This window comes from Paenibacillus polygoni, from assembly GCF_030263935.1.
Classification (GTDB): Bacteria; Bacillota; Bacilli; order Paenibacillales; family Paenibacillaceae; genus Paenibacillus; species Paenibacillus polygoni.
On record NZ_CP127162.1, the window covers coordinates 315,343 to 372,712 of the forward strand.

Annotated in this window: 58 protein-coding genes and 2 pseudogenes (2 of these 60 running past the window's edge); 26 read left to right on the forward strand and 34 right to left on the reverse strand. The window is 41.7% G+C overall.

Annotated elements, in window-relative coordinates; genetic code table 11:
• Positions 1-2,492 carry the 3' portion of a beta-galactosidase, LacZ type gene (locus tag QPK24_RS01605; protein WP_285749009.1) on the forward strand. The gene continues 574 nt to the left of window position 1, outside the view, so only the last 2,492 of its 3,066 coding nucleotides appear in the window; its start codon lies off the left edge, out of view; its stop codon occupies positions 2,490-2,492.
• A gap of 175 nt (positions 2,493-2,667) precedes the next feature.
• Here QPK24_RS01605 and QPK24_RS01610 read toward each other — a convergent pair whose 3' ends face one another.
• Positions 2,668-3,708 carry an immunoglobulin-like domain-containing protein gene (locus QPK24_RS01610; protein ID WP_285745618.1) on the reverse strand — a complete coding sequence of 347 codons (1,041 nt, stop codon included), beginning with the start codon at positions 3,706-3,708 and terminating at the stop codon, positions 2,668-2,670.
• Entirely contained in the window at positions 3,698-4,117 is a 420-nt protein-coding gene (locus QPK24_RS01615) for a hypothetical protein (RefSeq protein ID WP_285745619.1), read from the reverse strand. Before QPK24_RS01615 ends, QPK24_RS01610 begins: the two co-directional genes overlap by 11 nt.
• A 141-nt stretch (positions 4,118-4,258) precedes the next feature.
• On the opposite strand from QPK24_RS01615, the gene QPK24_RS01620 reads away from it, so the two are divergent.
• On the forward strand, positions 4,259-6,256 hold the full coding sequence (locus tag QPK24_RS01620; RefSeq protein WP_285745620.1) for a heparinase II/III family protein: 1,998 nt from the start codon (positions 4,259-4,261) through the stop codon (positions 6,254-6,256).
• 71 nt (positions 6,257-6,327) lie between these two features.
• Here QPK24_RS01620 and QPK24_RS01625 read toward each other — a convergent pair whose 3' ends face one another.
• From QPK24_RS01625 to QPK24_RS01645, 5 genes are all read right to left on the reverse strand, one after another.
• A complete protein-coding gene (locus QPK24_RS01625; RefSeq protein ID WP_285745621.1) occupies positions 6,328-6,870 on the reverse strand; it encodes a cysteine hydrolase family protein in 543 nt (180 codons plus the stop codon).
• A 74-nt stretch (positions 6,871-6,944) separates the two neighbouring features.
• A complete protein-coding gene (locus QPK24_RS01630; RefSeq protein ID WP_285745622.1) occupies positions 6,945-8,411 on the reverse strand; it encodes a nicotinate phosphoribosyltransferase in 1,467 nt (488 codons plus the stop codon).
• A 63-nt stretch (positions 8,412-8,474) separates the two neighbouring features.
• Positions 8,475-9,053, reverse strand: a complete 579-nt coding sequence (locus tag QPK24_RS01635) for an HD domain-containing protein (protein WP_285745623.1) — start codon at positions 9,051-9,053, stop codon at positions 8,475-8,477.
• A gap of 22 nt (positions 9,054-9,075) precedes the next feature.
• Complete coding sequence (locus QPK24_RS01640; RefSeq protein WP_285745624.1) at positions 9,076-9,918, reverse strand: Sir2 family NAD-dependent protein deacetylase; 843 nt, start codon at positions 9,916-9,918, stop codon at positions 9,076-9,078.
• A 48-nt stretch (positions 9,919-9,966) separates the two neighbouring features.
• Entirely contained in the window at positions 9,967-10,839 is an 873-nt protein-coding gene (locus QPK24_RS01645; protein WP_285745625.1) for an SIR2 family NAD-dependent protein deacylase, read from the reverse strand.
• 354 nt (positions 10,840-11,193) lie between these two features.
• On the opposite strand from QPK24_RS01645, the gene QPK24_RS01650 reads away from it, so the two are divergent.
• Complete coding sequence (locus QPK24_RS01650) at positions 11,194-11,535, forward strand: winged helix-turn-helix transcriptional regulator (RefSeq protein WP_285745626.1); 342 nt, start codon at positions 11,194-11,196, stop codon at positions 11,533-11,535.
• Positions 11,536-11,762: 227 nt separating this feature from the next.
• On the opposite strand, the gene QPK24_RS01655 is transcribed toward QPK24_RS01650, so the two are convergent.
• Positions 11,763-12,317 carry a cysteine hydrolase family protein gene (locus QPK24_RS01655; RefSeq protein WP_285745628.1) on the reverse strand — a complete coding sequence of 185 codons (555 nt, stop codon included), beginning with the start codon at positions 12,315-12,317 and terminating at the stop codon, positions 11,763-11,765.
• Positions 12,318-12,434: 117 nt separating this feature from the next.
• Between QPK24_RS01655 and QPK24_RS01660 the strand changes: the two genes are divergently transcribed.
• Positions 12,435-12,884: an Lrp/AsnC family transcriptional regulator gene (locus QPK24_RS01660; RefSeq protein WP_285745630.1), complete on the forward strand. Its 450-nt coding sequence runs from the start codon at positions 12,435-12,437 to the stop codon at positions 12,882-12,884.
• 72 nt (positions 12,885-12,956) lie between these two features.
• Here QPK24_RS01660 and QPK24_RS01665 read toward each other — a convergent pair whose 3' ends face one another.
• The gene (locus QPK24_RS01665; protein ID WP_213533235.1) at positions 12,957-13,751 is read right to left on the reverse strand and encodes an MBL fold metallo-hydrolase; all 795 of its coding nucleotides are present in this window, start codon (positions 13,749-13,751) and stop codon (positions 12,957-12,959) included.
• Between the two features lie 1,022 nt (positions 13,752-14,773).
• Here QPK24_RS01665 and QPK24_RS01670 point away from each other — a divergent pair.
• The gene (locus QPK24_RS01670) at positions 14,774-17,149 is read left to right on the forward strand and encodes an Ig-like domain-containing protein (protein ID WP_285745632.1); all 2,376 of its coding nucleotides are present in this window, start codon (positions 14,774-14,776) and stop codon (positions 17,147-17,149) included.
• Between the two features lie 113 nt (positions 17,150-17,262).
• Here QPK24_RS01670 and QPK24_RS01675 read toward each other — a convergent pair.
• The 9 genes and pseudogenes from QPK24_RS01675 to QPK24_RS01715 all read right to left on the reverse strand — a co-directional run.
• Positions 17,263-17,871, reverse strand: a pseudogene (locus QPK24_RS01675) (IS3 family transposase); the annotation flags it as partial.
• Between the two features lie 265 nt (positions 17,872-18,136).
• Positions 18,137-18,826, reverse strand: a complete 690-nt coding sequence (locus tag QPK24_RS01680) for a helix-turn-helix domain-containing protein (protein WP_285745634.1) — start codon at positions 18,824-18,826, stop codon at positions 18,137-18,139.
• A 111-nt stretch (positions 18,827-18,937) separates the two neighbouring features.
• Positions 18,938-19,492 carry a chromate efflux transporter ChrA gene (locus QPK24_RS01685; protein ID WP_285745636.1) on the reverse strand — a complete coding sequence of 185 codons (555 nt, stop codon included), beginning with the start codon at positions 19,490-19,492 and terminating at the stop codon, positions 18,938-18,940.
• Between the two features lie 3 nt (positions 19,493-19,495).
• Entirely contained in the window at positions 19,496-20,083 is a 588-nt protein-coding gene (locus QPK24_RS01690; protein ID WP_213533128.1) for a chromate efflux transporter ChrB, read from the reverse strand.
• 15 nt (positions 20,084-20,098) lie between these two features.
• Positions 20,099-20,602: a chromate efflux transcriptional regulator ChrS gene (locus tag QPK24_RS01695; RefSeq protein WP_285745639.1), complete on the reverse strand. Its 504-nt coding sequence runs from the start codon at positions 20,600-20,602 to the stop codon at positions 20,099-20,101.
• 240 nt (positions 20,603-20,842) lie between these two features.
• On the reverse strand, positions 20,843-21,271 hold the full coding sequence (locus tag QPK24_RS01700) for a DUF4358 domain-containing protein (protein ID WP_285745641.1): 429 nt from the start codon (positions 21,269-21,271) through the stop codon (positions 20,843-20,845).
• Between the two features lie 191 nt (positions 21,272-21,462).
• Complete coding sequence (locus QPK24_RS01705) at positions 21,463-22,578, reverse strand: PAS domain-containing sensor histidine kinase (protein ID WP_285745643.1); 1,116 nt, start codon at positions 22,576-22,578, stop codon at positions 21,463-21,465.
• Positions 22,571-23,224: a response regulator transcription factor gene (locus tag QPK24_RS01710; RefSeq protein WP_283771281.1), complete on the reverse strand. Its 654-nt coding sequence runs from the start codon at positions 23,222-23,224 to the stop codon at positions 22,571-22,573. The genes QPK24_RS01705 and QPK24_RS01710 overlap by 8 nt, the downstream gene beginning before the upstream one ends.
• Positions 23,225-23,359: 135 nt before the next feature.
• Positions 23,360-23,818: a GAF domain-containing protein gene (locus QPK24_RS01715; RefSeq protein WP_285745646.1), complete on the reverse strand. Its 459-nt coding sequence runs from the start codon at positions 23,816-23,818 to the stop codon at positions 23,360-23,362.
• 192 nt (positions 23,819-24,010) lie between these two features.
• Here QPK24_RS01715 and QPK24_RS01720 point away from each other — a divergent pair, with 192 nt between their 5' ends.
• Positions 24,011-24,760, forward strand: coding sequence for a Crp/Fnr family transcriptional regulator (locus QPK24_RS01720; RefSeq protein WP_213533119.1), 750 nt, complete (start codon positions 24,011-24,013; stop codon positions 24,758-24,760).
• Between the two features lie 99 nt (positions 24,761-24,859).
• Here the strand turns inward: QPK24_RS01720 and QPK24_RS01725 are convergent, their stop codons facing one another.
• The 3 genes from QPK24_RS01725 to QPK24_RS01735 all read right to left on the reverse strand — a co-directional run bounded on the left by QPK24_RS01725 (position 24,860) and on the right by QPK24_RS01735 (position 26,303).
• A complete protein-coding gene (locus QPK24_RS01725; protein ID WP_201450736.1) occupies positions 24,860-25,015 on the reverse strand; it encodes a hypothetical protein in 156 nt (51 codons plus the stop codon).
• A 119-nt stretch (positions 25,016-25,134) separates the two neighbouring features.
• Entirely contained in the window at positions 25,135-25,443 is a 309-nt protein-coding gene (locus tag QPK24_RS01730; protein WP_213533117.1) for a hypothetical protein, read from the reverse strand.
• A gap of 74 nt (positions 25,444-25,517) precedes the next feature.
• The gene (locus QPK24_RS01735) at positions 25,518-26,303 is read right to left on the reverse strand and encodes a transporter substrate-binding domain-containing protein (RefSeq protein WP_285749014.1); all 786 of its coding nucleotides are present in this window, start codon (positions 26,301-26,303) and stop codon (positions 25,518-25,520) included.
• 335 nt (positions 26,304-26,638) lie between these two features.
• Here QPK24_RS01735 and gpmA point away from each other — a divergent pair, with 335 nt between their 5' ends.
• Both gpmA and QPK24_RS01745 read left to right on the forward strand, forming a co-directional pair.
• The gene (gene gpmA, locus QPK24_RS01740; protein ID WP_213533115.1) at positions 26,639-27,403 is read left to right on the forward strand and encodes a 2,3-diphosphoglycerate-dependent phosphoglycerate mutase; all 765 of its coding nucleotides are present in this window, start codon (positions 26,639-26,641) and stop codon (positions 27,401-27,403) included.
• A gap of 116 nt (positions 27,404-27,519) precedes the next feature.
• Positions 27,520-27,735 carry a hypothetical protein gene (locus QPK24_RS01745; RefSeq protein ID WP_160035944.1) on the forward strand — a complete coding sequence of 72 codons (216 nt, stop codon included), beginning with the start codon at positions 27,520-27,522 and terminating at the stop codon, positions 27,733-27,735.
• Positions 27,736-27,810: 75 nt separating this feature from the next.
• Here the strand turns inward: QPK24_RS01745 and QPK24_RS01750 are convergent, their stop codons facing one another.
• Positions 27,811-28,272, reverse strand: coding sequence for a hypothetical protein (locus QPK24_RS01750; RefSeq protein ID WP_213533113.1), 462 nt, complete (start codon positions 28,270-28,272; stop codon positions 27,811-27,813).
• A 537-nt stretch (positions 28,273-28,809) separates the two neighbouring features.
• Between QPK24_RS01750 and QPK24_RS01755 the strand changes: the two genes are divergently transcribed.
• Positions 28,810-30,060: a DUF445 domain-containing protein gene (locus QPK24_RS01755; protein ID WP_285745654.1), complete on the forward strand. Its 1,251-nt coding sequence runs from the start codon at positions 28,810-28,812 to the stop codon at positions 30,058-30,060.
• A gap of 17 nt (positions 30,061-30,077) precedes the next feature.
• A complete protein-coding gene (locus QPK24_RS01760; protein ID WP_285745656.1) occupies positions 30,078-30,476 on the forward strand; it encodes a TIGR02328 family protein in 399 nt (132 codons plus the stop codon).
• A 67-nt stretch (positions 30,477-30,543) separates the two neighbouring features.
• Here the strand turns inward: QPK24_RS01760 and QPK24_RS01765 are convergent, their stop codons facing one another.
• On the reverse strand, positions 30,544-31,200 hold the full coding sequence (locus QPK24_RS01765; protein WP_285745658.1) for a response regulator: 657 nt from the start codon (positions 31,198-31,200) through the stop codon (positions 30,544-30,546).
• On the reverse strand, positions 31,197-32,039 hold the full coding sequence (locus tag QPK24_RS01770; protein WP_285745660.1) for a sensor histidine kinase: 843 nt from the start codon (positions 32,037-32,039) through the stop codon (positions 31,197-31,199). The genes QPK24_RS01765 and QPK24_RS01770 overlap by 4 nt, the downstream gene beginning before the upstream one ends.
• A gap of 372 nt (positions 32,040-32,411) precedes the next feature.
• Between QPK24_RS01770 and QPK24_RS01775 the strand changes: the two genes are divergently transcribed.
• Positions 32,412-32,582, forward strand: coding sequence for a hypothetical protein (locus QPK24_RS01775; RefSeq protein WP_191799918.1), 171 nt, complete (start codon positions 32,412-32,414; stop codon positions 32,580-32,582).
• Between the two features lie 80 nt (positions 32,583-32,662).
• Here the strand turns inward: QPK24_RS01775 and QPK24_RS01780 are convergent, their stop codons facing one another.
• The 3 genes from QPK24_RS01780 to QPK24_RS01790 all read right to left on the reverse strand — a co-directional run bounded on the left by QPK24_RS01780 (position 32,663) and on the right by QPK24_RS01790 (position 36,887).
• On the reverse strand, positions 32,663-34,525 hold the full coding sequence (locus QPK24_RS01780; protein ID WP_285745663.1) for a bifunctional diguanylate cyclase/phosphohydrolase: 1,863 nt from the start codon (positions 34,523-34,525) through the stop codon (positions 32,663-32,665).
• A 238-nt stretch (positions 34,526-34,763) separates the two neighbouring features.
• A complete protein-coding gene (locus QPK24_RS01785; RefSeq protein ID WP_285745665.1) occupies positions 34,764-35,363 on the reverse strand; it encodes a DUF5317 domain-containing protein in 600 nt (199 codons plus the stop codon).
• A gap of 147 nt (positions 35,364-35,510) precedes the next feature.
• Entirely contained in the window at positions 35,511-36,887 is a 1,377-nt protein-coding gene (locus QPK24_RS01790; protein WP_285745667.1) for a hypothetical protein, read from the reverse strand.
• Positions 36,888-37,151: 264 nt separating this feature from the next.
• Between QPK24_RS01790 and QPK24_RS01795 the strand changes: the two genes are divergently transcribed.
• The 6 genes from QPK24_RS01795 to QPK24_RS01820 all read left to right on the forward strand — a co-directional run bounded on the left by QPK24_RS01795 (position 37,152) and on the right by QPK24_RS01820 (position 43,281).
• A complete protein-coding gene (locus QPK24_RS01795; RefSeq protein WP_285745669.1) occupies positions 37,152-38,189 on the forward strand; it encodes a BMP family lipoprotein in 1,038 nt (345 codons plus the stop codon).
• A gap of 153 nt (positions 38,190-38,342) precedes the next feature.
• Positions 38,343-39,845, forward strand: a complete 1,503-nt coding sequence (locus tag QPK24_RS01800; protein ID WP_285745671.1) for an ABC transporter ATP-binding protein — start codon at positions 38,343-38,345, stop codon at positions 39,843-39,845.
• Positions 39,842-40,909: an ABC transporter permease gene (locus tag QPK24_RS01805; RefSeq protein ID WP_213533093.1), complete on the forward strand. Its 1,068-nt coding sequence runs from the start codon at positions 39,842-39,844 to the stop codon at positions 40,907-40,909. The genes QPK24_RS01800 and QPK24_RS01805 overlap by 4 nt, the downstream gene beginning before the upstream one ends.
• Positions 40,893-41,816, forward strand: coding sequence for an ABC transporter permease (locus tag QPK24_RS01810; protein WP_213533091.1), 924 nt, complete (start codon positions 40,893-40,895; stop codon positions 41,814-41,816). Before QPK24_RS01805 ends, QPK24_RS01810 begins: the two co-directional genes overlap by 17 nt.
• Positions 41,817-41,849: 33 nt before the next feature.
• Complete coding sequence (locus QPK24_RS01815) at positions 41,850-42,521, forward strand: sulfite oxidase-like oxidoreductase (RefSeq protein ID WP_213533089.1); 672 nt, start codon at positions 41,850-41,852, stop codon at positions 42,519-42,521.
• Position 42,522: 1 nt separating this feature from the next.
• On the forward strand, positions 42,523-43,281 hold the full coding sequence (locus tag QPK24_RS01820) for a nucleoside phosphorylase (protein WP_285745676.1): 759 nt from the start codon (positions 42,523-42,525) through the stop codon (positions 43,279-43,281).
• Between the two features lie 206 nt (positions 43,282-43,487).
• Here QPK24_RS01820 and QPK24_RS01825 read toward each other — a convergent pair whose 3' ends face one another.
• Positions 43,488-43,817 (reverse strand): MerR family transcriptional regulator, encoded by a 330-nt coding sequence (locus tag QPK24_RS01825; protein WP_285745678.1) that lies wholly within the window; start codon positions 43,815-43,817, stop codon positions 43,488-43,490.
• Between the two features lie 73 nt (positions 43,818-43,890).
• Between QPK24_RS01825 and QPK24_RS01830 the strand changes: the two genes are divergently transcribed.
• A complete protein-coding gene (locus tag QPK24_RS01830; protein ID WP_213533084.1) occupies positions 43,891-44,580 on the forward strand; it encodes a type 1 glutamine amidotransferase domain-containing protein in 690 nt (229 codons plus the stop codon).
• Positions 44,581-44,764: 184 nt separating this feature from the next.
• On the opposite strand, the gene QPK24_RS01835 is transcribed toward QPK24_RS01830, so the two are convergent.
• Positions 44,765-45,439 (reverse strand): metal-dependent hydrolase, encoded by a 675-nt coding sequence (locus QPK24_RS01835; RefSeq protein ID WP_285745681.1) that lies wholly within the window; start codon positions 45,437-45,439, stop codon positions 44,765-44,767.
• 186 nt (positions 45,440-45,625) lie between these two features.
• Here QPK24_RS01835 and QPK24_RS01840 point away from each other — a divergent pair, with 186 nt between their 5' ends.
• The 4 genes from QPK24_RS01840 (at position 45,626) to QPK24_RS01855 (ending at position 49,883) form a co-directional block, all read left to right on the forward strand.
• Positions 45,626-46,036 carry a metal-sensitive transcriptional regulator gene (locus QPK24_RS01840; protein WP_213533080.1) on the forward strand — a complete coding sequence of 137 codons (411 nt, stop codon included), beginning with the start codon at positions 45,626-45,628 and terminating at the stop codon, positions 46,034-46,036.
• A gap of 73 nt (positions 46,037-46,109) precedes the next feature.
• On the forward strand, positions 46,110-46,310 hold the full coding sequence (gene copZ, locus QPK24_RS01845; protein WP_191799946.1) for a copper chaperone CopZ: 201 nt from the start codon (positions 46,110-46,112) through the stop codon (positions 46,308-46,310).
• Between the two features lie 156 nt (positions 46,311-46,466).
• A complete protein-coding gene (locus QPK24_RS01850; RefSeq protein ID WP_285745686.1) occupies positions 46,467-48,902 on the forward strand; it encodes a heavy metal translocating P-type ATPase in 2,436 nt (811 codons plus the stop codon).
• A gap of 231 nt (positions 48,903-49,133) precedes the next feature.
• Positions 49,134-49,883, forward strand: a complete 750-nt coding sequence (locus tag QPK24_RS01855; RefSeq protein ID WP_285745688.1) for a uracil-DNA glycosylase family protein — start codon at positions 49,134-49,136, stop codon at positions 49,881-49,883.
• Positions 49,884-49,900: 17 nt separating this feature from the next.
• Here QPK24_RS01855 and QPK24_RS01860 read toward each other — a convergent pair whose 3' ends face one another.
• Positions 49,901-50,788: a LysR family transcriptional regulator gene (locus QPK24_RS01860; protein WP_285745690.1), complete on the reverse strand. Its 888-nt coding sequence runs from the start codon at positions 50,786-50,788 to the stop codon at positions 49,901-49,903.
• Positions 50,789-50,981: 193 nt separating this feature from the next.
• Here QPK24_RS01860 and QPK24_RS01865 point away from each other — a divergent pair, with 193 nt between their 5' ends.
• Positions 50,982-52,010, forward strand: coding sequence for a YeiH family protein (locus QPK24_RS01865; protein ID WP_285749015.1), 1,029 nt, complete (start codon positions 50,982-50,984; stop codon positions 52,008-52,010).
• 25 nt (positions 52,011-52,035) lie between these two features.
• On the opposite strand, the gene QPK24_RS01870 is transcribed toward QPK24_RS01865, so the two are convergent.
• The gene (locus QPK24_RS01870) at positions 52,036-52,845 is read right to left on the reverse strand and encodes a hypothetical protein (RefSeq protein ID WP_285745692.1); all 810 of its coding nucleotides are present in this window, start codon (positions 52,843-52,845) and stop codon (positions 52,036-52,038) included.
• On the reverse strand, positions 52,842-53,417 hold the full coding sequence (locus QPK24_RS01875) for an RNA polymerase sigma factor (RefSeq protein ID WP_249717291.1): 576 nt from the start codon (positions 53,415-53,417) through the stop codon (positions 52,842-52,844). The genes QPK24_RS01870 and QPK24_RS01875 overlap by 4 nt, the downstream gene beginning before the upstream one ends.
• 253 nt (positions 53,418-53,670) lie before the next feature.
• Here QPK24_RS01875 and QPK24_RS01880 point away from each other — a divergent pair, with 253 nt between their 5' ends.
• The 3 genes from QPK24_RS01880 (at position 53,671) to QPK24_RS01890 (ending at position 56,267) form a co-directional block, all read left to right on the forward strand.
• Complete coding sequence (locus tag QPK24_RS01880; protein WP_285745696.1) at positions 53,671-54,048, forward strand: hypothetical protein; 378 nt, start codon at positions 53,671-53,673, stop codon at positions 54,046-54,048.
• A 16-nt stretch (positions 54,049-54,064) separates the two neighbouring features.
• Positions 54,065-54,808, forward strand: a complete 744-nt coding sequence (nfsA, locus tag QPK24_RS01885; RefSeq protein WP_285745697.1) for an oxygen-insensitive NADPH nitroreductase — start codon at positions 54,065-54,067, stop codon at positions 54,806-54,808.
• A 128-nt stretch (positions 54,809-54,936) separates the two neighbouring features.
• Positions 54,937-56,267, forward strand: a protein-coding gene (locus QPK24_RS01890) for an IS3 family transposase (protein WP_407082980.1) whose coding sequence is annotated in 2 segments (ribosomal slippage) — positions 54,937-55,306 and positions 55,306-56,267 — 1,332 coding nt in all. Because the reading frame shifts where the segments join, the coding sequence is not laid out codon by codon here.
• A gap of 57 nt (positions 56,268-56,324) precedes the next feature.
• Here QPK24_RS01890 and QPK24_RS01895 read toward each other — a convergent pair.
• A pseudogene (locus tag QPK24_RS01895) lies at positions 56,325-56,432 on the reverse strand (helix-turn-helix domain-containing protein); the annotation flags it as partial.
• Between the two features lie 228 nt (positions 56,433-56,660).
• Positions 56,661-57,370, reverse strand: partial view of a carbohydrate ABC transporter permease gene (locus QPK24_RS01900; RefSeq protein ID WP_285745701.1) — the 3' portion only. 175 nt of this gene lie beyond the right edge of the window; 710 of the gene's 885 nt are visible here — the last part of the coding sequence; its start codon lies off the right edge, out of view; the stop codon is at positions 56,661-56,663.

The window sequence follows — 57,370 nt, forward strand, 5'->3', positions numbered from 1 at the left end:
TTGAGGTATATCAACGCAGCACAGGCAGCTGGCTGGAGGACCAAGATTTCTGGCGCTTCTCAGGGATCTTCCGGGAAGTATATCTGTACACTACACCAGAAGTGCATGTTCAAGATTTATTTGTAAAGACAGATCTGGATGAGAAGTATGAAGCAGGTACACTTCTTACGGATCTGCAGCTGACAGGCAAGTCCGCTTCAAAAGTAGAGCTTGTACTGAAAGATGCAGAAAATAAAGTAATTGCAGAGCAGACGGTAGTATCTCCCGAAGACAAACTATCAGTTCGCCTGGCAGCTGGAAATGTAAATCTATGGAGCGCAGAAGCACCGTACTTATATACTCTTTATATCTCTTTATACAATGAGGCAGGAGAACTTGTCGAAGTGGTACCTCAAAAAGTAGGCTTCCGTAAATTTGAGATGATAGACAAAGTAATGCATCTAAATGGAAAGCGTATTATTTTTAAAGGGGTAAATAGACATGAATTCAATGTCCGTCAAGGACGGAATATTACGAAAGAAGATATGTTATGGGATATCAAAGCAATTAAGCAAGGGAATATGAACGCGGTTCGTACCTCCCACTATCCGAACCAGACGCTATGGTATGAACTATGTGATGAGTATGGGGTATACGTCATTGATGAAATGAACTTAGAAACCCATGGATCATGGCAGAAGATGGGGGCAGTTGAGCCATCTTGGAACATACCAGGAAACAATATGGAATGGCAAGATATCGTCATGGATCGTGCGATTTCCATGGTAGAACGGGATAAAAACCATCCTTCCATCCTCATATGGTCATGTGGTAACGAATCCTATGCTGGGGACGTCATTCTGAATGTATCCGATTACTTCCGGGAGAAAGACAGCACTCGTCTCGTACATTATGAAGGAGTATTCTACGACCGGAATTATGACAGAACGAGTGACATGGAGAGCCGGATGTATGCGAAGGTAGCAGACATTGAAGAGTATCTAAATGACAATCCAGGTAAACCGTATATCAGCTGTGAATATATGCACGCAATGGGGAACTCCTTAGGCGGTATCCATAAATACACGGAACTTGAACAGAAGTATCCAATGTATCAAGGTGGTTTTATCTGGGATTACATGGATCAGGTTCTGATTAAAAAAGATCGTTATGGCAAGGAATTTATGGCCTACGGCGGTGACTTTGACGATCGTTCTACGGATTACAACTTCTCCGGTAACGGGATTGTGTATGCAGACCGCCGCTGGTCTCCAAAGATGCAGGAAGTGAAATTCGTGTATCAGAATGTGAAGCTTACTCCAAGCCTTACAGGAGTTACGATTCGAAATGAGAATCTTTTTGTCAGCACAGATGCTTATGAACTTGTATACACGCTGAACAAAGAAGGAAAGCAGCTGTTTACAGGAAGAATGGATGTTCATGTGGCTGCGGGAGAAGAGAAAGAGATTGCGTATACTTTGCCGGAAGTGAGTGGTCAGCCTGGCGAGTATAGCGTAGATTGCTCCCTTGTGCTCAAGGAAGAAACACTATGGGCTGAAGCAGGGTATGAAGTGTGCTTTGGACAGCATGTGTTCCTTGTGGAAGAAGCTAAAGGAAATTCTTCTGCCAAAGGCTCCGCGCTATCCAATGATTTCCGCGTGGTTGAAGGAGATGTGAATATCGGTGTACACGGCCGTGACTTCTCGATCATGTTCTCTAAACAGGCCGGAACGCTCATCTCGGTGAACTACGGAGGTCGTGAGATGATCTCGGCACCGCCAGCTCCGCTCTTCTGGAGAGCGATGACGGATAATGATAAAGGAGCAGGGTTCCACTTTGATTCTTCTGCTTGGTATGCAGCAAGTCTTACGCGCCGTACACTAAGCTGGGAATTAGCAGAATCTGAAGGACAAGCAACGATCACGTATACCTATAAGCTGAGTGTTCATGAAGATGTAAGGGTGAAGGTAGCCTATACCGTATTTACAGACGGAAGTATTCAGGTGGATTCCTCGTATAAAGGGGTATCTGGATTACCGAAATTCCCAATCTTTGCACTGTCCTTTAAAGTACCAGCAGATTATGCGAACCTGGATTGGTATGCAAAAGGACCGGAAGAGAACTATGCAGACCGTGCGGAGGGAGCAAGACTTACTCGTTTCAAAAATCGTGCCGAAGATAATGTCTCTGCTTATCTCGTTCCGCAAGAATCAGGTAATCGTATGGGAGTGCGTCAAGTTGCGATTACGAATGATACTGGAAAAGGAATTCTGATTACGGCTCCGGCAACGCAGCCAGTCGAAGCAGTAATATCGCCGTACACGGCGTTCGAACTGGAACAAGCAACTCACCATTATGAACTGCCGAATGTGCATCATACCGTAGTCACGATTGCTGGCTGCCAAATGGGTGTTGGCGGAGATGACAGCTGGGGAGCGCCTGTGCTAGACGAATTTACTATTGATCCATCAGGCGAATTGTCCTTCCAATTTACCATTCGAAATCAAGTTTAATCCAATAAATGACGGTGTTTTCGTATAAGCATAAAGAGCCTTTCTCGGAATAAGAGAAAGGCTCTTTTTTTGATTGCTGTACTCATTGGAGATGAGTTAAGCTAACATCTTCTAACCGCTAGGAACCGTTTACGTCTAATGAAAAGGGAGCGGGTTATCTTCTATAAAGGTTGTTTTACCTGATGATAAATGGATCGCTGATCAGTACGACTTCCTCCTGAGCATGGATGTCTGATGTGTTAACAAGGGATATTTCCTTCGTCAAACGATATCTTCCGACCGGCAGCATTTCCGTCATATGAGCATCAAGCTCCACTTTTTTATTCGGTTCCAGTCTATATAAAATGTCAGTGTAGTTAAGATCAGCATACACTTTCGTCCATACCCCATTAATGTCGGCCTCGACTCCTGTAGGCGCACCATAATTGAGTTCCATGTCTGTATTATTTTTTAGTTGGTATGAAGCCGCATTGCCCTCGAGATATTCTTTTTCCGACATTCCGCACATCACGATTTCTGAGTTTATGAGCTTGAGTTTAAGGTCCTCTCGTTCTGAACGTGTAAGTGTAGATGGCTCGCCAAGACTGACTCCTTCTGCTTCTTCGATTCGATCTTTGAGGGATAAGGTAGAATTACTGGACATAGCTGATGTATTCATACCCTCTTGAATAGAGGCAGCTTTTTTCTTAATGGTAAATGGATCGCTAATGAGGGTAATAGACTCTTTTTGCGTGCTGTCTGATGGATCCTGGATTGACACTTCTTTCGTTAGTCGATATTCTCCTGGAGGAAGGTCCTCTGTTCCTGCATAAGAATACTGCTCAGAAGAATTTCCTGAATCGAGTCCATACCCAATACTGATAACACCTTCATTTTCAAAATAAATCTCGAACCAGCGTTTTCCCACTTTTCGTTCCACCTGATGATTTGCACCATAAAATATAGGATGCCCAGAATGATTCAACAGCTCATAAGAGACAGCTCCTCCTTCTTGAAATTGTTGTTCCACGAGTAGAAGATCTAGTTTCCCATCTTTTTGTATCTGTGCTCTTATATGTGTAGACTCTTTTCCTTGCTGGAATCCACTAGAGTTAATATCGGAACCCGTTGTAGATATGTCCTTTTGACAGGAGATGATCAGGAGCATGATCCCGGTGACAAGCAGCCAATAAAGCAGCTGTTTTCTATGTTTTAAGAGTCTATTATTATTCGGCATAGGGCATATCCTCCTTAAGCTGTGCGTAAGTCTCATTTTTCTGCAAAACATTCATGATTACGTCCTTCAAGATCATCAGGCTCTGCTTATCTTTATCGCATTCATTCCATTCATAATGATATGTACTGCTCTCATGATATAGGGTTAGTTTATAATTCTCATGCGGTTTTTTATTACATGTTACGGATTCCTCGACCTTGTCTTGCTCTCGCAGCAAGCCTTGACTGACAGCTTTTTCACAGATGAGAGACATGTCTTTTTCACTTAGCTGAAAATCACTGACTTGCGAAGCAATATCGCTGCTCTCCTTTGCGCGAAGTATTTGTTCTTTTGTATCGATTAGGATCAAAGTACCAGGAAGACAAGTATAATAACCTTTGATTTCGTCATGACAATGGCTCCTTCTCATCTATTTCTATAATCTTTGACGCAGCTAAGATGGATACTGTTCCCTATTATTGAAAATAGATAAGAAACACCTCAACAGCTTCCACACTTAAGGTACAATGAAAGCGCACACAAAAATTTCTTGAAGGTGGTTTGAATCCCCATGGAAATAAGTAGAACGGACAAGGATAAAGGAAGTAGCCCGTGTCTGGATCGGCAATATGTAAAATGGGCTTTGTCAGCAAAGATTGAAGAATCTGAAGCAGATTCAGCTGCTTTTGCTTTTGGGATCACAAACTGGAGACAAAGATTACGCAGCACCCAAGAAGATTCTCATTTCACTAAGAGCTGGGAACAGATTAGATGGAAAGCTGCTCAGGCTGTGAGCGAACCACTTCCGGAACTTTCTTTTGCAATCTTCAGGCAATTTGCTGAGACAGGAGAGCGTAAAGCGTATGAGGATGTTTATTTTGAACGGAGAGCGAGGTTGAATGCACTCGCAGTGGTTACTGCCGTTATTACAGATAAGCAAGAGCACCAACGGTATCTAGCTTCCTTAGAAAATGTGATATGGAACATATGCGGGGAGTATACGTGGTGCTTAAATGCGCATCTGCCAAAGGGAGGAGACCCTTCTCAAGAGGTAGATTTGTTTGCGGCCGAGACAGCACAGGCGCTTTCCGAAATCTATGCGATGCACCAAGACGTACTAGATATAAGAGTTTCTGAACGCATACGAACTGAGGTGAGAAGACGAGTACTTACCCCGGTTTTTACTGAGAAAAGACCCTTCTCCTGGCGATATGCAGATCATAACTGGTCGGCAGTATGTGCTGGCGGGAGCGGGATGGCTGCGCTTATTCTGATGAATGATTCGGAAGAGAAGACAGATGCGATGATGCAGACGCTGGAATCTATGAACTCTTTTCTGAGCGGCTATGGAGCGGATGGAGGGTGTGCAGAAGGGCTGGGTTACTGGGTCTACGGATTTGGTTACTATACCTATTTTGCTGAGATGCTAAGGGAATATTCGCATGAAAAAATAGATCTGCTTGCATCCGAGCATGTGCGGACAATCGCTCGCTTTCCCTCATCGATCCATCTTTCGGATGGAGTGTATGTTAACTTTTCGGATAGCAGGGAGCGGGAGGTGCTTCCGTCTGGACTTCTGAACCGAATCGCAGAGCGGACGGGATGCACCCATGATATTCCTTTTATTATTCCTGGTATGCTGGATGACCCTGTAAGAAGATGGGCGCACCTGATTCGTAATTTCCTATGGAGTGATGCAGCTCAATGTTTGAATGAGAAGAAGAGCGAGAGGGAGAACCGGAAGCAGAACGAGAACGAGAACGAGAACGAGAATCGGAACCGGAACCATATGGAGGACTCATCCAGCATCTCTGAGGGTACAGGTCTTAAAACAGCAATCTTCCCAAATCTCGGTTGGTGGGTGAGCAGAGGAAATTTCAGTGGTTTCGCACTAAAAGGCGGACATAACGGAGAGCCTCATAACCACAATGATCTAGGGCAGTTTATCCTCCATGGCGCGGGGGAAAATCTTCTCTGCGATTTGGGCGCAGGGATGTATTCCAAAGCTTATTTTCAAGAAGGCAGAGAGTCGATTATTAATATCTCTTCGGGCGGTCATAGTGTACCAGTGATCGGCGGGCATACGCAGAAGTCAGGTCCTTCCTATTCTGCAAAGGTTCTTAAGACAAAGAGCAGCGAGAAGGAGATTCAGGTAGTGCTTGATCTAACGAAAGCTTATGGTGAAGCGCCGATTCACTGCTTTACCCGCTCTGTTCGCTTCCAATGCCGCTCAGATGATAAGAGGTCCATACTGGAACTGGAAGATGTGTTCGAGTGGAAGGGGATAGCAGAGTCGATAGAAGAGAGGCTGATTAGCCGAATCGAACCTATTTTTGAGCATGGTACAGTGATCTGGAACGGTAGCAGAGCAAGGCTGATCCTTCGCTATGATTCAGCTCTGTGGGCAGCATCATGTACAGCAACAGCACACTTCACCCATGAAGGAGAATCATACACTTTTTATACGACTTCAGTTATAAGTAAAGAGAAAGAGGGCAAACAAACCAAGTGCCAGCTCCAGTTTGAGATTGATGATACTATATCGGAGGGATTAAATGCGGAAAGTTGACCTGTTGATCTTGCTGCTTATCGTAGTTAACTCCCTCTTAATAGAAGAGGCTTTAGCGGTGTGAGTCGCGTTTATTCAAAAATTTCAGTGTAGAAGCAAAGTTTCAAGTGATTTATCATTGTTTCTCCAAGGTCAGTAAATGTTGTTACACCTCGTTTATGAGTTGCTGTTTTGAACCCTTCTGCGTCTGCTCCTGCAACTGTTAAATAGACACAAATATCTGTACACACCCCAACAGTATGAACTTTATCTACACCTGAATTTCGTAAAGTTTGGGCCAAATCTGTATTAAAAAATGAATTATAGTCCGTTTTTGGCGAATAAATTACATTATCATGATCCTTATTATCTTGAAACCAATCATATAATTCTCCGAACAATTGTTGTCCTTCTGTACCTACAATATTATGTGGCGGCCATAATTCAAAGTGTGGATCATTGGGTTGGTGTTCATCCATTGTTACTACAACTACATTTCCCTCAGCTAAAAATCTGGTTGCCAGATCTTTAATAAAAGGAACTATTTCTTGGGCTGGTTTACCAACCGTTAATGTTCCGTTATCAGCTACAAAATCATTACTCATATCCACAATTAATAAAGCTTCTTTTGTCATTTTAATTCGACTCCTCTAAATAAAAAATGAAGACCTTATCTCAATCGATAAGGTCCGTTTAAATCGGGTTACCCTTATATAATTACAGATTCCCTGTTAATTTTTTTGGCTTCTTCTATGTTTTTCATTTTGTTGTCCCAGCAAGCCTGACTCAAATTCACAGGATATTCGGCTGGATATAAGGAACGTTTGTATTCTTCCCAAAGAAGATCAAGCTGTAGTTTTGCGAAAAGTTGGATTTCTTGAACCTTTGGACATTCATACACAAGTTTCCCATTCTCAAAAATCACTTCGTGCAAATCGATCGCCGTAAAATTTTTGACTGCTTTCCTAATATACGTATGCACGGGATGGAACATATGAAGTTCGGATTCTTTTTCCGGTTGTTCATAGGCAAGGGCAATATAATCGCCTTCCGATTTTTTCGTATAGTTGTTAATAATGCGGTACACCTTTTTTATTCCTGGTGTAGTGACTTTTTCATGACTTGCAGAAATTTTGATGGTATCTCTCATCTGTCCATGTTCATCTTCAATGGAGACTAGTTTATACACAGCTCCTAAGGCAGGTTGGTCAAAGGCAGTTATACCTTTCGTTCCAACTCCCCATACATCAATTTTTGCTCCTTGAGCTTTTAAATTCATGATTGTGTATTCATCGAGATCATTTGATGCATAGATTTTCGTATCAATAAATCCTGCTTGGTCTAACAATTTCCTTGCCTCTTTGGAGAGATAACCGAGGTCCCCGCTATCTATACGAATACCGGCAAAATTGATCTTGTTACCTAATTCTTTTGCCACTTTTATTGCCGTCGGAACACCTGAGTTTAGCGTGTCGTACGTATCCACTAGAAATACGCAATCCTTGTGACGTTTAGCGTATTTATGGAAAGCGATATATTCATCTCCATATGCTTGGATAAAGGAATGGGCATGGGTTCCTGAGACAGGCAGACCAAATAACTTACCTGCTCGAACATTGCTTGTACTAGAGAACCCGCCAATATAGGCAGCTCTCGTACCCCATAGGGCAGCATCAAATTCATGGGCACGTCTAGTACCTAATTCGGAGATGGGCTGGTCACCCGCAACTTGTTTGATTCGGGATGCTTTGGTTGCAATGAGTGTTTGATAGTTCACAATATTTAATAAGGCCGACTCCATAAGTTGTGCTTCTATTAAAGGTGCTTCGATACGGAGGATCGGAGAATTTCCAAAGACAACCTCACCTTCTCTCATAGCACGAATGGTTCCTGTAAAACGTATTGTTCTCAAAAATTCAATAAAGTCTTCTTGATAACCAAGTTCTTTTAGATAATCCAAGTCAATTTCAGTAAAATAAAATGCTTGTATATATTCTATAATTCTTTCTAATCCAGCAAAAATCGCATATCCGTTTCCAAAAGGCAATTTCCGAAAATATAAATCAAACACCGCTTTTTTGGTATGAATATTATCTGCCCAATAGGATTCAGCCATATTGATTTGGTACAGGTCCGTGTGTAGGGCGAAGCTATCGTCCACATCATTCTTCATCATTATTACCTCCTAACCTAACAAAATACGGTCAGGTTTGTTCATTATACAGCGTTTTTTAAGACATTAAATTTTAGTTTCTTTACTTTGACGTAAGAGATATTTAGCAAACTCAACGAGTCGGCGTGCTTCTTCCGTCCGAAGAAAATTCACATCTAAACCGTTTGGACCTAAACGAAAACGATCCAGTGCATCGGCATCCTTGAAAATTTGATAGAGCAGTTTAGCCTTTTCATGATCATTAGAGGAAATCTCAATCTCTGACAAACCAAGTGAATCGTGTTGGTCATGGTAATAGATCATAAAATATGTTTTTTCATCATAGGGTAATTCGCTTGCCTCACAATAGTCTTTGTAATACGCTGCTCCCCGGCTACCATGCCCTTGATCAATACCATCATCCAAGCGACGAGTGTCATGGAATACAGCCGCCATACCAAGGGCATCTAGTCCTTCATCTCGAATTCCATTTTGGTGCCCGATGATAAGAGCAAGTAACAGCACACGTGCACTGTGCGTTTTTGTATGCCATTCACTATCTGGCAGCCAAAACTCGACTTTTTCCTCCATGAATGTATACCATCGTTCGTAATATTCTTTAATTGGATGGAAAATTGGCTCGTGTACTACGTTTGCTAACAGCATAATTACTCTCCCATCTATAGGTTTATTTCAGCTGAACTAATTGCGCTAATACGGCAGAAATATCACCATCAATTCCAATTGATCTGGAGGCAATTTCTTGCGGAATATAAATTTCTCCTTTATTCAGCGTAATATATGTCGCGTTTTCCTCGTTGTTTGTAATATTCATAAATGGTGCTTTAATTAACTGGTTTCTAAAACCTACGCCTAGTTCCAGCAATACTAATTTTTTACCATGAGCGGTCTTAATAAAATTCTGATACGCATCATAGCTCGCTTGCCAAGATGGATCTCTTAAGAAATTACGGTCAACTTCTACATGCATTTGCATCGGACCGCCACATTTTGGACACTGTGGAATCAGGTCGGAAGGTACTTTTCCATTTTGCTGTTTTTGTGCCATTTCACGTAATACGTGATCACCTGAATAAATATCATCATGACAGCTGTTAGAACACTGTAACTTACGACAATTCCCTTCAAATTCGAAAAGACGTTCTTTTGAAAAACCTGCCAATTCAAAGTGGGCATCCGTATTCGATGTAATAACAAAATAGTTTTTATCTTTTACTAATTCATATAGGTTTTTCATTGCAGGACTAACTTCCTCGTTCTCTAAGAAGTACATGTACATCCGGCTAAAAAATGCCCACTTTTCTTCTTGAGAAGGGAAAGAATAAAAGGCGCCTTGCAGGATACTGCGAATGCCGTACTTCTCACAAAAATCACCAAAATTCTCTATAAATGCCGCATTCTCTGCGAAAATATTATAGCCACCTGAAATAGCAAGGCCGTTACTGGCACCAATGACAATGCTGTCAGCTTCTTCAATCTTTCTTAAAACTGCTGCATATGTTTCTTTCATACGTTCCTCCAATTTAAATACTTGATTCTAGTAGGTGCGAAACTGTACTTATTCGATATTTCCTGCTCGTTTTTCTTGTTCTTTCACAGCGGTTTTCAATACTTGAGCAATGTCCTCATGAATCGCAAGTCCTTTATCCATCAGCTCTACGGGCAATATTGCATCGTTTGGATTAATCGTAATATAATAGGCATCCGGCCAGTGATATGTCATATTCCAGAATGGCTCTTTAATGAACATCGGAGTCATCTTTCCAACACCTAATTCTAGAAACAGTACCTTTTTATCTTTGTTTTTGATGAGAAATTCATTATATTTTTTTAGTTCGGTTCGATAAGCAGTACCTTCTAAAAATACATAGGAGCGAACCCATGGCTCCATATCGCCACCGCATTTTGGACAAGTTGGAATCAACTCGGTAGGTATTCTTGTTCCTTCCATGTTTTCATACATTTTTTCAACCATATCTTTATTAAAATAAACTTGGTCATGACAACGATCGTTACATTGAAAATAACGGGAATCCCCTTGAATCGGTGCAACTTTATCTTGAGGGAAAACCTTAGAAAACTGTGCATCTTGATTCGTTGTCACAATGAAATAATTTTTGCCTTTAAGCAATTTTTCTAAATCAAGGTAGGGCTGACCAGCTTCAAGCTCATGTACACCCTTCTGATATAATGTAGCCAGGTAAGCCCAGCGTTCCTCTTTTGTTGGAAAAGGATGATAAAATCCATAGAATAAATTTTCAATTCCATATTTTTCGGCAAATTTTCTAAAATGCTTATTGAATAACTCCCCAGTCTGATAGTAGCTGTATCCAGCAGCTTCCGACATACCAGCAGCTCCGCCAACCACGATCGCATCCGCTTCTTCCATTTTCTGAAGTAATATATCTATATTGTTCTGTTGTAATAACATAATTTAATTTGTCCTCCTAATAGGGTTCGTCAATTTCTTATCCTGATGTTCTAGGATTTATGTGTATTATATAAGTCGTATATTCTTTTAAACAAGTATGCACTTTTAAGACATATACTATCTAAATAGATAGTGTTTGTCTCACAAATAAGAATTATAAAATGAGACTTAGTATGACTGGCGCATTCATGTATTGATAAGCTATCTATGTACATACTAAAATTTGGGGTATAAGATGTATCTTCATTTAAGAGACCCGCTTTACTAGACTATAGACTTATAATATAGTTAATACATAATAAAGAATGCGTATATAACTTATTAACTTATACTATCTGGGAGGATAGCGTGGATATGAATAGTAATGACTCAGATACGAATAAAGAGGAGTCCAAGGAACCGTTTTTTGGATACACTTTATCGATTATTAGCGGTAAGTGGAAACTGCTTATTATTTATCATTTATCACAAAACGGTGCTGTTCGGTATAACGAACTTCAACGTATGTTAGGGAAAATTACTTATAAAACCCTTAGTACCACCCTAAAAGAAATGCAAAATGATGGTTTAATTCATCGGGAGGAATATCCACAGATCCCTCCAAAAGTGGAATATAGTCTAACTGAAAAGGGACAAACGCTTTGGCCGCTCATTCAGGAGATGTGTCAATGGGGAGAACAATATAAAGAAGATTAATGAACATAGAAGCTCTAGCTAGATAATTGCAGTATACCTAACCTTTAGAGTAGACACTGGAACCCCTTTGGTTAACCCTATATTCTAGTGGGTGATTAGGGAGCATTTTTTATGGCAAATGAAGGACAAAAAAAAGCCCTAACTGGTCCGGCTGTTCACAGCAATCGTCCAGTTGGGGCTTAAGTTTATCTAATAGAGAGGGTTCATTCTTTAACCACTCTTTTTAATTAGTTATTCAGTTGCAGGAAGTCTGCAGTCGAAACTATATTGCAGTACATACCGTTAAGAGCGCCGACAAATGCATAATGAACCTCTTCAGCAGGTACGATTTTATCTTGATATGCTAATTCTTTTGTTGCACAAGCATCTTCAATAAGTGTAGTTTCATAACCTAGATCTACGGCAGCTCTAACTGTTGCATCAATACACATATGTGTCATCATACCTACAACGACTAACTTGGTAATTCCTTTTTCTTTTAATTGTTGCTCTAATTCTGTATTTAAGAAGCTGTTAGGGAAATGTTTGATGACGATACTTTCGTGTTCCGATGGTTGAACTGATTCATGAATCTTAACTCCCTCTGTATCCGGTAGAAAGAAGCCTAACCCTGGGTCACTTGCGACATGTTGTACATGGAAAATATGATCTTTGTTATTTTGTCTAAACCACTCCAGGATTTTAGCTGCATTCGCTGCTGCTTTTTCAGGGTTACTTAATTCCATGTTTCCATTTGGAAAATAATCATTTTGGATATCTACAATAATTAAAGCTGTGCTCATTTTTTCCACCTCGTTAATAGTTTAAGTATAATCAATGATAAATAAGTTCATGATTTTTATCGATACTTTGATGAAAAACTTTGATATCTAATAATTTCATGATGAAAGGAAGTTACTATGGAACTTGATAACATCGATGTTCAGATCCTCCGGTTACTATCCGAAAACTCACGTATTCAATGGAAGGACCTAGGAGCGCAAATCCATATGACGGGACAAGCAGTAGGGAATCGCATAAAAAAAATGGAGCAAAGTGGTGTAATTGAAGCCTACTCTCTAATCGTAAATGAAATGAAATTAGGGTTCTCTTATACCGCATTTATCATTATTTATATGAAAACAGCGAATCACGAATCATTTATATCTTTTATTAATGAACAAAAAGAGATAGTAGAAGCTCACCGAGTATCGGGTGAAGGCTGTTACCATTTAAAAATAAAGGTGAATTCTCAAGAACATTTAAATGTTCTTCTTAATAAAATTCTTGATTATGGGAATTACAAAATGTATCTATCTATACAAAACATTAAGAAACACAATCCACTGTCTAGTATGTTACACGTATAAAAAAGATAGGTATAATAACTCGAAGTTACTATACCTATCTTGCTTTGGAACACTAGAATGTACTAGCAGTGCCTAGTTATTAACTGCATCTTCTCCAAATGAGTAGGATTCTCCATCATCGGGTACCAACACATTAGACTGGATTCCTTTTTCGTTAATAAAGTTCTTTAATTCTTCTCTGGACAGTCCCCAATGGTTAACTGCTTCTAGATGGCTAACAACGATGGTTGCTTCAGGGGCAGCCTTGTATACTTCATAAATGTCTTCTTTACCCATAATAAGATTGCCAACAGGACCATCACCAGTAAAATGGTTTTCACCGCCATTTAGCAAAATAATTTCTGGTGTATAGGTATCAATGATCTCTTCTACTTTTTCATACCAAACAGTGTCACCAGCTAAATACACAGTTTCTTCTTCTGGATGTTGGAATACAACACCCATCACATTTCCCATGAGTTCTGCTGTTTCTCCATATCCGTGACGACCATCTACTTCCGTAATTTCAACTCCATTAAAGTCGATCGCTACTTCTTCTTCCATAACTTCAATATTCGTAAATCCTAATTCTTTGGCTAATTTAGCATCCTCTTCATCTTGCATAAACATCTTAATGTCTTTAGGGAGTTGATCTTTTGCTGCTTGGTCAAAGTGATCCTCATGTGTATGAGTGATAATGACAGCATCTACCCCTTCAAGAAGTTCATCAACGGACATTGGTAATTCAACGAGTGGATTGCGATCATCTCTTTCGGCAGGAAGGAAAGGATCAAATTCCCCTTTTTTAGACAGCATCGGATCAACTAAGAACTTTTGACCACCATATTCTAAGGTGATTGTCGCATTTCGAATTTGCTGAAAATTCAGCTCATACTCTTGTTGTTGTTGTTGAGAAGTGTTTTGCTCCTCTACAGGCTTTGTTTCCTGCGCGGTTCCGCAAGCAGCTAATAATGCACTCATCAATACCGCTGTCATTGTAAGCATAGCTGGCTTTTTAAACTTTTTCATCTTCATAAAACCTCATTTCAGATTGTAAGTAAACTTTACTTTAATAATCATTTTTTGATCTAAACTCAGAAACAGGACACAGTGGGGGGGATTGTTCTGAATGTAGTAGATAAGAGGAGAAACTCTCGCTCACTCACCTTATAGCCCGCTTATGCTAGTTCTTCTTATATATTTCTCCTTTCTATATGTCTTTTTCACAGGGGACTGAATGTATTATATGGTTGGTATAGTTATACAGACAAGTATGCACTTTCGAGACATATACTATCTATTATGACAGTGTAAGTTACCTTCATACGCTGAGATATATTAGAAGTTGAATAAAAAATTGAGTTTTGGCTCATCTATTTAGCAAAAATCCACATACGTAAACGTATGTGGATTTTTGTGGAATGTTATGTTGGTTTTTTATGAATTAACATCTATACATCTCTGGTGATTATATCGTGCTAAAAATAAGCATTAAAAAAGAGCAGTTCATCGCTGCTCTTTACTCTTATCTAGTTATGAATTGTCTTTAACGTAAAGGTGGCAGAACACCGCTTGAGAAAATAATAGACAAAACAACGATACTGACAAGGACAGCAGCCCCAACAGTCCAGAATACCAGTTTTTGAATCATGTTTTTGAAAACTCCCTTTTTTTACGATATTAATAAATGGCACCATTAGCTATTATACACATCAAATGTTAGATATAAGAAACAAATTTATAATTTTTATTAGATTTTTTTTAAATAGTAGACTTTTTAATGAAAAAAATGAGGAGATGGTTGAATATTTTCACCAAATTAATAAATAAAAAGTGCTTAAAATCTAAACATCAATAGTTCCCTAACCGACAAAAGAAGAAGACTACTCAGGCAGATATGGGGGGAAATCATGATAAAACAAAGATTGGCAAAAGTAATGGCAGCATTTATGGCACTCATTCTCATCATGACGACAACAGGGCTTGTATCCGTAAACGTGGCGTCCGCAGCAGACGCGGAGATCAGCAAACTGGTTTTGTCCACGGATTCACTAAGTTTGGAGATCGGGGACAGCAGTACACTAACAGCAACAGCGGTCAATAGTGATGGTAAATCTAATAATGTAACCATTAGCACAAACTGGACTAGTAATGATAGTTCGGTAGCTTCCGTATATAACGGGACAATTACAGCGAAAGGCGAAGGTACGGCGACCATTGTTGCTGTATACGACGGTAAGTCACAGGCTGTGAATGTAAAAGTAACAAAGAAAGTAAAGGCACTAACGAAGAATAAACAAGCACTTGATCTGCGTATAGGACAGGAAGCAAGTGTTACTCTTAAAGCAATTTATACAGATAACACAGAACAGGATGCATCGAGCATCGCCGAGTGGACTTCTTCGGACAACAAAGTAGCCACTGTAGTTAACGGATCCGTACGTGCTTTATCTGCAGGTACAGCAACCGTTACAGCAAAACTTGGCAAACAAACTGTGACGATTGAGGTTGGAGTCGAAGTTGTCAGACGAATTGAGATGGACCATACGCAGTTATCCCTGCTCTTAAAAGATGGAAAGCAAAAGGACCAACAGAAAGTAGTCCTGACAGCTACGTATCCAGATGGCGAGACAAAGGATGTTACAGCGGACGCCGTATGGTCTTCGAGTAATGAGAAAGTCGCTGATGCGTTTAAAGGAAATATTGTAGCCTACAAGGCAGGTACAGCAACCATTACAGCGGAATACGGTACGAAGACGACCACACTTGAAGTGGATGTAGATAAGACGCGTAAGCTGGTTGCGAGCGAACAAAGCTTTTTCATGAATATAAACGAAACCAAACAAATTGATTTAACGGCTGTTTATCCTGATGATACTGAGGTCAATGTAACTGAAAAAGCGGTATGGACTTCAAGTAATGTAAAGATTGCAGATGTCATTGATGGTAAGGTGTATGCGAATGCTTCTGGATCGGCAACGATTACCGCAAAATACAGCAATCAGACAGTAGAAATTCCAGTGGATGTAGAAGTTGCTCGCCATTTGGATATCGATAAGGAAGAACTTGGACTCAAAGTAGGCGGGACCCATACGTTTAAAGTAGTGGCAGCCTTCGCAAACGGTGTAACCGAAGAGGTAACGACCAAGGCAACCTGGACATCAAGTGAGGAAAGTGTTGCTTATGTAGAGAATGGAAATCTTACGGCATATAAGTCAGGGAAGACGACGGTAAAAGCAACCTATGGCGGTAAAACGGTTGAGGCAGCAGTTAGCGTAGACATTCCGACCAAGGTAGCACTGGCAAGCAAAAAAGGGGTAGTTCCTGTAGACGGAACCCTCCAAGCGAATGTAATCGCTACTTACACAGAAGATCGTGAGGAAATCGTAACCGATAAAGCGGAATGGAGCTCAAGCAATGAGAAGATTGCTGAGGTTACATCCGGTGGTTTAATTACAGGAATAAAGACAGGTAAAGCGACCATTACGGCAAAATATCAAGGTAAAACCCTTACCATGACGGTAGAAGTAGGACTAGCAAGCGGCTTACAGGCTGACGTGCCGATCGTAGCGCTGCTCTCCAAAGAAACGTATCAACTGAAGCTGACCGCATCTGATGAATATGGGAATGAGCAGGATGTAAGCAATGATGCAACCTGGAAATCAAGCAGTGCCCGTATAGCAGATGTGAAGAAAGGCTTAATTACTGCTTACGGCAAGGGCAAGACCAATATTACCGCTGAATATGGTGATCAGAAGGTAACCATTGCAGTAGAAGTGGACGTCATTGAACGCATGGAAATTTCGGAGTCTTCTCTTTCTCTGAAATCAGGCGATACGATAGATCTGACGCTGAATGTAATGCTGAGCGATGGTTCTACACGTGATGTGACAGACGCTGCAGAATGGAAAACGAACAGCTATAAAGTCGCTACCGTGAGCAAGGGGAAAGTGAAAGCAGTAGACTACGGAAAAGCGAAGATTACAGTTAAATATGGCAGCAAGTCAGAAAGTGTACCCGTCGATGTAGATACACTCAAATACTTGCAGACCGATGAAGTGAGCTTGACACTGAAAAAAGGACAAACAGTAAAAATTACAGCTGAAGCAACCTATGCAGATGGTTCTGAGGCAGACGTATCGAAGCCAGCGATGTGGACTTCTTCGAGGATCACGGTCGCTAGCGTAAAAGACGGTACCATACGGGCAACTGGAAAAGGAAAAGCAACGATTACGGTCAGCTTTGCCGGCAAGAAATCAAAAGTGAGCCTTGTCGTTACGGAGTAAACATCTAACAATATAAAGTGAAGTGCACCCTGTCAAGTAGACAGATAAAAAAACAAAATTATAAATGTTCAATCCCCTCGGTTATCAAAGCTGAGGGGATTATTTTTTCTTAGTTATGCTGCTTGCCGATATTCGTTAGGGGATAAGCCGTTAAGTCGTTCGGTGTATCGAAAATTATTGTAATAATGGATATAAGTTCTTACACTACGAAGGAGATTGTCGTATGTATCGTATTTCTCCAGATAAAAGCTTTCTGTTTTAAAGGTACCCCAGAATCGCTCAATAGGTTGGTTGTCCAAACACCGACTTACACGAGACATACTTGTTCTAAACTTGTATTTCTTTTGAAGTCGTTGGTATTCATGTGAGGTGTATTGAAAACCTCTATCACTGTGCAAGAGTGGCTTAGCACCTGGGTTCCTTTTGTAAGCTTTCTTTACTGTATTCATAACGAGTTCATTGTTATTGGAATGGCTGAGTACCCATGACACCACGGAGTTGTCATATCCGTCAATAATGGCACTCAAATAGGCCTTACGGCCATTTCCGTACTTTAATTCTGTTACATCGGTGCACCACTTTTGGTTAGGGGCATCCGCTTGGAATTTTCGGTTCATGACATTCTCTGCAATATGAAGGGCTGGAGCTTTCACGTAATTTGGCCGCTTTTTGCGAATCACTGCCCTTAGTTCAAGGGCGCGCATGATACGGTAATAGCGTTTACGGTTGTAGCCTTTTTTAGTTTGCGATTTAACTGAATACGCATTTGGCGATAACCGAGTATCCCTTTTCGTTTGTCATAGCGACACTTGACTTCCTTGGCGAGTTTAAGATTTTCGAGTTCCCTGGTGGATGGCGTCCATTTCAGCCACTTATAATAGGCAGATCGGGCGATTCCTGCGAGCTCACAGAGCTTGGTGAGTGCATATCCCTTTTCGCCATGCAGTTCCTTAATCGCTTGATAGATGTCTGCATGCCGAACGTAGGTTAGTGTGTATTTCTTCGCCGGATCTCTGCCAACTTTTTTGCGAGTGCATTCTCCATTTCAAGGTACTCATTACGCGCTTCGAGTTCCTTAATCCGAAGCTTTAATCTTTCCTGTTCATCTAGCTCCTCTAGCGGTTTTTTACGACCTCGGAGGTCTTTTAACCCTTCGTGACCATTCGTTTGATATTTACGAACCCAGGCGTAGACTTGCTGATAAGAGACATCGTACTTGTCGATGGCTTTCTGGTAATCTAAATCATGGGCGATGGTGAATTGTGCAATTTCAATACGTTCTTCGTAAGTCGTTTTCCGTCCTTTATTCATATGAGGGGATCCCATCCTTTTCGGAGTTGGTTTCATTTTCGCCCCTTCAGTATACTTGGAAATCCAGCTCTCTAACACAGATTTACTCGAAATATGGTACTTTTTCACCACTGATCGTACAGAGTGTTCACCAGAAAGTGCATCTTGTATCGCCGCCAGTCGTAACTCTTTGGAGTAAGCTTTCCAACCTTTCGATTTTTTTAAACCTTCCACTTCACCTGCTTGATATTTTCTTATCCATTCGGTAACCGTGCTTTTATGGATCCCCAGTTGTTTTGCCTCGTAGTTGGGATTGGATTCATGCTGCAGGCAACGTCTTACAACCTGAATCTTAATTTCATATGGAATTGGGCTTCTTTTAGACATTACAAAAACTCCCATCATGATAGAGGTAGAAGTTTTGTTTTTTCTACTGTCTACTATGATGGGAGCGTATCAATTAAAGGGGTAGCGGCCTTTTTCTATCTTAGATATCATTTAGACAATTGTATGAGATAAGACGATTGCTCCATAGGCAAATGCGATGAGAATAACAAATGCGGGATGAATCTTTGTTTTTGTAAGCATAAAGAGTGCAATCGCTGAAATAAGTAAAGTCTGCCACATATTAATCGTCTCGATCGAGACAATCCCCATCTCCCATGTCAGTAAGAGCATGAGGACAGCAATGATAGGCTGAACAAGCAGTGTCATTCCTTTTACTACGTTGGATGTACGGTATTTATTAAGTAAGCTAAGCAGTAGAATAAGTGCAGTTGCAGAAGGAACGACAGTAGCAATGGTAGCGATGATGAATCCAGGCCAGCTGGCTACTTGGTACCCGACAAACGCAGCAATTTTGGTCGCAATTGGACCAGGAAGAGCATTTGCTACCGCGAGCACATCACCAAATTGTTCATTTGTCATCCAAGCGTAATGATTGACGACTTCTTCCTGCATAAGTGGAATGGATGCAGGACCGCCTCCATAACCAAGCACATTGGCTACGAAAAATCCCCAAAACAGTTCCCACCATGTTTGTAGTTGCTCCACGGTTTATGACACCCCTTTATCGCTTTGTTTGTCCCGTTTGTAGCGCTGCACGAGGTTTAGATGGAACATGCCATAAACCAGGAAGAGCATTACCACAATCCCTGGGTGGATTTGCAGCAACTGAAGCAGGACAAAGGCAAGAACTCCGAACAAGACAGCAAACCCTTTTCCAAGACCTTTCCATGCCTTCAGGGCAAATTCATAAGCCATAATACCAAGCATGACAACGATAACAGGTCTTACCGCTGCGATCATTCCTGCAATATATTTGGAGTCTTTTAAGGTGTACATCACCCCGAGCAGAGCAACTATGGCAATACTCGATGGCAAGATATGAGCAAGCACCGAGACAATAGCACCGGAGATTCCTTTTCGCTTATAGCCAAGATACGCTGCCATTTTCGTTGCAATCGGACCAGGCAGGGCGTTGGCAAGTGCGAGGGTTTCTCCAAATTCTTCATCTTCCATCCACTTATAGCGGGTGACTGCTTCATAGCGGATGAGGGGAATAACAGAGGGTCCGCCTCCGTATCCCAAAATACCAGTTCTAATCATTCCGATGGCTAGTTCTTTGTAAGGCTGTAAGTTCATTACTGAGGTCTCCTCCTATAAGCGCATGCCCATGCGGCTCTTGTAGCGTTTGAGCAGCAGCTGGGATTCTACTTTTACAATCCCGGGCATTTTGTATACTTTCTCTAGTAGAAAATGTTCCATCTCTTCCATATCTGCAAAAATACCGTGCATATGTAACGTGCTCGGACCTGTCATGTGATAGAGGCTAGTAACCGCCGGCTCTTGATCAAGCTTCTCTGCCACTTCATCCAAATACTGCGGCTCAATATCTACATTAAAAAAGGCTGATACAGATAAACCCACTTTCACTGGATTAATCACAACCGTAAAGCGTTCGATGACTTCCTTCTCGGACAAAGCATTAATTCGGGCCTGAACGGCAACGCGGGATAAGCCGATTTGCTGACCAAGCTCAGTATAGGATATACGGCTGTTCTGATGCAGGGCTGCTAGTATTTTGCGATCAATCTCATCGAGGTTATGCATGCGGGGGATCTCAGGTGAGAAAACCTGATCTATCCGATCTTTACTCATCATTAGACCACCTTTCATTATTTCGAAACAAACTTTGCGTAATTTATATATCTATATTTATAACTTTTCGTAAGATGAGTCAATCATTTCTGCTCGATTTGTCCATTTATATAATATAATCCTTTCTATTTGTATATCTGAACATCTGTGAAGCAAATCAGCCCCCCGATCCAATGGACCGAAGAGCTGATGTTTTGGAGTACAAAGATTTGGGAGAATGATTGCTTTAGATCATTTGAGTGATCATTCTTTTTTGTCATAATGAATTTTATCAAAATATGAATCAACAAGTTTATTTCCGCTGCCATAGCTGTCACTAATTATTAAAATTACATAATTTCTTGTTCTACGAATGGAATAACCCTGCAGGCGATCATATTCCTCCGAATCTTGTGTTTCATATTTGCTTACAAGCTCATTGCAATAGGAGCTTAGCGCACTTTGAATCATATCGGCGTTATGTGTGCTAGTTGCTTCGAGTATTGCAAATTCTCTGGTAGTGTCATCTGTGCTAACGAAAACTTTTGCGCTGGAAACATCAGAGAGGGTCACTCCACTGTAATGTTCCTCAATTCTTTCAATACTGAGTTCCTTCATGTCCTTGTAGTAAACCGATGAAGATAGCAAAAACTCAGAAAACTTATTTATATCCATTTTTGTTTTGGGTTGCATTAGGACATAAATACTTGTTAGGACAATTATGGCAGCCACTAAGATAAAAACATTTTTTTTAGATACCGTTTTAATGGAGATCTCCTCCTCTATATAAGCAGTATGTAAAGTAAATAAAAAGAACCAACAAGCCTCCAGTTAAATCTGACACGGGACTGACTTTGTTGGTTCTTATGTTTATCGCATGGATATTACTCTTTAGTAAAAATGATGGTAATGCTTGTTCCTTCTCCAGGAGTAGATGTGATGGTCAGCGTGCCGCCAACACTTCTTGCTCTTTCTTCCATACTAAAAAGGCCGACACCAGCTTCACTGCCGGCTGCTCCAACGGTAAAGCCTTCTCCATTATCACTGATCGTGACGAGCAGTTTCGCTTCACGATCATCAATCGTGACTTTCGCTTCCTCTGCATCGGCATGTTTGGCAATGTTAGTCAGCGCTTCTTGAATGATCCGATAGATTGCCAGCTCCAGGTTATGAGGTAATCTGCGACGTAAGTGACACTCAAAGCAGACATCAATACCATAATAACCTATGAACTTCTCAATATAGGTACGGATCGCAGGAACGATACCAAGATCGTCTAATACCGAAGGACGAAGCTGCCAAGCTAGACCTCTTACTTCCTCGATAATCGCAGTCACCTGTTCGCGCAGAGGTTGTAAGTCAGACTTATCAACCGACTCATTAGAAGTAAGCTGATCCAGTTGAATTACAAGAGAGTAGAGGCTTTGCCCAATTCCATCATGAAGCTCTCTAGAGAAACGTTTCCGCTCCTCTTCTTGAATCCGAATGACCTTGGTCATCATCGATTGCAGCTCAGCTTCTGTCTGCTTCAGCCTCGTTACTTCGTTACGAATCGCCAAATACTTTTTAGGTTTCCCATGTTCATCCATCAGCGGCACAATCGTGGTATTAACCCAGTAGAATTCCCCGTCCTTGGTTGTATTACGGATTTCCCCTTGCCATACCCTTCCTTCACGGATCGTCGTCCAGAGCTCCTTCATAAAGGCAGTATCGTGGTATCCTGAATTGATAATACGATGATCCTGTCCGAGTAGTTCCTCTCTTGAGTACTTGGATATTTCGCAAAATTTATCATTTACGTACTGAATTTTCCCCTTTGTATCTGTCATAGCGACAATCGAGGATTCATCTAGAGCAATCTTAAGATCGGTCAGTTCCTGGAGTGCACTTTTCACTTCATCCTTCACTGTATCATTCTCGATATGGTGCTCTACTTCATTTATTAGTTTATCAATAGAATAGTTCTGAAAAGGAGATGTAAAGCTCTGTGTATCAGTCATAAGTCATGAGCCCCTTTTTCATTGCAAGTTTGACGAGCTCAGGCCTGCTCTTTAGACCGAGTTTATCCATAAGATTACTCTTATGGGATTCAACCGTCTTGACGCTGATTATAAGTTGCTCTGCAATTTCCTTATTAGAATACCCTTTGGCAATCCAAGCCATAATTTCTTTTTCGCGATCAGATAGTGTTTCATAAGGACCATCCGATTCTCCCCGGCGGATCATATCAGAGTATTCCTTCATTAATTTCTTTGTTGCACTTGGATATAAATAGGCAGTCCCATCTGCCACAGAGCGAATGGCTGCAATGAGCTCCTCATGAGGAGCACTTTTGAGTATGTAACCGGAAGCACCTGCGTGAATGGCTCGGAATAAATACTCTTCATCATCATGCATGGTTAGAATCAATACGCCGACATGAGGCATCTTTTGTTTAAGTTCAGCGGTTGCAGTAAGTCCATCCTTGCCAGGAGGCATACTGAAATCCATGAGTACAACATCCGGGTTTAACTCTTCTGCTTTGGCTATCGCTTCGTCTCCGTCTGCCGCATCTCCAATGACTTCAATATCATTCTTTCCTTGCAGCAAAGCAGATAGTCCTGATCGTACGACGATATGGTCGTCAGCAATTACGATACGAATCAAAATGGTTTCCTCCCTTTCCTTCAAGGTCCGGTGTGATGTAGTTAACATTTTACTACAGTTAGAATAGGGCTGCACCCGATCTTTATGAAAAAAGAGAACTAAGCAATGTTTTTTTTACATAAATAGTTCACCATGTCAGATTACATTCAGTATGTTTGTCATAGAAGTGGAGAGTTGATCGGCTTCTCGCTCTACCATCTGGATCTCACTTGGATGAAAGGGGCGAGAGTGGTTTCTTAGACCGGTAATCAGAATCCCAACAGGGGTTTGATCCTGCAAGAGTGGAACAGAAATAATGCTGGTAAGCCGCTCTGCAAGTAAGAGGGGACAGGTATGAAACAGCAGAGATGCAGGTTCTGAATTCATACTTGAGATAAAACTGCGGCCTGACTTAAAGACAGGGGCTGCAATACCTTCATTTGTTTTAAAAGCGATTTTTGATGTGCGCTTACTGCGGCTTCCCATCTGAAAGATGACATGCAGCTTTCCGTCTGTTTTCGAGAGGAGCAAGATGGCGGTGAAGTCAGCATGTAGACTATGTTGCAGCTGCTCTACAATATACTCTTCTGCAGGGGATAAGCATTGCATCATCATCACATCCTTTGGTTAGATTTATGAACCTAAGATTACTCGTTTCCGAGAAAGAGGCTGTGAAATATGTCACTAGAACCTAGCCAAATTAGAAAGTTAGGGGAATTTTAGCACTTTTATCAGGTGTTTCCCTGATCCGTAATATGGGGGGATTAAGTACAATAGAGATATTAGAAGAGCGAGGGGCGATTTAAGATGACATTAGTATTAGCCAGAAGAGGACGTGAGGTAGAGGTGACCATGTGCGGAGGGAATGAGACTAGCCAAGGGGAAGCTGAACTGAAAAAAGGTCTCCAAGGTTTGATGCAGCTTAAATCGATCAATGTCGGAGATCGACTGTTTTACGAAGGTGATGAGGTAGAGGCGCTGTACTACATGAAGTCGGGCCGGGTGAAGCTGACAAAGACGAATGAGGACGGAAAAGAAATTATTCTTTCGTTCATGCAGGCAGATGATCTGGTAGGTGAATTCGGAGGAATCGAAGGCGAATTCCACGGATTTGAAGCAGAGGTAGTAGAAGCAGGTATAGTGGGTGTCATCATGGTTCGGAATCTGGAGGTCTACCTCAGCCAAAACGGAGAGATGGCCCTCGAATTTATCCGCTTGATGGGAACTGCACAGCGTATACTCCAGTATAAACTGCGCGATCTTTTGATGAATGGTAAAGCGGGCGCGCTCGCTTCGGTACTCGTAAGAGCATGTAATAGCTACGGAAAAATGACACCCGAAGGAATTCTGATTACGAAAAAATTAAATCATGCAGATATAGCCGAGCTTATCGGAGCAACGAGAGAGAACGTAACGAAGACGCTTAGCGGCTGGAAAGAGCAAGGGATCGTAGAAGTATCGCAGGGACGGATTCTTGTTCGTGAAATAAGCGAGCTGCATCAGATATGCGGCTGCCAGGCAGGGAATCTTTGCTCGCCAAAAATTTGCCGCATGTAACTTAGCGAATCATAACGCAACTAAAAAAGACACCAGCTGGTGTCTTTTTCTATGTTTTTATTCTAGAACGAGGATTAGCTCCTCTACAATAGAAGGGAATTATTTATTTGAGACCAGCTTACTGGAAGGATAAGTATAGGACAACTTACGTACAATTTCTTTTTGCCATTTTTCATCGCCAATGGACACTGCCAGATTGAGAAGGTCCAAGTAATCGTCAAGTTTCAAATCCGTTTTGGTTGCCGATATGTTCATTCTATCCTTAAGTCCCCTTTATAATAAAATGTGCAGGTTATCTACGGTAGATAACTCACAATAATGATAATCATTATCAATAATTTCATTATGCATGGTTTCCCTTGGAAATGCAAACATTAATCAGTATTTTTCTTTACTTTTTTAGGAAGAAGTAAATAAGTAATGATGAGAAAGGGAATGTAGATCCCTAAAAAGGCAGCAGGAATAAGCAGCATCGGGTCTAGCAGGATATGATGGACCTGAGTAGTAAATGTAGTTCCGCTCGCATTGGTATGATAAACAGCAAGCAGAAGTGAAATACCTGCAAGATAAATGCAGAATAACGCGATAAAGTGCAGCAGGCGCTGCAACGGTTTATATAGTAACGAAAGTCCGCTCAGTACAAAGGGAAATAGAATAAAGCCAGCAATCATAAATGTGTTCACGTGACTAAGTCCTCCTTTTTGTTAGAAGTATGGACAGATTCATGGAGACGCATACTAATTGGCTTCCCTAGGGGCTATTCAATCCATTTCTCATAGAGTTTCGTATACTCTCCACTTTCTTTTAATTCTTTTAACATTTCATTCACGGTATCCACCATCTTTTGGTCGCCTTTATGAATGGCTATGCTGTAAGACTCGTTTGTAAAAAGCCCGCCAACCATTTCATAATTAGCATCCTCGCGCATCATTCCAAGCAGAATAGAATTATCTGCGGTGAGTACATCTCCTTCTTCAGACTGAAGAGCAGTAAATGCTTTTTGATAATCATCATATTCGGCAACTTTTGCTTCAGGAGCCTTATCCTTTATGCTCTTCACGGAAGTAGAGCCTTTGACAGCGATCACCCTAGTATTGGAGGACAAAGAGTCTAACCCCGTAATCGGACTGCCCTTTGGTACAAGGAGTGATTGACCCGCATAGAAGTAGACATCGCTAAAATCGACTTCCTTTTTACGATCTTCTGTAACCGACATTGCCGCAATGATGACATCAATTTGTTCATCCTTTAACAGGGGGATCTGAGTGCTGGAAGTAACCTCTTTTAATTCTACTTTTGTTTCATCCCCTAGAATCTTTTTAGCGAGTTTTCTTGCGATGTCGATATCGAGACCTTCTACCTTGCCTGATTTAGAATCTTTTAGTCCGAACAGGCGTGTATCGAATCGAACCCCGGCAATTACTTTTCCGCGTTCTTTAATGACGGCAACCGTGTCATATACTTCTGCTGGATCAATGGTCTCATCAGATAAATCCGAGTTATTGCATCCTGAGAGAAGTATGGTAAAAGAAAGCAGGAACATGAACAGCAATGGTGCTGTTATTTTGTTCTTTACTATGATATTCAACTCCTTATGATTATGCTGGACACTTCGAAAATAAGCTGGCTCAGGAACCAGCGAAATCATTCTTTTTGTTTGAAAAAGCACAGAATCCAAATAGGAATTATATAGTAAATACAACTAAGATCATACAATACCTCTTGGGATCAGAGCAATGTTTATGTCAAGTATAATCAAACCTAGTTGGAGGCTCCCTTTCATTTATAAGAGAGAATTATCCGGGGTAAGTTATGAAAGAATCTGAATAGGGTAATTTGTAAAGAGTATACATGTATAGCCAGAAAGAAGGGGAATGAATGATTAAGATTGTACTGGTCCGCCATGGTCAAAGTGTATGGAATTTGGAGAATCGCTTTACAGGATGGACTGATGTCGATTTATCGGAGGCTGGGCTTGAAGAGGCAAGGCAGGCAGGACTCATTCTGAAGCAAAATGGGTATGTATTTGATGAAGCATATACATCTTATCTCAAGCGCGCCATTCGCACATTAGGAATCATTCTTCACGAAATGGATATGATGTGGATTCCTGTCTATAAGACATGGAAACTGAATGAACGGCATTATGGAGCTTTACAAGGACTTAATAAAGCAGAAACAGCCGCAAAGTATGGAGAGAAGCAGGTCTTATCTTGGCGTCGATCTATTGATGTGCGTCCTCCTGAGCTTTCCCTTGATGATCCTAGATACGAAGCTGCTCTTCCGCAGTATCAGGCGATGAAAGAAGGAGAATATCCGCGCACCGAAAATTTACTTGATACCGAGAAGCGGGTGCTGGATTACTGGCAGGAACGGATTGCGCCTAGTCTAAGCTCGGGCAAGCATATTATTATTGCAGCTCATGGAAATACACTGCGTTCTTTAATTCAGCATTTGGATAACCTAGAAGGCGATGGCCTAATCAATTTAAATATTCCAACGGGAATACCGCTGGTTTATGAACTGGATGAAGAGCTAAAGCCCATTCGTCACTACTATCTGGGTATGGAAGGGCCGCTCCCAGCAGGTACCATTCCAAAACATATAAGTAAAGAAAGTACTACAAAAGGACCTCCTGCATAATTTAGGGGGTCTTTTTAAAAGTGGACAAGGTAGAGTGAACCATATAAAATGGAGCTTATCTTATTTTTATTCATGATGTGAATCAGGGTAGGATCATATAGAATGGAGGGACTTACATGAACCGTTATTTGTTCGAATATGAACTAATATCCACTGGATTTATAAGTGAATTCAGCTGGGTTGCCGAATCAGAAGAGAAGGCAAGAGATGCGATTCGTGATCGGATTGCTGACCTCGAATTTACGGAAATAGAAGATGTAATTGTAGGGAATCTCCTGAAAATAATGGATGCATCAGGCCATATTGAAGAGTGCGAAAGTTGTGCTTCTTAAGTCTTTATAGCATGATTAAAGAGGAGGCTCTCTAGAGAGGTCTCCTCTTTTGATATTTATCTTATTGAATCTGATTTATTTTACGTTCTTTTCCTGTTCATGTTGTTCTACTATTTCATGAATTTCTGACTCTAAAGCCTCAACGGTGTCTTTTGCGAGGTTCTGCAATGGTTGTGGGTGGAACCACTGAATCTCTCCATTATGTACCAAACCTTTGTAATCCTCACCTTGTACATGAATGCAAATTTTATGACGTTCATGCGGAGTATCCTCAAATACAGGTGTAATTTCAATATCCTGAATGTCATTTAGAACGAGATAATGCTGCATAAAGGAATGAACTGTTGCTTCAATACGTTCTACTGTACTCTCATCAAGTAATTGTATAGGGCTAGGGTTAAGCCATTGAATTTCTTCATTATGATAATGACCTTTGAATTCTTGTTCTTTTACTTTAAAAGTAAAGGCTAGACGCTCATGCAAACGGTTTTCGAATACTTTTTCTACCTCAAACTCTTCAATTTTATTATCAGGCATAATAATATTCCCCTCTCAATGAAAATTCATGTAATCACATAACACCAAATGCTGATCAACGAATCGCCGCAAATCAGAAAAATGTAGGAATTCACTAAGAATCAGGAATCCTATTCAACAACACGTTTGTTTCTTCATGTCTCACTTGCTTACAAATTCATATTACCTTTGCTAAATGAGAATAGAGAAAGAGCAACATTAGAATTTAATGAGAAAAGAAGGAAAGTTTTTTAAGAATCCTTTCTTGAGCTTATTATAGGGTTCTTCTCCATTACAAGTCTAGTGAAAGCGCTGTCTTTTTAAATAAATCGTACTTTACATACATAAAACAAGATGGGAACTGAGGGCTTAAGTAGGAGTATTAATTTCGTATAGAGCTGAAAGTAGCATCGTTTTAGAGAGCTTTACTATGGCAGGTTTGGAATATAACGTTTGTGGTGATAAGATGAATACTAACCTTAGCATATCGTGGAATCATTTAAGTAAATAATGTCAGTAAATGAAAAAGTTAAGATATATATAAAGGAGTCTAGAAATATGGTTAAACAGACAAAAAAAGCAGCGACATGGTCCTTAGTCATCATGGGTGCTGGGTTTGCTGCCTCTTTGCCTTTTCATGGAAGCATAGCAGGGAAGATCTTTGTTGGGGCGTTTGAAGCGGGCCTCGTGGGGGGACTGGCAGACTGGTTTGCAGTCACCGCATTATTTCGTCATCCCCTCGGTTTAAAGATCCCGCATACTGCACTGCTTCCCAAGAACCGGGACAAGATGACCGATGGCCTCGTGTCCGCTGTGGAGAATAACTTACTGAACAAGGAAAGTATCTCCGCTAAAATATCTGGGATGCCGATCAGTGAAATGATCCTTGAAATGGCAGAGAAAGAGCTGCAGTCAGAAGGAACCAAGGGTGCAATTGATATCATCGCTAAACGGATTGTAGCTACCCTTCCTCTTGAACGTATTGCTCCACTCGTAGCAAATGAAATGAAACGTCAGATTGGTGAAATGGACGTATCCTCATTGCTATCCAAAGCAGAACAGCAGATTACCAGCAAGGGTTATGATAAAATCGCACTTGATTACGGGCTGGACCAAGCTGAGGCATGGCTTACGAAACCGGAAGCATTATATACACTCGGTGAAATCGGTATGAAGGCTCTGAACTCTGTGCAAGTGAACGGGCTTATGCAATTTGCCATGAATGCACTTATGGGTTATCTCAATGAAGAACGCCTTGGCGGCATACTGCAACGTTTCTTATACGAACAGGTTCAGGATCTGAAATATGAGGGACACCCGAATCGTCATCAGGTGTTAGCCGGTATACGAGGACAGCTGATCAGACTGGCACACTCAGATAAAGTGGTCGCTGGACTAAGTGATTGGAAAGACTCGCTCCTTGAGAATTGGGATGCGGAGATGACCGTCTTACATAAGATGCAGGAGCTGCGCGATCGGGCACTTGTATATATGGAAGATGGGAAATATGTATCCGAGCATGTTCTGCCGATCATTGATTCCCTGATTTCCGAAGTGAAGGCTAACGATGAATTGATACAGCGTATTAATGAGAAAATCGTAAACAGTGTCACACATCTTGTAGAACGCAATCATTCCAAGATCGGAACATTGGTAAGAGAAAATGTGGATCGAATGGATAATGAAACACTGATTGAAATGATCGAAGATAAAGTGGGTCAGGACTTGCAGTGGATTCGAATAAACGGGGCAGTTACTGGATTTTTAATTGGTGTTGTACTTACCGTCCTACAAATCCTTCTTGTATAAAGGAAGGGGTTTATATTATGCGTCTATGGCATGAAGACTTGATTAGTAAGCTCCCCAGAGCACAGCTGCTCGGTCAGCATCGTGAGTGCTGCGCTCTCCGCGGAAAGGGCTGGGGGAAGAAGCATGCTACCGTAAATTATGTATTTGAATATCATCCCATGAAGTTAGTTAGATACCATCTGCTTATCATTGAAGAAATGAAAAACCGAGGGTACAACGTTGATATTCTATGGGAAGACCCGTTGTATCGCGGAAAGCAGAGCGAGCGATGGGAAGTGGAGTATACCGAATCACTGGATGAGTATGGTCGTTATGAAGAACATAATGATGACTATATGGAAGAATGTATGCAGAATCTCGCTTCAAAAGGAATTTATATTATGATAGTGGAGAAGGATCAAGGATCCGCTATATAGATAACATAAAGAAAGCAGATCTCAACGAATGAATGAGGTCTGCTTTCTTATTGTGTTTTTTGAAGTTTTACCTGGGGAAATCTCGCTCCACCAGTCCTTGTTCAATGGCATAACGGGTAAGCTGGACCCGATTTTCTAGCTGTAGTTTTTGTAAAATGTTTTTTAAATGATTTTTAACGGTTTGATCGGATATCCCAAGCGCATCCGCTATCTCTCGGTTCGTTTTTCCAGAGGCAACCCAGTTCAAAATCTCCCTTTCTCTATTTGTTAAGGGAGGACGGTTATCGTCCGTTTTCATCGTTTTGGGGAACTCCTGCAGAATCTGATACGCAAGCTCCTGACTGAAAGGGGCTTCATCGCATACAGTGGCTCTCAGGTATTCCAACCAGGTTGAGGAAGAGAGATTCTTAAATAGGTAGCCTTGAGCGCCTTGTTTAAGTGCTTCGAACAGATGGGTCACATCATCCGAGACGGTTACCATCACGATGATGACATAGGGATAGCGCTGCTTGATCAGCCTCGTTGCCTCCAGCCCATCCATACCGGGCATTCTGATATCCATCAGAATGAGGTCAGGCATCCATTCCTCAGTAAGCTGGAGTGCTTCCTCACCGCTGGTCGCCTTCCCTACAATTTCAAATGAGGGATCCTCAGATAAAATAGCCTCGATCGCTGCCCGCGCATGAGCAGAGTCATCTACGATGAGTACTCGTGTATTGTTCATGAATCAGGTCCTCCTTTCATTATGGTCATACACGTCCCGCCATGTTCTTGGTTATAAAAAGCAAAATCCCAGCCCATTTCAGCGGCCCGATCTTTCGTAATCCGGAGACCATATCGGTCCGGTCGATCCCAAGGGTCACCTTTATACCCTAATCCGTCATCCATAATGGATACGGTCCACGATGTCTTATTTCCTTGACCCGTTATTTGAATAAAACCAGCGTTGGCATGTTTTCGGACATTGAGAACAGCTTCTCTAATACAAGCGATCAGTTCAATTTGTTCTTTCGTGGTTAGGTCCTCATCTGGTATATTCCAGCTGATTTTCGATTCCAGACGACTGGTGTATATCAAATCCTCAATTTGTCTAAGCATCTGCTGCGGGTGTGTAGGAAGATCACTGGTACTTTCTGGAATCTTGAGCTGAGCAATCGCTTGTCTCACATAATGATGAATCTCATGTACTGTTTTTCTTGCATCTCGCAGTTCACCTTGATGAGCAGAACCAGACAAATTGCGGTCCGCTTTATCCATTTGTACCGATAATAAAAATAAAGATTGAGCAATCCCATCATGCAATTCCCTTGCTAATTGTTCTCTAGCCTCAAGAGCAGACTTTGCTGCTTTTTCTTTCTCTAATTCAGCCTGAGCACGTTCCATGACCTGAAATAATTTATTTAACAGGGTTACACTGACAAGATAAATAATGACAGGTGTCAGCCAATTGCCGGCCTCCATTGAGAGATAGGGCATAAGAAACTGGTGTCTAATGTATTCCCACAGACCGACCGTAATCGTCGGGATGATAAGAATCATCCACTTTATATGTTTATAGCTCATGTGCAGCAGCACTCCTTATCACAGGGGAAATCATATAAAAACACTAACTATTTTTATTATACCTTCTAATTGAAAGAAAGGGATTAGTTTCAGCCCATTGAAGAAGGGGGAAATAGAAACATGGTGCGTGATTTTAAGGATATGGGAGGATGTGTATGGAAAAAGGCGATAGGAGAGAGTCAACCTTGCTCACTTCCTGTTATGCTGTATTCTTACGCAGAATGCAATTTTCCTTTGTACCCCGTCCTTCTGTATACTTATGGTAATATCGATGTTGCTAATAACGAAGTTCTTTTAAACAAAAGTTCTTCTCATCTTAGCAGCTAGGAGCGTTACTAAATTAGAGTAATTAAGAGGAGTGTATGTAGAAACATGAGTCTAGCAGTGTTGGAACGTCGCAGTGAACTACTGAAGAAAAATATTGAACAATTGCTAATTCGGGAAAATCAAAAGGGCATTACAAGACAGCAAAGCATGTTTTTACAACAAATGATTAAAGAACTCTATCAAACTTCACATGAGTTGAACACGGAAAGACGCTAAATAATGAGTAATAAAAAAGGAACCCGGACTCATCAGCTTCTGGCGATTGCAGAAGCTGATGGATCCGGGTTCTATTCTTTTTATACCATGTAAGGAGCAGTCTCTTCCTGCAAGGTCAGTTCGTTTTTTGGTGACCGGGCAAGGATATAGGCAATAAAGATCTCGACTAGCTCTGGATCAAACTGAGTTCCGGCACAAGCGCGAAGCTCAATAATCCCTTCTTGCAGTGTCTTTGTTTTCTGGTAAGGCCGTTCTGTAGTCATGGCATCAAAAGAATCAAGAACAGTGAGCATCCGGCATAGTTTAGGGATTTCTTTCCCTTTTAGTCCATGAGGATATCCTTTACCATCAAATCGTTCATGATGAAGCTCTATATAAGGAATTAAATCTCTAAAACGTGGATCGGTAAGCGCGATTTTCTTTCCCCATGTAACATGTTGTTTAATGGTCTCCCACTCTTCAGGAGTAAGTTTTCCTTCTTTATTCAAGACGCCCCACGGAATTTCAAGTTTCCCGATGTCATGAATCAGCGCACCAAGGACAAACTCTCTTTTTTCTTCTTTGTCTAATGATAGAATATTGCTCATATCTAATGCATATTTGTACACTCTTTTTGAGTGCTTGAATGTATCTATATCTTTGTACATAAATAAGTTGAGTTGTTGCTCGATGTAATTTACTTCATGAGACAAATCTAGTTCGTCTTCCATTATTAAGTCACAGCCATAAGTATGTACGGTGTTTTTTCCTTGTTTCTTAGCATAGTACAGCGCTTTATCGGCATGGTCCACAAGCTGCGATTTATCATATAGGTCTATACTGTACTGAGCGATCCCAGCTGAAAAAGATAAGCATTTATGTGGAAAAACTTCTACACCATCAAAAGGAGTATCGTTTAGTTTTTTTCTCAACTTATCAACAAAATGTCGAGCCTTTTCGTAGTCATATCCCGGCATAAGAAGAGTGAACTCTTCACCGCCATAACGGGAAGCCACAATAGAGGTGTCTTTTGTTTCTTCTTTCAACATAGAACCGAGAAAACTAATGAGCAGGTCACCTTTTAAATGGCCGAAGCTGTCATTGTATTTTTTAAAATCATCAATATCGATCATGGCTAGTGAAAGTGCTCTATCATTAACTTTAGCTTCTATAATGTGATAATCAAGCGAACTTTCAAAAAAACTATGATTATAGAGTGCTGTACGCTGATCAATATTAGAGCGATTTAGTATCTGATGATACATGGAGAATAATAGACGGAAAGCATGTGATAACATAATGCCCAAACTAAGAAATAGAATGAGACCAAGTGTTCCATTGTTTACGATCAAGACACATAATACAAGAGAGAGGATTAACATACAAAGGTATACAAGTATGGTGTCCTTAACAAATCCTTTTAACGTATTAGCTAAATCTGTACGGTATAAAAGATAGTAATAAATAAACAGACCGATTGTGTTTATCCCAAAATAACTAGTAAGGGCTAGAATATAAGAAGCTAAATTATGACCATTTACAGGACCTAGTGTGCCATTAAAAGCAAGAAAAACTTGAAATGAAAGAGTGATCATTATTGAGTATAAAGAAAAATTAGTTAGTTTCTTCCACCAAGGAACATTACGTTTATAGACAAAGTAGGATAAAGAACAGAGTAACAACACTGCAAGTGTAAATTGACTTCCGTATATAAACATACATGCGAGATAGATGGAAGAATCAAAGGAAATTACATTTCCTTCAGGTGGAAGCCGAAATGTAAGACTATTGAGAATTAGGGCTGCCCCTAACATTACATAAAGTTTCACCCATTCTTCACTGCTATAATTAATAAAAGAGAAACCGTTAGTCCATATAAAGGTTATTATTCCCGTTAGACATAAGAAAGCAATATACCAGTGGCTAATATCTAGTTCTTTTATTTTCATAAAAATTTTTGCCATGAACTTACAGTCTCCTATTAATTGCGTCATCTATTCATATTTTATCATGACATTGTCATTATTTGATAGATAAAGAAAAAAACAGGCTTGGCGGCCTGTTTTTTCATAAGATCGTCATGAGGTCTTAACCTAATGCAAAACCAGAAGTAAGTGCAACAACAACAGAAGCTACGATAACCGCATTCATGATGATGCGAGCAATGTTAGTTTTTTTCATAGTGTGTATCCTCCTTAAAAGTTAGTTAGATGTATGTAAACTAGTTGCGAGATCTTGATCTTCAGTATCCTTTTTGGGAACCATGATACTCTGGATGTACAGGAAAATGCCAAGGTTCATAACGACATCTCCGATACTAATAACCTGAGTTCGCGGATAAGGATTAGAGAGAGGAATAATATCCCCAAGGAACGACAGTCTAGTAGAGGCATCCAGCATGTAGTGCTTATACACGGCATCACCGCTAGTTAAGAGTTCTGTGTAATAGGGTCCCAATACTTGTGCTGCGTCGAGTGATACAGGCATCCGGCCACCATTCACAGCCATCACAAGAAAATTGAAAAAAACACCGATAAGAATAATCATAAAGCCTTTATTCTGTCGATTCATCCACAGAAACGCCATACCAATAACGTAGATGGACATAAAGAAATACCCTGAAGCAGGTGCTAACCAGGAGGCATCTCCTTGAAAGCGAAAAATAAGGAACTGAATGAGTAGAAGGATCGGAAAGATAAGTCCGCCCTTTAACTTAATTTGACCAAACTGCACGAGACCATTCTTGAGACCGCCTCTGAACAATCCGACGATAAGTCCAAGAATTATACCATCATAGACCATGTATTAATCTCCGTATATCGTATTTTTTTCCAGTCAAATAGATATATTCGACTAGTATATACAAATTCCTTCTTTTTTTTTCAAAAAAATTTAGTTAATTCGTCTGATACTAAAAAAGTTAATTTCATGTTAAGAATTCCTAAAGAATTATTCATATCCGCCTTGTAAATAGTTATAAAAAGGTACATCGACCCACAGTTTATAACTAGATATATCGGCATCAGGTGCGCGTTTTTTTAGTGCATCGGATACTTTTTTTGCATTTTCTTCTAAAGTAAACGATTGAGCATAGTAATTTCCTTTTGCTATTTTGTTATTTACGATGACTTCATAGTTCGAAAGGGCTGTTGGTGAGTAGTACAGCGGCTGCCACCAAGAACCATATAAAAGATCTTTCTGTTCATCGCTATTTTTCTTAGCATAAGCAAGCACAATATTATTAAATCGGTTTTTATCATCTATATTGTTAAATTCTAGTACAAGATCGTATTCTTTCGCATAAGCAATGTAATTCCCATTTGCTATTTGCTCTACTTTATAATTGTCAGTCTCCTTCGGCTCGCCCCACTCTTTTAAATAGATGAATGCCGATGTTTTCGGCTCAAGCTGGATGTCGGTCTGAATTCCTTCACTCCGTAATAGTCCGATTAACTGCTTCGCATGTTTAACGTCATCATGACCATACGTAAGTTTTAATGAATCTATAAAATTAGAGTTATATCTAGTATCTTTCAGGTTGTATCCGGTAATTTCATTGTTCTCCAGTGCTTCATTTACGATTGCACGAAGATCGGGGGCTGCAATCAAATCAGAAGTGTTATAAGCATCACTAAGCTTGGAATAGATGTCTGCATCGCTGGTTTTACCAATACTATGTTTATAATTACCGTTTAGCTCCAGCACTTGTCCGAGTAAAGCGGCTGCATATTCGCTTGAGACTTGTTTGGCAGTTACGGTTTCCTTATATAAGGAAGAGGGGAGAAGACCTGTATCCACCGCAGCAGCAATCTCGGAACCGGCTTTGCCCTGAATACGAGAAGGTGAAAAACCTAGTTTCTTAAGAGATGCTTCTACTTTAGCTGATGGATAAGTATAGCTGAGTTCCTGGATTTCAGCTGCTTTCACTGCAATGTACAGTGCTGCGAGTGGAGTGAGTTTTGCATCCCCATGAACTGTGTTTGTTGTGATGATGCCTGCCTTGTAGAGTTTGGCCGCTGACGGATAGAGTGGATCAGAGGAATCTATATCTGTAAAAACAGGATCGTCACTCTCTACATGGATAGGAAGAACTTTTGCGACCGCTTCGATAAAGTCTCCTTTTGTTGGCTTCGCTTCAAACACAATCCCGTACTTGTTACTGAGAAATTGCACGTATCCTTCGATCGTGTCCGCTCCAGCGTACTGACTTACCGTAGACATAGATGCTGCTTCGGTGACTGGATGGGAAGCAAAAAACGAGGTGGAAGGAAGAATAGATAGAGCTACACTTGCTGCAACGACTGTTTTTAATAAAACTTTTTTCATAAGACCACTCCTCAAGATCATTTGAATACGTTATAATCCTACTAAACCTACCATTTATGTGTGTTTAATGTTCTAAATTTAGGGATCATCTTACCATTAGGCTTAAAAGAGTGTCAATCAAACATTCGCATTATATTGATTACAATTAGCAACAAACCATACATTTTACCTTTATATATAGCAAAATCCGAAAGATTAATTGACATACATCGATAATGTTCGTATTATGGAACTATGAAAATAGGAAAAGGGGATTAGGTCACTATGAAAAGAGCTCTTTCGTTTGTGTTGATTATTTCAATGCTTTCCATTTTATTAGCTGCCTGCGGCAGTGATAGCAGTGGAAAAGATGGGTCTGAAGGCGCATCCGCTTCCGAGCAAGAGTCTAAAAAAGCAGTTCTTGTACTTCCTGAGAAAATTGGTGTCAATCCTTTCTTCGTGCAGATGGATGAAGGGTTCAAAAAAGCAGGGGAAGAGTTCGGAATTGAAGTAAAGACGATCGAATCGACAGACCCGGCAGCATTTGAACAGAATCTTCATGCAGCTGTAGCAGAGAATTATGATCTAATCATGACGGCTACCTTCCAAGCGGAGGATGCTCTTACTAAAGTGGCTACTGAAAATCCAGGCAAGTCTTTTGCTATCGTAGATACGGTTATTGATCTGCCTAATGTTCGAAGTGTTGGATTTAAAGAATATGAAGGTGCCTACCTACTTGGGGCAGCAGCGGGCCTCGCAACCAAAACAGATATTGTCGGCATGATTGCCGCTCAAGATATTCCTTTGATTAAGAAGTACACCGAAGGATTTAGAGAAGGACTTGCTTCCGTTAACCCGGATGCCAAATTCCTGATTAACTATGCAGGTGGATTTAATGATGTTGCCAAAGCAAAAGAACTGGCGATCGTTCAAGCTGATCAAGGAGCTGACTTTATTGCTGGGGCTTCTGCAGTAGGTGATCTTGGTGTATTTGAAGCAGCGAAAGAAAAAGGTTTCTATACTTCCGGTCAAGATACAGATCGTACGGTAGAAGATCCAGAACATATTGTTCTTTCACAGCTTAAATCGACAGACTCTATTGCTTATGAAGAGTTGAAGGCTTTTGCAAATGGTTCGTTTGAGTTCGGCTATGTTAGTTATGGTCTGAAAGAAGACGGCGTGGGACTTACTTTTGTAACTAGAGATAGTGAATCCCCGCTTAGTCCATTCATTGGACAAGAAGTGGTTGATAAAGTGAAAGCAATCAGAGATCAGATTGTATCTGGTGAGATCGTGGTGACTGATCCGCTTCAAAGTAACTAAGCAATACATTTCTTTTTAAAGCAAAAGGGAAGAAGAATTTACTACAGCTATGTTAGAGCTCGGAATGATTGTTAGTTCTTCAAGATTTGGCCGGCTGCCCAACACAGGTAGTCGGTTTTTTCTTCATTAAGAGGAGAAGGGGGAAGGATACGCGTGCTGCTAGAAATGAGCGGGATTACAAAAAAGTATGGAACACTTACGGCGAATAAAGAAGTGAATTTTGATTTAAAAGAAGGCGAGGTTCATGCCCTTGTAGGGGAGAATGGTGCAGGGAAAACGACACTGATGCGCATTCTCTACGGGATGGAAGAACCGACCTCGGGCAGCATCCGGGTAAACGGCAAGGAAGTGAGCTTTACAACGCCTTCACACGCGATTACTCATGGAATCGGCATGGTCCATCAACATTTCATGTTGTTTCCGTCTTTTACGATTGCTGAGAACATAGTGATTGGCCGTGAACCATCCAAAAGCGGTGTTGTCTTTGATCGAAATGAGGCCGCCAAAATCGTCATAGAACTCGGTGAAAAGTACGGAATGCCGGTTGATCCGTGGAAAAAAACAGGTGAGTGTTCGCTTGGTATACAGCAGCGCGTTGAAATTCTGAAGGTACTGTACCAAGGGGCAGACATTATTATTCTGGATGAACCTTCTGCCGTACTAACTCCGCTCGAAGTAAAAGAACTTCTCACTAACGTTCGTGCTCTAACGAAGCTCGGCAAAAGTTTTATCCTTATTACGCATAAATTGCAGGAAGTCATGGAAGTGTCTGATCGCATCACGGTACTTCGAGATGGGGTCGTGACGGGAACACTTGAGGCAAAAAACACAGATGTTGAGCAGCTATCAAGACTTATGGTAGGCAGAGAACTGGTGCGAATGGAGAAAAAGCCTTTTCAGCCTGGGGATGCTGTGCTTGAAATCGAAGGAGTATCGATGAAGGGATCCAAAGAGCAAACATCGCTCCGAGATATTAACCTCACGGTTCACGCAGGCGAAGTCATTGGAGTCGCAGGGATATCGGGGAACGGACAATCGGAATTGATTCAAGCCATTGCCGGGCTTAGACCGGTCAGTGAAGGATCGATCCGCTTGTCAGGTCAGGATATTACCGGGCTTTCTGTTCGCAAAATTAGGGAGACAGGTCTTGCCCATATACCGGAAGACCGCTATATGTGGGGAGCTGCAAAAGATGCGACCGTTCTTGAGAATGGAATGATGGGTCACCATCATACTCTGCAGAACAAAGGGGTTATCTCCTCTCGTAAGGTACGCAAGAAAGTAGAAGAATGGATTCAGCGCTTTGGAGTAAAGACTGGTTCTGTCGAGACAAAAGCACAGTATCTCTCTGGCGGAAACTTGCAAAAGTTGATTGCTGCCCGCGAGTTTGCTCATGAAGCTCCTTTTCTCATTGCTGCTGAACCGACGCGCGGCGTTGATATTGGGGCAATGGAGACGATTCATAAAGAACTGCTCCATCAGCGAGATCAAGGTGCGGCGATCTTACTTGTATCTTCTGAATTGTCAGAGATATTGCAACTCTCGGACCGGGTTGTTGTCATGTATGAAGGAGAAATCGCAGGAGAACTTATGGCAGAGAATGCGACCGAAGAGAGCATCAGTTTACTGATGGCAGGGGGGAAACAACAGGCATGAGCATGTTGAAGAATCATTTGAAAAGTTTAATCCAGCCGCTGCTTGCTGTAGTGATCGGCCTGCTTGCAGGAGCGATCGCGATCTTGGTTGTCGGCGGCAATGTATTTGAGACATACGGGGAGATGTGGAAGGGCGCCTTTGGCAGTTTCTACTTCTTCACTAATACACTGTCACGAGCCACGCCAATTATTCTGATCGGGCTTGGGGTTGCTCTTGCTTTTAAAGCCGGATTTTTTAACATGGGGGCTGAAGGGCAAATGCTGCTAGGGGCTTTAGCTTCCGCAATAACTGCGCTCTACCTGCCAGGACCCGGCTGGTTTGTCACGATTGTCTCCATTCTTGCCGGTGCAATTGTCGGAGGTATCTGGTCTCTTTTTGCCGGCTGGCTGGATGCCAAATTTGGTATGAATTTATTGATTACTACGCTGTTGCTCAATTACATAGCTGCTTTATTTGCGGGATATATGGTTGCGTATCCGCTTAAGGATACAACGGGATCGGCGGCAATGGCACAGACACCGATGGTTGATCCAAGTGTATGGCTGCCTAAACTGTTCCAAGGCATGGGTCTTCATGCCGGATTTATTATCGCAATCATTGCTGCCGTAGTCATTTACTTTTTTATGCAAAAAACAGTACCAGGATACGAGATTCGAATGCTCGGAAGCAATCCTTCCTTTGCTGCTTTTGGCGGAGTGAAAAGAGTGCGCATGATGATGCTTTCGATGATTGTCAGCGGAGCGCTGGCTGGAATTGCAGGAGCAGGAGAAGTGCTGGGTACCCAGTACCGGTATATTGATGGTTCACTGAGCAGTGCGAATTATGCATGGAGCGGAATTATGGCTACCCTGCTCGCTGGATCGCATCCGCTTGGTACGGCTTTCTCAGCTTTTCTGCTGTCTGCTCTCCAGACCGGGTCTATGGGTGTGGAACGGAATACCGAGGTGCCACTGGAAGTAGGTAGTGTAATTCAAGCTGTGCTGACTCTTTTCGTATCCGCAAAAATCGGCTATCGCTTCCTAAAACGAAGAAAGGGGAACAAAACAAATGGAACAGCTTCTTGATGCAGCCTTATTTAATGCGACTCTTCGTATGATTACACCCATTTTGCTTGCTGCGCTCGGAGGGGCATTATGTTCCCGTGTTGGTTTATTTAATGTAGGTCTGGAAGGATTAGTCCTTATTGGAGCCTTTTCTTCTATTGTAGGTAACTATTTATTTCATAACGTGGTGATTGCCATTATTTTTGCAATTCTCATTGTCTCGTTCTTCTCGCTTGTTTTTGCTTTTGTCAGTATTAATCTAAAGGCTAATGAAATTGTGGTCGGTTTATCCATTAACTTTCTGGCAGCGGGACTTACGACATTCTCGTTACGCGCTATTTTTGATGTGAAGGGTGCTTATTACGATAAGGATATGATCGGATTACCGAAATGGGATATCCCATTCATTCAAGATATTCCATGGATCGGGGACGTCATCTCTGGTCATTCACCGCTTGTCTATCTGGCATATATTCTCGTATTCGTTCTTCATTTCTATCTATTTAAAACAGTATCTGGTTTTCGGCTCCGTTCTGTTGGGGAGAATCCAGTAGCTGCACAAAGTCTTGGTATTCCCGTTCGCCGTACGCAATACCTTGCTGTACTGATGTGCGGCGTACTCTGTGCGCTTGCCGGTGCACAGTTGTCGCTTGGACAAGTGACGATGTTTACAGAAGGAATGACAGCAGGACGCGGATTCATCGCACTTGTTGCTACAATGCTCGGTCAGTCCAGTCCGATTCTTGTGATGGCATCGAGTATATTGTTTGGTTTTATGGAGGCACTGGGAATTCGTTTGCAAGGTTTCTCACTTCCGTCTCATTTCACCACTATGCTTCCTTATATTATTACACTGGCGGCGATGTTCTTCTTCAAGGATAAGACGTATGCAGAGGATGCACAGAAAGCGGGCGGAAGCTCAAGGTAACAAAGAAAGATGCACAGGGAGGGGCTGTTTTATATGAAAAATAAAGCAGAGCGACTAAAAGGAACAAAGTCACCAACGGTAAATATTGATGAATCATTAGCACATCGTCTGCCGCCAGGACAGGTGTTGACTGAGAAATTCCCTATACTGCATGAAGGTGAAGTCCCAGAGTATGATATGAGCACATGGGATCTGCGCGTCTACGGAGCAGTAGAGGAAGAAGTAAGCTTCTCCTACGAAGACCTTCTACAATTTCCGATGACAAATACGGTGAGTGATATACACTGTGTTACTCGCTGGTCTAAATTTGATACGGCCTGGGAGGGTATTCGGTTTACTGACTTTATGAAGCATTTCAAAATCAAACCGGAAGCAAAATACGTGATGATTCACGCAGATCAAGATTACGAGACGAATCTGCCGATTGAAGCGCTCTTGCGGGATGATGTGCTGCTCGCTTTTAAATATGATGGCAAAGATTTAACACCTAAGCATGGCTGGCCGCTGCGCCTGGTGGTTCCTGAGTTTTACTTTTGGAAAAGTGCCAAGTGGATTCGCGGCTTTGAGTTTATGACAGAAGATCGTCATGGATTCTGGGAACGGAACGGATTTCATAATACAGCTGATCCATTTCAGGAGCAGCGTTTCTCAGATGAGGAACTGCCGATTCCAGAAGATGAGTGGATGAAGAAGGAGTTTGATTAATATGTTACTGCCTATTTTACAGATTCATTCGGAAGATATCCCGCCTTATGCGGTCGTATGTGGAGATCCATTCCGTGCAGAGAAAATTGCAGGTAAGCTGACAGGAGCAAGAGAACTTGCATTCAGCCGGGAATACCGTACATTTGTGGGCGAGTATGAAGGTGTTTCTCTCGCTGTGGTAAGTCATGGAGTGGGATGCCCAGGAGCAGCAGTCTGCTTTGAAGAACTTATTCGTGCCGGAGTGACCACCCTGATTCGAGTGGGAACAGCGGGTTCTTATACTGCGGATGTACCTGCAGGCAGCCTTGTGGTAAGTACAGCGGCAATTCGCACAGATGGTCTTACAAGACAGCTTGTACCGGATGGTTTCCCTGCGGTAGCAGATCACGAGGTAACGCACGCTTTATATAGCGCTGCAACTGCGATGCAAGGTGTGGTTCGAAAAGGGATGACCGTCACCGTGGATGCCTTCTTTAACGGAGTTGAGGAAATTCCGCATAAAAAATTCAAACAGGCAGGTGCGCTTGGCGCGGAGATGGAAATAGCGGCTCTGTTTGTGATCAGCTCTCTACGAGGCGCGCGGGCGGGAGCGATTGTAGCGATTGACGGTTTTGCCGACCAAGATCTTGCTGCCGAGTATGATCCGCATACGAATGTGGTGAGTGATGCGGTAGAGCGTGAGATAGAAGCTGCGCTGAAAGCGATGGTAACTCTTGCTCAGCAAGATACGGGTACAGAAACCAACGATATTCATTCATAGTAGATAAAATCTAGTCCGCAGCGATGGCTTGCTTAGAAGACAAGAGGGGCATTGGAATAAATATAATTCCGATGCCCCTCTATTTTTATTTTACATGAATAAAAATAGTCCGATTTCCCCCTGCGATGGATCGGCCTGTTCCTCGCGGTATGTACCAGCAAGCAAAGCAGCAACGTCACAAAGGTATGATTTAAAGATCAGCCATCCTACAATTTATCATCTATTTCTTCAATAAAAGAGTTCAGAATCAGGATTTGATCCTCCAGGCTCTTTTTATGTTGAAGCAAAATGGCGCTGGTATCTATACTTTCATATTCCAAGTTTATATTTGAGATATTCTCTCTTATTTCTTGAATAGGCATTCCCAGCCTTCTAAAGCACTTTACAAGTTTCAAAATTTCAATGTCCTTGTCGTCAAATACACGAACACCATTTGCGTTTCTTTTTAATGCAGGTAATAAATTTATTTTTTCATAGTATCTAATGGAGCTTGCTGGTATCTCAGAATAATCGCTGGCTTGTTGAATAAAATACATATTTTTCCCCTCTTGACTTAAAGTAAGGTTTAACCAATACAATCATCCTATCATATAAACAGGAGGGAACATAATGGCAAATATTTTAGTAGTTGTAACCAATGTATCCAAATACCCAGAATTAGAGCGTGCTACAGGATTATGGCTTGGGGAAGCAGTACATTTCGTAGATAAAATGGAGAAGGAAGGACACAAAATTGATTATGTCAGCCCTAACGGAGGCTACACTTCTATCGATCCGCATAGTTTAGAGAAAGACTCTATGACGGAACTAGACTGGGAATATTACCAAAACAATCAATTCTTAAATAAGTTAGGAACAACTCTCGCTGCAGAAGATATTAATCCAGAAGACTATGATGTTATTTACTATACTGGCGGTCACGGCGTGATGTGGGATTACCCTGAGAATGAAAAATTACAGAACATTGCTATGAAAATATATGAGAATGGCGGCATTGTATCTGCTGTGTGCCATGGCTCGATCGGTCTTGTAAACATTAAAAATGAAGCTGGCGAGTATCTAATTGCTAATAAAAAAGTGACAGGCTTTGCCAATACGGAAGAAAGAGCTATCGAATTAGACAAAGTAGTTCCGTTCTTAACGGAAGATGAACTGGTTAAAAAAGGCGCTAATTATGTAAAAGGAAATGACTGGGCACCATTCGTTGTAGTTGATGATCATCTGGTGACTGGGCAAAATCCGGCTTCGGGTGGTGAAGTTGCAGAAGAAGTAATTAAATTGTTGAATTCAAAACGTTAATATCCTATTGGTGGTTTCACAGATCACTATTATGGAAGTAACTCTTTGATTGATGAATAACAGGTACCCTATGGGGGTGCCTGTTATGGCAAAACGATGGTATTGGAGATATATATCCAATGCCTTTTGTCATTTCATTTTATTCAACCCATATCAAGTGGGCCGCGGTGAGTGGATTGTTTCGCTACTCCTTAGGAGGCGGAGTGGTATGATCTATTTTGTAATCTCGATAAGCTCCTGAACCTTTGATTATCGTTGTATCTGCCAATCGAACGTCAAACTCCCAATGCAAAAGTTGGTTTTCCGGTGTCATCGTAATCGTAGCTGGATGTAATCTCGTATCTAATTTGTGCTGAATCGTCAAAGATGAGGTGATTTGGACTATCAGCAAAAGGATGATGACAATGAGAGGCATAATATAGTATTTAAATGATAATTTCGATAAGTAAAGAATGAAACCAAGTAATAATACGAATATTATAATAGCTTCCATACTCTTAGGAATCACATCTAGCTCCACTTCATCGCCACTAATCGGATACAGCAAGTTAATCCCGTTTCCTAGGTAATCAATAAGATGGTGACTCAGAAAAACGGTTACCATACTGGTCCATAACCCTTTTAGCAGATTAATTCTTAACAAAGAGTATAAGAGCAAAGCAAATAACAATCCTATGAAAGGTATAGTTAGGATACTGTGCAACCATAGATCGCCAAAGAATTTGGTTATATCAGGGGAGATTCCAATGATGCCTCCAGACAGGATGATCATTATTTTTTCTCTGTTGTTTGTTGGTCTAAAGAAGAGAGTATAAAGATAAGCCCCTATAAGGATATGCATGAACGTATGAATGATCATATAAGTACCTCGCATTAGATTTTTAATATAGTTAAGCAGCATTGGAACTCGCGATTTTCTATAAATATAGAATAACTTCTATTATATGTAAATAATAATGTATTTCAAATAATCTCTTATTCATCATTGACATACCCTATGGGGGTATATTACTATAGCTTTATAGAGACGAAGGAGGTCATGGGAATGGAAGAGTCCAAGGTAGACCATACTCCCAATGAAGCATTAACAAATAAGACGGTGGATTGTTGTTCGCCACAAGGGGCTCTTGCAGTCAGCGCATGTCATGATGCTCATTCGCCTCAAGGCAACGACGGACCAAGACATAGTCATCACTCGGATGAGATGAAGAACATTCTCACGTCACGGCTCAACCGAATCGAAGGGCAGGTTCGAGGAATTAAGGGTATGATCGAACGCGATACGTATTGCGACGATGTACTTACACAGATTGCAGCGGTACAATCTGCGCTGAATAGCGTTGGGAAGCTGCTGCTCGAAGGTCATATGAAGAGCTGTGTTATTGAACGTATCCAGGCTGGAGACTCTGAAGTGATTGATGAACTGCTGGTTACGGTTAAGAAGTTAATGAAGTAATGTATTGTGATTTTTTTATGATTAGTCAGTCTAATGTAGAGCTCTACAAACCAACCTTAAGGAGGAAAACATAATGAGTAACGTAACATTGAATGTAAAAGGAATGTCTTGTGGTCACTGTGTAAAAGCAGTAGAAGGTGCTCTTGAAAGTGTTGGCGCGAAAGGAAATGTGGATCTTGATGCAGGTAAGGTAAGTATCGAATATGACGAGCAAAAAGTGACAGTCGATCAAATGAAACAAGCGATTGAAGATCAAGGGTATGACGTAGTTTAATTGACTTTGAAATTGAACATAGTAAAGAAACGCTCAGGCATCTAATGTTGAACGTTTCTGCTCTATTTGTATTATCATATAAAGAGCAGTCAGATAAAGGCTGCTTTTTTCACCTCACATATATACCCCTGTGGGGTATAAAGGAGATGGATCGTAATGAATGAATCGACAGAAGTAAACCGCACGGATAAAAAAACCAAACTGAATATAACAGGTATGACTTGTGCTGCCTGTGCGACCCGAATTGAGAAAGGGCTGTCGCGCATGGAAGGGGTTAAGGAAGCGAATGTGAATCTGGCGCTGGAACAAGCGTCGGTTACATATGACCCTGCAGCGGTCGGTGTAAATGATCTGAAGAATAAAATCGATTCTCTTGGATACGGAACGGCTGTTGAAAGTGTGGATCTAAACATTACGGGAATGACCTGTGCCGCCTGTGCCACTCGAATTGAAAAAGGACTCAGCCGAATGCCTGGGGTTACCAAGGCGAATGTGAATTTGGCGCTGGAAACCGCCCATATTGAATATGCTTCCGGTACAGCAAGTTCATCTGATTTTGTGAAAAAGGTCGAGCAGCTCGGCTATGGCGCTCTTCCGCAGCAAGCGAAGGAAGATATTGCAGATCTCCGTCAGAAAGAGCTGGAGCGTAAAAAATGGAAGTGGATCATTTCCGCAATCCTGTCTATCCCATTATTGTGGGCCATGGTAGGTCATTTCTCGTTCACCTCATGGATTTATGTACCTAATCTGTTTATGAATCCTTGGTTCCAGTGGATTCTTGCAACACCAATCCAGTTTATAATTGGATGGCAATTTTATAGAGGAGCCTATGGTGCTCTTCGCAATAAGAGTGCAAACATGGATGTTCTTGTCGCTCTCGGAACCTCGGCAGCGTACTTCTACAGCCTTTATTTGAGCATTGTGTGGACAATAGAAGGCGGACATCATGGTGCTGAACTGTACTATGAGACAAGTGCCATCCTCATTACGCTCGTTCTTGTTGGGAAATGGTTCGAAAGTGTTGCTAAAGGACGTTCATCTCAGGCCATCCGCAGTTTGATGGAGCTGGCGCCAAGAACGGCACTTGTCATACGTGACGGAGAAGAGAAGACGATTCCAGCATCAGAAGTAGTTGCGGGCGATCTATTTATTGTGAAGCCTGGTGAGAAATTCCCTGTGGATGGAGTCATTGAGAAAGGTTCCTCTTCTGTGGATGAGTCGATGCTCAGCGGGGAGAGTCTTCCTGTTGATAAGAAACCAGGGGACAACGTATCTGGGGCTACTATTAACAAAAACGGTGCGCTTACTGTTCGGGCCACAAAAGTTGGGTCCGATACAGCCCTTGCTCAAATTATTAAAGTAGTGGAAGAAGCGCAAGGCTCAAAAGCACCGATTCAGCGGATTGCTGACCTTATTTCTGGTATTTTTGTACCGATTGTCGTAGGTATTGCGGTGCTAACCTTTGCAGTCTGGTACTTCTTTGTAGATCAAGGACAGTTTGCAAATGCTCTCGAAAAAGCCATTGCAGTACTCGTTATTGCATGTCCGTGTGCGCTTGGTCTGGCTACGCCAACTTCTATTATGGCAGGTTCAGGCAGAGCGGCTGAATATGGAATTTTGTTTAAAGGTGGAGAACATCTAGAGCATGCACAAGAAATCGAAATTGTTGTGCTCGACAAAACAGGAACGGTAACGGAAGGAAAACCGCAATTAACAGATGTTATTACTCGCGATGATCTGGCGGAAGAGGAACTTCTATCTCTAGTTGCCGCTGCCGAGAACGCTTCGGAACATCCGCTGGCACAGGCGATCGTGCAGGGAGTTGGGGCTAAAGGTATTCGTTTCCCAGAAGCAGAACATTTTGAGAATATTCCTGGCTACGGGGTAAAAGCTAAGGTTAATGGTCAAGAGCTGCTTATCGGGACACGCCGATTATTAGAAAAGCACCAAGTTGATAGTAAGATGGCAGACCAAGGTATGAAGCAGCTAGAGGAAAAAGGAAAAACAGCAATGCTGGTGTCTATCAATGGGAAATGGGCAGGAACGGTTGCTGTCGCTGATACCATTAAACCAACTTCCCGTGCTGCTGTGCAGCGTCTCAAAGAAATGGGTATTGAAGTGGTTATGATGACAGGTGATAACAAGCGGACTGCAGAAGCGGTTGCTAAAGAAGCGGGTATTGATCATGTACTGGCTGAAGTGCTTCCCGAAGGCAAAGCGGAAGAAGTGAAAAAACTCCAGCAGACAGGCAAAAAAGTAGCGATGGCAGGCGACGGCATCAATGATGCCCCGGCCCTCGTTACGGCAGATACAGGTATGGCGATGGGAACAGGTACCGATGTAGCAATGGAAGCAGCGGATGTGACGCTGATGCGCGGTGATCTGAACAGCATTCCTGATGCGATTATGATGAGTCGCCGTACGATGGGGAATATTAAACAAAACCTGTTTTGGGCCCTTGGTTACAATGTCATCGGCATTCCTATTGCCGCGATGGGACTGCTTGCTCCATGGCTTGCGGGAGCAGCAATGGCACTAAGTTCGGTATCGGTTGTACTAAATGCACTGCGGTTACAGCGAGTGAAGCTGTAAGCAAGTAAGACTATAAACTGTGTTACTGAGGTAGAGGCTCAGGTGATGATGGAACAGTGAATAAACTCCAGACCGGGCTTCATTACGCGAAGCTTGATCTTGTAACTGCCTCAGTGGGGTGTTAGAAAAAAAGATATCCTGGCTGGCTTTTGAGCGAGTCTCAGGATATCTTTTTTGGTTATAGGATGGTTGAAATAAGAAGTTGTAACAGGAAAGAACGGAGGAGATCCTATGTTGACAGCACAATCCAAATCCTATTTATCCTTTATCCGGTCGCTTCCGATCAAGGAGGAGTACTCAAAGCAGGATTTACTAATTGAAGACTTGTTATTGGAGAGGGAAGGGCAACTGGAAATGTATTATGCTCCCCATAATGATTACATCAACCCGCTCGCAAAAATAATAATTGTAGGCATTACACCAGGCTGGACGCAGATGGAACGGGCTTATCAAGCGGCGGTACAATCTTTGCACAGAGGAGAGACAGAGGAAGAAGCATGCAAAGTAGCTAAAATAGCTGCCCGGTTCGCTGGATCCATGCGTACAAATATCATCAGCATGCTTGAGGAGCTGGGGTTACCCCATTATTTCGGAGTCGAAAAAGCAAGTGACTTATTTGATGCGAAAAGCAATCTTTTACATACAACGTCTTTACTACGGTACCCTGTATTTGTCGATAAACAGAACTACAACGGACATTCGCCCTCATTAACGAATCATGAATTTTTGTATAAAAAAGCAGCTGAATCTTTTTCACAAGAAATAAATATGCTGAGCGGGCCGCTAATTATCCCGTTAGGAAAGTCAGTTGAGAAGGTGCTGCGTCAGATGATTCATCAAAACATGATTCAAGCGGGCAATTATTTGTGGGGATTCCCTCATCCTTCCGGTGCAAATGGGCATCGACACAAGCAGTTCGAAACCGCAAAACCTGAAATGATACAAACGCTTCGTCAGCTGCAAAAAAACATCCTGTCTTGATCGAGCTTAGCCCAAAACTACGATATGTAAGTAAGCAAGTGCTGAATAAACATCCGATGAGCAAGCGTAGTCTCGACACCTGAGGATTGAACCATGCTGAATTCTCTTTCCATCTGGTGCTCTTTTAAATGGATTTGAGCTACTTCTCTGTACTTGATTTCTTTTTGTACAATCCATTCGGATAGCAAAGCAATTCCAAGACCGGAGACAACTGCTTCTTTCACACCTTGGCTGCTGTAAAAAGAATAGGTCTGTACAACTCGAAGCCTGTGTTCTGCAATGAACTGATCACTAAAGGCACGTGTACCTGAACCGGATTCCCTCAGCACCCAAATTTGGTCTTGAAGCTGCTTAGGTTCGATGACACGTTCCCTTGCCAGTGGATGATCAGAAGGGGCGATTAGAATCATTTGGTCTTTCATAAAAGGGGTAACAGCGTTCCATTCTGCCGCACTTACTTTTCCTTCTACTAGGCCAATATCCAACATTCCTTCGCGAATTCCTCGCATAATCTCTTCTGTATTTCGAATGGTTACTTCGATATTGACAAGGGGATATTGTTTCGCATAATCCGCAATCATGCCGGGAAGAATATACTCACCAATGGTAAAGCTGGCACCTAGTCGAATCTGACCAGTGACTTCATGCTGAAGAAGCCGGATGGACTGTTTTGCTTCATCATACAGGTGCATCATTTGCTTAGCATGCTTATACAGAATTTCGCCTGCTTCTGTTAAGCGGACCTGTTTTGAAGAACGATGAAGCAGCTTAGCTCCCATCTCATTCTCCAAATTACGGATGTGAAGACTGACTCCAGGCTGAGATAGGTTAAGCGATTCAGCTGCTTTAGAGAAATGACGCAGCTCTGCAACAGTAACGAATACCCGTAAAGTATCTGTAATCATCATTTTTCTCCTTTGATTTTTGTTTTGCTTTGAGATGAGAGAAGTCCATTGTTATTTCAATCATAAGTATTTGTAATGATTGGCATAGCATATCGGTATTTCACTAGGGAAACACGATCCACTATAGTAAAGAAATGAGAACACACAGAAGTCATCTAGGTTAAACAAGGAGTGTTTGAAAATGAGCAAATCTATGGCTGCACCCCAAAGAGGGCCGAATAAACAAGGCTTCTTCCTAGGGATTGGTATTACACTTGCTATCGCGCTTGTCGCAAGATTTTTAGCAATGCTTCCTTTTTTAAGTATTATGGGCCAGCTTGTACTTGCGATCTTGCTGGGGATGCTTTACAGGGCATTCTTCCCTATTCCTGAGAACGCCTCAGGCGGCATATCATTCTCCAGTAAAAAGCTGCTCAGGTACGGGATTATTCTGCTGGGAGTAAGACTTAACCTCGCAGACGTAATTGAAGCGGGACCGAAAGTACTGGCTATCGCCATAATCAATATTATTTTTGCTATCGTGGTGGTCTATGTACTGACGAGAGTCTTCAAAGTGGATCAAAAGCTGGGTATACTAACGGCTTGCGGAACGGCCATCTGCGGAGCAGCTGCCGTGGTTGCGATCTCTCCTCAGTTAAAGGCAAGTGATGAAGATACAGCGATAAGTGCAGCAACGGTCGCTATTCTTGGCACCATTTTCACTTTACTCTATACGCTATTGTACCCTGTACTTGGACTCACTGCATCTGGATACGGCATCTTCTCTGGTGCAACACTTCACGAAATCGCCCATGTCATTGCAGCAGCAGATCCGGGCGGACAAAGTGCAGTCGATCTGGCGGTTATCGTTAAATTGTCCCGCGTTGCTATGCTTGTTCCGATTGCGATCGTGATTGGGATGTGGAGTGCTCGTAAGGAGCGCATTGAGCACGGCGAGAGCGCAAAAATGAGTGTTCGTGATATCCCTATTCCTTGGTTCATTGTTGGTTTCTTGGTGATGAGCGGTATAAATACACTGGGTATTATCCCACCTGCCATGGTTTCTGGTATCATTACGATTTCTTATCTTTTAATCGGTATGGCGATGGCCGGTCTTGGACTCGGTGTTCAGTTTTCTACCTTTAGAAAAAAAGGACTGCCTTCGTTTATTGCAGGCGGGATCGGTTCGATTCTGTTATCACTTCTTGGTTTTGCACTCGTACATTTATTCGGACTTGCATAATTTAAAAGACCAAAAGCCCTTAGGATCATTGATCCTCAAGGGCTTTTATATTCTCTATAAATTCATCATAAGGGATTTCTTCCATAGCTAAAGAATTCGGTGTAGATCCGATGGAAGACACCAGGTTATCTGCTGAAACCACGTATATACTCTGGGCTTCTCCTGCTAGATGATACGTATCTAATTTTTCTGTTTTCTTCAGAAAAAGCAAGACTCGATCTTCTGTCTCAAGGGGAATAGTAGTCAGATTTACTGTCTCACTTAGGTTGATTTTTAGTGCGCTCGGCACCTCATTTACGTGTGAGATCAAGATTTTCTCAACATCTGCTTGCAGACCAAGTTCATCCTGATTTAAATTTGTTATTTTTAGCTCCGCAATCAGATCCGCTTCATTAACCCGATCCTGTAACCAAAGTTCTTGATCCGAGAATCTTAATTTGGACTGCTCCTCTTTAAGTAACGAGTCTGCCCTCTCCTCAGGTGGTGTAGCGTTTCTATTCGTTTCCTTCTGAGTCATGGCGTAAGGCTCGCTATCTGTTGATTCCGCTGTGGACTCGGTAGATGGGCCAGCTTCGCTCATACTGATCATTTCTGGCTGGCTGGGTGTAAGTTCCGTACCGGGCAGAAACCACCATACTGCGGCTATAAGAGTGCTGCATACAGCGACACTCGGCAGGATGCGTCTTAGCCAAACGTTTTTTTTCTTGGGAGCCGGTGTTTGAGAAATGCGCTGCACCGCCTGAATGACTTGCCGCTTATGCTCTTCAGTGAAAGGTTCATCTGCAAAAGGATCCTCTTTAACCCGTTTTTCCCACTCTTCATGATGTTTTGTCATTCTGCCCGCCTCCCTAGTTCTTTTTGTACTTTTTCCTTTGCTCTGGAAAGACGTGATTTCACTGTACCTTCTGATATGTGGAGGATCTTAGCGATCTCATGAATTTTCATTTCATATTTTAAAGCAAGAATGAGTACTTCCCGCGATTTGACAGACAAGCTCATAATAATCTCCCATATCGAATCCTCATAGTGCTGTTCCATGACGATCGATTCGGCAGAAGGGGCTATTCGGCTATGTGACGATAAAGCACTGCTTTCCGCTGTTTTTTCATCATCTATCGAGAAAAGTTTACTGCCGAGGCTCTGACGAAAGAAACGTGATCTTCGGTAGGAATGAACTGTATTTCGTGTGATGGTGATCAGCCATGTTTTGAGTGAAGCTTCACCCCGGTAGGTGTGAATTCCTTGATAGGCCTTAATAAAAACCTCTTGCGAAATATCATCGGCATGGTCCCGGCTTCCGGTCAGAAAAAAAGCATAATTCCATACGTCATTACCAAAGTCGTCCATGATTTGATATAAAGTATCGTTATCCAGCGTAACTGCATGTTTAAGATCGCTGTAATCCAAGCTTGCTCACCTCACTACTCTATAGACTACATAATGTCGAAATAAGTTCCTAGATGCGGAGATGTTCCTCATCACAACACTTATATCATTTCGTGCTAAAATAAAAGAATGGAGCAGAAATGATTTTATAAATAATGTCTGTTGCCTGTAAAGAGAGGTTAGAAAATAGACCAGAGATAGAACAAGATCGGAAATGGGTAATGTACTTAGTACATCTCTATAATGATCACATCTAGGAAGGAGAAAAGACATCATGAAGAAATACGGTCTTATGTTAGGCGTGTTACTCATCCTGATTCTTTCTGCTTGTTCGCAGAAGGAAGAATTACCGCCCTATGCGGATAGCTTGACAGGAAGTAGTGAAGTGCTGATTCGCCAGGAAGAAGCATCTAAGACCATCACGGATGAACAAGAATTATCGGCTATGATAGCTCTCTTAAACCAGGGCAAGGCGATTGACCCGCCTAAGGAAACTCAGGGAATTGATCCGGAGAGTGCCAAAGAAGCCGTTCTTATGCATTTTCCAAACGTGGATCTTGTATATATTGGGGATGGACATGTACTGAGCGGGCTTGATGGCACGTATTATGAAGTCCCGCAGGACATTGAAAATTATCTAAAGGTTAAATAGAAGGGGTGAATGTAAAATGAACGACACCATTAATCTACTAATGAATCACAAGTCTATTCGAAAATACAGAAATGAACCTGTGACAGAGGAACAGCTGGAAACGATCATAGCGGCAGGGCAGATGGCCTCCTCTTCGAGTAACGTACAAGCCTATAGTGTGATAGCAATTACGGATTCGGAGCTGAAATCCAAGCTGGCAGGTCTTGCGGGGAATCAAGCTTATATAAACGAGTGTCCTGTTTTCCTCGTGTGGTGTGCAGATATGTACAGACTTCGCGAAACCGCTGCAACACAGGCGGAAGGGGCAGAAACCTACGAAGATACGATGGAGAACTTTACGGTGGCTACCATTGACGTAGCTCTCGCTGCACAGAATGCAGCTGTGGCAGCGGAATCGCTGGGACTCGGTGTTGTATACATTGGCGGAATCCGTAATAACATCGAAGAAGTTTCAAATGTGCTGGGTCTTCCTGAGCTCATGTATCCCGTATTTGGTATGTGTCTTGGTGTACCCGATCAGGAACCTGTGCTGCGTCCGCGTCTTCCATTGAAAGCTGTTTTGCATAGAAATGGATATGACAAAGAGCAGTCTATGGCTGGGGTAAAAGAGTATGATGAGACCTTATCTGCTTATATGCGTGAACGTTCTAATGGGAAGCAGTCTGCTACCTGGTCTGAGATGATGACGAAACGACTGACGGAGCCTGCTCGTCTTCAGCTAAAATCTTTCCTTGAACGTAAGGGATTCATGAAACGATAAACGAAATGAGAAAGGGTTGTCTCCTTGACTAAAATGTACCCTATAAGATAGACACTTTGAAAAAAGTCATCTTATTAGGGTGCATTTTTGTTTATAATCAAGAAAAAACGAGCGGTGGGGTAACTGAAATGACAAAGAAAATATTCACAAACCAACAACAGGCACAATTAAAATTAAATCCGTATGTCAAAAACGTGAGTGCAAAAGCCATTACGTACACAGAAGAATTTAAAGGATTTTTCATTGATGAATATGACAAAGGAAAAATCCCGAGTGAAATTTTTCTGGAGGCTGGTTTTGACATTGGAGCCCTTGGTCTTACACGGATTCATAAAGCTTCGAATCGTTGGCGTTCGGCTTATCAAGATCACGGGCTCATCGGATTAGAAGATGCCAGAAAACATGCGTCAGGTCGCCCTTTAGAGCGTGAATTAAGTCTAGAAGAAAAATATGCCCGCTTAGAAGCAAAGCTGAACTTGGTAGAAGCAGAAAACGAATTCTTAAAAAAGCTCGATCTACTCGAAAGGCAGATGAGAAAAAAGAAATAAACATAACGACTACACAAAAATTCGAGTTGATTCATCAAATCATCGATAAATATCAATTAAAACGTATCGTGCGGTATCTTTGCCAAATCGCCCATGTTTCACGTTCAGGCTATTATCGCTATTTCAGTAAAGAAGCAATGCAGGCTCGTCAGAAACAGGATGAAGCAGATGAAGTAGTAAAAGAAATCATTTTGAAGGCATACCATTTCCGGGGAAGAAAGAAGGGTGCACGGCAAATCAAAATGACGTTAAAAAATCAATACGGTATCACCTACAATCTTAAGCGGATCCGTCGTGTGATGAATAAATTTAATATCTACTGCCCTATTCGCAAAGCGAATCCTGCACGCCGTATGGCAAAAGCAACAAAAGAACATCGATCCTGTGAAAACAAGTTAAACCGAAAATTTAAGCAAGGTCTGGCTGGTAAAGTACTGTTAACAGATATTACGTATTTAACTTATGGGAAAGGAAATCGAGCCTATTTATCTACAATTAAAGACGCTGAAACCAATGAAATTCTCGCCTATGAGGTCTCTTCTACGCTGAGTTTAAAGATTGCAATAAACACACTTCATCAACTAAAGAAACATCGTCATCTAACCAACGATGCGTTTATTCATTCGGATCAAGGATTTCACTATACAAATCCGCAATTCCAAAAGCTTGTGAAGAATCTAGGCTTAGGTCAATCGATGTCTCGTAGAGGAAACTGTTGGGACAACGCGCCACAAGAATCATTCTTTGGGCATTTTAAAGATGAAACAAATATAAAAGCATGTGCAACGTTAGAAGAAGTAAAAAAAGAAATTAAGAGCTACATGATTTACTACAATCATTATCGAGGGCAATGGAATTTAAAGAAGCTGCCGCCTGCAAAATACAGACAGCAGCTTAAAGAAGTTGGCTAACCTTTTATTAAATGTCCTTTACAAGGGGTACATTTTAGACATGGAGACAGCCCTTTTTTATCTACTGTGGAATTTATGGCGAAATTCACTTGGAGACTCTCCGGTCCATCTCTTACACTGTCTGCTGAAGTGAGAGATATTCTTATACCCCATTTGGAGAGAGATATTTTGATTATTTTATCTATAAAGCAGACGAGGAATAGGACATTTGATATACCTAATCTTATAAAAGCGCGCTAAAGGAGACCGAAAGGTCTCTTTTTCTGTTCAGTTGATCGAACTGTTAGAAACGCTGCATAAATAAACCCGCAGGGGTGAAAAAGACTTGAGTGTTTCAAATCTTTTTCACCCCTGCGGGAAGAGATTGCTTATATAAATGAATGAACGTGTCCCTTAGCCTTTCACCGAACCCGCTGCAATTCCTTCGACAATCCGGTCACTGAGGAACAGGTAAGCAATAAGAATAGGCAGGATACTGATCATCAGCGTAGCCCCGATCGCTCCCCAGTCTGTTGTGTATTGTCCAATAAAGTTCTGAACGCCCACCGTGAGGGTTTTATATTCATTAGAACTAATAAAGGTATTCACAAAAATAAATTCATTCCAGTTATAAATCATATTGATAATCGCCGTCGTCGCGATGACAGAGCTTGTCATCGGAAGCACAATCCGAAAGAACATGCGATTTACATTACATCCATCGATGACGGATGCTTCTTCTACTTCTTTTGGGAGAGCATAATAAAAACCAAGCAGAATCATAATGGTAATCGGCATATTAAAGGCTGTATAAGTAAGAACCAAAGACAATGGATGATCATTTAATCCGATTTTGTTAAAAATATTAAAGAGCGGTATGAGTGTAGAATGGACAGGTATCATCATGGCCACCATAAAAAGCCCGAGCACGAAGGAACTTCCCTTCCACTTCATGCGGGTGATCGCAAAGGTAACCAGGCTGCCAAGTACCACCGTAAACACCGTCGCAGTTATTGTAATCCATACACTGTTCAGAAAATAAATATCAATATTCCCAGCTCCCCATACCTTGGCATAGTTCTCCCAGTGCGGATTCATCGGCAGGGAAAGAGGGGGAAGGTTGA

Excerpts from the sequence above, each read along its gene's own strand:
- nfsA (WP_285745697.1), top strand. The coding sequence starts at position 54,065 with ATGAACGACACCATTAATCTACTAATGAATCACAAGTCTATTCGAAAA.
- QPK24_RS01790 (WP_285745667.1), bottom strand. The coding sequence starts at position 36,887 with ATGAAAAAAGTTTTATTAAAAACAGTCGTTGCAGCAAGTGTAGCTCTA.
- QPK24_RS01750 (WP_213533113.1), bottom strand. The coding sequence starts at position 28,272 with ATGCCTGATAATAAAATTGAAGAGTTTGAGGTAGAAAAAGTATTCGAA.
- QPK24_RS01745 (WP_160035944.1), top strand. The coding sequence starts at position 27,520 with ATGAACCGTTATTTGTTCGAATATGAACTAATATCCACTGGATTTATA.
- QPK24_RS01725 (WP_201450736.1), bottom strand. The coding sequence starts at position 25,015 with ATGAACATATCGGCAACCAAAACGGATTTGAAACTTGACGATTACTTG.
- QPK24_RS01615 (WP_285745619.1), bottom strand. The coding sequence starts at position 4,117 with ATGAGAAGGAGCCATTGTCATGACGAAATCAAAGGTTATTATACTTGT.
- QPK24_RS01755 (WP_285745654.1), top strand. The coding sequence starts at position 28,810 with ATGGTTAAACAGACAAAAAAAGCAGCGACATGGTCCTTAGTCATCATG.
- QPK24_RS01630 (WP_285745622.1), bottom strand. The coding sequence starts at position 8,411 with ATGATGAAGAATGATGTGGACGATAGCTTCGCCCTACACACGGACCTG.
- copZ (WP_191799946.1), top strand. The coding sequence starts at position 46,110 with ATGAGTAACGTAACATTGAATGTAAAAGGAATGTCTTGTGGTCACTGT.
- QPK24_RS01795 (WP_285745669.1), top strand. The coding sequence starts at position 37,152 with ATGAAAAGAGCTCTTTCGTTTGTGTTGATTATTTCAATGCTTTCCATT.
- QPK24_RS01695 (WP_285745639.1), bottom strand. The coding sequence starts at position 20,602 with ATGATGAGTAAAGATCGGATAGATCAGGTTTTCTCACCTGAGATCCCC.
- QPK24_RS01860 (WP_285745690.1), bottom strand. The coding sequence starts at position 50,788 with ATGATTACAGATACTTTACGGGTATTCGTTACTGTTGCAGAGCTGCGT.
- QPK24_RS01610 (WP_285745618.1), bottom strand. The coding sequence starts at position 3,708 with ATGCCGAATAATAATAGACTCTTAAAACATAGAAAACAGCTGCTTTAT.
- QPK24_RS01825 (WP_285745678.1), bottom strand. The coding sequence starts at position 43,817 with ATGTATTTTATTCAACAAGCCAGCGATTATTCTGAGATACCAGCAAGC.
- QPK24_RS01820 (WP_285745676.1), top strand. The coding sequence starts at position 42,523 with ATGTTACTGCCTATTTTACAGATTCATTCGGAAGATATCCCGCCTTAT.
- QPK24_RS01650 (WP_285745626.1), top strand. The coding sequence starts at position 11,194 with ATGAATAGTAATGACTCAGATACGAATAAAGAGGAGTCCAAGGAACCG.
- QPK24_RS01830 (WP_213533084.1), top strand. The coding sequence starts at position 43,891 with ATGGCAAATATTTTAGTAGTTGTAACCAATGTATCCAAATACCCAGAA.
- QPK24_RS01865 (WP_285749015.1), top strand. The coding sequence starts at position 50,982 with ATGGCTGCACCCCAAAGAGGGCCGAATAAACAAGGCTTCTTCCTAGGG.
- QPK24_RS01640 (WP_285745624.1), bottom strand. The coding sequence starts at position 9,918 with ATGAAAGAAACATATGCAGCAGTTTTAAGAAAGATTGAAGAAGCTGAC.
- QPK24_RS01810 (WP_213533091.1), top strand. The coding sequence starts at position 40,893 with ATGGAACAGCTTCTTGATGCAGCCTTATTTAATGCGACTCTTCGTATG.
- QPK24_RS01850 (WP_285745686.1), top strand. The coding sequence starts at position 46,467 with ATGAATGAATCGACAGAAGTAAACCGCACGGATAAAAAAACCAAACTG.
- QPK24_RS01780 (WP_285745663.1), bottom strand. The coding sequence starts at position 34,525 with ATGGCAAAAATTTTTATGAAAATAAAAGAACTAGATATTAGCCACTGG.
- QPK24_RS01760 (WP_285745656.1), top strand. The coding sequence starts at position 30,078 with ATGCGTCTATGGCATGAAGACTTGATTAGTAAGCTCCCCAGAGCACAG.
- QPK24_RS01840 (WP_213533080.1), top strand. The coding sequence starts at position 45,626 with ATGGAAGAGTCCAAGGTAGACCATACTCCCAATGAAGCATTAACAAAT.
- QPK24_RS01855 (WP_285745688.1), top strand. The coding sequence starts at position 49,134 with ATGTTGACAGCACAATCCAAATCCTATTTATCCTTTATCCGGTCGCTT.
- QPK24_RS01805 (WP_213533093.1), top strand. The coding sequence starts at position 39,842 with ATGAGCATGTTGAAGAATCATTTGAAAAGTTTAATCCAGCCGCTGCTT.
- QPK24_RS01720 (WP_213533119.1), top strand. The coding sequence starts at position 24,011 with ATGACATTAGTATTAGCCAGAAGAGGACGTGAGGTAGAGGTGACCATG.
- QPK24_RS01620 (WP_285745620.1), top strand. The coding sequence starts at position 4,259 with ATGGAAATAAGTAGAACGGACAAGGATAAAGGAAGTAGCCCGTGTCTG.
- QPK24_RS01655 (WP_285745628.1), bottom strand. The coding sequence starts at position 12,317 with ATGAGCACAGCTTTAATTATTGTAGATATCCAAAATGATTATTTTCCA.
- QPK24_RS01715 (WP_285745646.1), bottom strand. The coding sequence starts at position 23,818 with ATGATGATGCAATGCTTATCCCCTGCAGAAGAGTATATTGTAGAGCAG.
- QPK24_RS01735 (WP_285749014.1), bottom strand. The coding sequence starts at position 26,303 with ATGTTCCTGCTTTCTTTTACCATACTTCTCTCAGGATGCAATAACTCG.
- QPK24_RS01770 (WP_285745660.1), bottom strand. The coding sequence starts at position 32,039 with ATGAGCTATAAACATATAAAGTGGATGATTCTTATCATCCCGACGATT.
- QPK24_RS01815 (WP_213533089.1), top strand. The coding sequence starts at position 41,850 with ATGAAAAATAAAGCAGAGCGACTAAAAGGAACAAAGTCACCAACGGTA.
- gpmA (WP_213533115.1), top strand. The coding sequence starts at position 26,639 with ATGATTAAGATTGTACTGGTCCGCCATGGTCAAAGTGTATGGAATTTG.
- QPK24_RS01765 (WP_285745658.1), bottom strand. The coding sequence starts at position 31,200 with ATGAACAATACACGAGTACTCATCGTAGATGACTCTGCTCATGCGCGG.
- QPK24_RS01700 (WP_285745641.1), bottom strand. The coding sequence starts at position 21,271 with ATGCAACCCAAAACAAAAATGGATATAAATAAGTTTTCTGAGTTTTTG.
- QPK24_RS01870 (WP_285745692.1), bottom strand. The coding sequence starts at position 52,845 with ATGACAAAACATCATGAAGAGTGGGAAAAACGGGTTAAAGAGGATCCT.
- QPK24_RS01635 (WP_285745623.1), bottom strand. The coding sequence starts at position 9,053 with ATGCTGTTAGCAAACGTAGTACACGAGCCAATTTTCCATCCAATTAAA.
- QPK24_RS01645 (WP_285745625.1), bottom strand. The coding sequence starts at position 10,839 with ATGTTATTACAACAGAACAATATAGATATATTACTTCAGAAAATGGAA.
- QPK24_RS01625 (WP_285745621.1), bottom strand. The coding sequence starts at position 6,870 with ATGACAAAAGAAGCTTTATTAATTGTGGATATGAGTAATGATTTTGTA.
- QPK24_RS01775 (WP_191799918.1), top strand. The coding sequence starts at position 32,412 with ATGAGTCTAGCAGTGTTGGAACGTCGCAGTGAACTACTGAAGAAAAAT.
- QPK24_RS01835 (WP_285745681.1), bottom strand. The coding sequence starts at position 45,439 with ATGATCATTCATACGTTCATGCATATCCTTATAGGGGCTTATCTTTAT.
- QPK24_RS01880 (WP_285745696.1), top strand. The coding sequence starts at position 53,671 with ATGAAGAAATACGGTCTTATGTTAGGCGTGTTACTCATCCTGATTCTT.
- QPK24_RS01785 (WP_285745665.1), bottom strand. The coding sequence starts at position 35,363 with ATGGTCTATGATGGTATAATTCTTGGACTTATCGTCGGATTGTTCAGA.
- QPK24_RS01690 (WP_213533128.1), bottom strand. The coding sequence starts at position 20,083 with ATGAACTTACAGCCTTACAAAGAACTAGCCATCGGAATGATTAGAACT.
- QPK24_RS01670 (WP_285745632.1), top strand. The coding sequence starts at position 14,774 with ATGATAAAACAAAGATTGGCAAAAGTAATGGCAGCATTTATGGCACTC.
- QPK24_RS01705 (WP_285745643.1), bottom strand. The coding sequence starts at position 22,578 with ATGACTGATACACAGAGCTTTACATCTCCTTTTCAGAACTATTCTATT.
- QPK24_RS01680 (WP_285745634.1), bottom strand. The coding sequence starts at position 18,826 with ATGTCTAAAAGAAGCCCAATTCCATATGAAATTAAGATTCAGGTTGTA.
- QPK24_RS01660 (WP_285745630.1), top strand. The coding sequence starts at position 12,435 with ATGGAACTTGATAACATCGATGTTCAGATCCTCCGGTTACTATCCGAA.